Genomic DNA, 56,365 nt, shown 5'->3' on the forward strand with positions numbered 1-56,365 from the left:
CGCCTCCAGGCCGAGCTGAGCGCCCACTTACCAGCCGATCCCTCGCGCGGCGCCACCCTGGTGCAACAGCGGCTGAAAAGCGGAGGGCTCGAACTGCAACAACGCCTCGGCGCGGCCTATCAGGGTGTAGTCGATGCCTGGAGCCTCGGCGTGACAACGATTCCTGCGGTGATCGTCGATCACCGTTATGTGGTTTATGGCGAGCCGGACGTCGCCAAGGCGGTTGCGCTGATCGAAGCACACCGGAGGACGCAACCATGATGCGTTCTCCCCGCCTGCGCGCCGGCATCGCCACCCTCTTGCTGACGATCGGAGCACCGTCGTTTGCGCTCACCACGGCGACCATCGCGTCTTCGACGCTCTCGTCGGACTGCCTGGCATACCGCGTGGTCGGCATCTGCTTCTGGCTGCGCTGCACGAGTTCCGGCTGCTCAGTGGAGACCTCGGTCAAGGTGCGCCACTTCGTGCCGGATGCGGTGGTGTCCAGCTACGCCAACACTGGCGCCAATCCCTGGCTGGAGGTGCGGCCGATGAGCCCACCCAACGCCACGGCGCAGGGCGGCGGCGACGGCACGACCAACCACGACAGCGAAAACAACCTGGCCAAGTTCAAGAACGCCGACGTGATCGGCCATCCCGGCGGCTATGTGTTCAGCCAGTTCGCTTCCGGTTTCGGCTACAGCTGCGAAGGCGCCGGCACCGCCTTCATGCCCTATTTGCTGAGCCCCCTCGACACCCTCGCGTGGCGCTACAACATCCCCGAGATGCTCTACCCGGAGGCGCTGACGCCCGGCGAACGCGAGATCGGCACCCGCACCAACCGCAATCTCTGGGGCAACGTCTACCCACGCGGCGGTTTTCTGCACCAGAGCGACGACTACCTGGCAGGAGCCGTGGTGGCCCAGCGCGCCGGAGATATCGTCACCCGCCGCGGCCAACTCCACGTCTACCAGCCGCTGCTCGCGAACGCCAAGGATGGCTACTGGCCAGCCGGCGCGCTGGTCGAAAGCGACGCGCAGACAGGTAAGTGGCAAGAGCTGACACCCACCCTCGCCCGCACCTGCGCGGTCTTCCCGCACAGCGACGTCCGCGTACAGGCGCAGCAAGGCGATTACGCCTGGGCGCTGTGGCGGCCCTACAGCTGCTGCAAACGCGAAGGCCAGGTGTTTCTGGGCAGCGTCGATTTCGACTGAGGCCGGCCATGACCAATCGTTTCGCTTCCTCGCACCACCTCCGCCAGTACCTCATTCTGATGGCTGCGCCGTGGGTGTTGGTCTGCGTCAGCGCATCCGCTCAGACCAGCGTCAACCAGTACGGTGTGCAACATCAGGGCTCCGTGATCGGTGACGACGTGCTGTATTCGATCGGCGGAGGTCGCGCCGTGTCGATGACGCCGGCATCCGCGATGCGATCGATGGGCGTTGGCATCGGCTGGAACAGCAACCTGGTGTGCGGCGATATGTCGATTTCCACCACCATCCAGAACCAGTTGAACGGCCTGACCAACGGCTTTCAGACCATCATGTCGTCGGTGATCCAGAACGCCACCGCCGCGGTCGCCTCATTGCCGGCGCTGATCATCCAGCGGGCGGACCCCGGGCTGTACAACCTGCTCACCAATGGCGTGCTGCAGGCCCGTCTGGACTTCGACCGTTCCAAGCTGACCTGCCGCGCCATGGCCGAGAAGATGGCCGACGTGGCGGGCGGCCAGGTCGGCTGGCGCCAGCTCGCCGACGGCATGGTCCTCACGCAAACCGTCGCCAGTAGCGACGCCGTATCCGCCATCGAGCAGACCGAAACCAGCCGCGGCAACGACGGTGTGACCTGGGTCGGTGGCCGCAACGCCGGCGGCGCTGGGCAGAACCCGATTCGCGTTATCAGTGACGTGACCCGCGCCGGCTACAACTTGGTCAACGGACGCGCTGTCGAAGACGCGAGTACGATCGATCCTGTCCAGTGTGGCGGCAACCTGACCTGCCAGGCCTGGAGCTCGCCCGCGGCTGCCGCGGACTGGGCCGTGCGCGTGCTGGGTGAGCAGGAACAGCGCACCTGCGAGACCTGCAACAAGACCGTGACCACCCCGGGCGTGGGCCTCACCCCGCTGATTCAGGCGGAATACGAAACCAAGCTCGCAGCGCTGCAGGCGCTGATCAGCGGCAGCCGCCCCCTGAGCCTCGACAACCTGCAGGCGGCCGGCAGCGCCTCCCTGCCCATCACCCGCGGCGTGATCGAGGCCCTGCGCGACGAGCCCGACCAAGACATCTTGGCGCGGCGCCTGGCCTCGGAAATCGCGCTGTCCAGCGTGCTCGAGAAAGCCCTGCTGCTGCAGCGCACCCTGCTGACCGGGCGCAAGGAGCCGAACGTTGCGGCCAATGGCCTGGCGCAGAAAGCGGTGTCGCAGGAAAGCGACCTGCTCGACCGCGAGATCCACAACCTGAAAACCGAGCTGGAGCTGCGCCGCGAGCTGGCCAGCAATTCGCCCAGCGCCATCATCCAGCGGCACAGCGCACGCTCCGCGGGCTCTCGCGCCATCTACGAGGGCGACCCGATACCCGACCGGCTCGATCAGTTGCAGCGCCCAGCCCAAACAGGAGGCACCCCATGAATGGGCTGCGGCTGCGCCACGCGGGCCTGGTGCTGCTGGGCGCCCTCCTCGTTCTGCTGGCAGCCGTCGCCGCCAATGTCGTCGGTATCCACTTGGCCGGCGGCATCGACGGTTGGCAAGCCTGGCTGACCGTGCATCGCATGCATTTCCTAGCCTGGCGCCTGTTGCTCTATGCCGGCACCGCTTATGGCTGGGTCTGGATGCGTCGCCGGGTGCTAGCACGCGAGGCGGACGCCGGCACTCGGCGGCGCCTGCTGCGGGCCGAGCTGGCCGCCGTCGTCGCGGTGGCCGCGCTGGAACTCAGTCCTTATCTGCAGGCGGGATGACCGGAGGCTGCGATGACGCTCTACACCACCGATTACCTGGAGTACTACCTGACCCTGGTGAGCTGGATCGTTCACAACGGCATCTGGGCCGTGCTGATCGCCAGCGGCGCCTTCGCCATCCCGTTCCTGGCCATCGTGCTCCAGGAGTGGCTCAAGGCCCGCGCCGAAGGGGCCGACGAAGGCAACAAGGGCGCGCTGTCGGCCGTGCGCATCGAGAACCGCATCTTCGTCGCCATCGTGGTCATCCTGTTCGCGGGCATGCCGTTTATCGATGTCAGCTTCAACACCCTACAGTTTGATCGCACCCGCTCAGCGCAATGCCAGGTGAACGTGCCAATGCCCTCGGCAACCGGCTGGTCGCAGTCCTTTAGCACCCTCAACAACCAGTCGGCCAAGGTGCCTGTGTGGTGGGCCTTCATGCACACCGCCTCGCGCGCGTTCACCGGCGCGGCGGTGGCGGCGATCCCCTGCGGCACCGACCTGCGGCAGATGCGTATGGAGGTCGACGCCACGCGCATCGACGATCCAGTCCTGGCCCAGGAGGTAAGCGATTTCACCCATGACTGCTACGGACCGGCTCGGGCCAAGCTCTTCATGAATCGCCCGGCGCTGGACGAGGAACAGATGCACGACGTGACCTGGATCGGTTCGCGCTTCTTCCTCGACACGGTCGGCTACTACGGCACCTATCGAGCAAAAACACCGCGCGAGGGGTGGCCTTACGACAGCAATCGGGACGCGGGCCTCGCGCAGGTGCCCAGCGGCGCGGGTTATCCGACCTGTCAGCAGTGGTGGTCTGACAGCAACGGCTTGCGTGCGCGCCTGCTGCAACAGGTAGACCCCAGCCTGCTGAGCCGCATCGGCGGCTGGGCCAGCTTCCTGTCGCAGGAGCAGGTCAACGACTCGGTGATTCGCGCCATCGCCTCGCCCAAGCAGCAAAAACTCAACCAGGGTGCGGTCTACAGCGACTACGGCGGCCAGATCGAGATGAGCGTCCCCAATGTCGCCACCCGCGCGGTCAGTGACGTCGGCCTGACCATCGGCTCCATGGCCTTCTTCCCGGCGATGGATGCGATGCGCCAGGCCCTGCCGATGGTGCTGGCCCTGCTCAAGATGGCACTGGTGATCTGCATCCCGCTGGTGCTGCTGATCGGCACCTACGACCTCAAGACCGTAGTCACGATCAGCATCGTGCAGTTCGCGCTGTTCTTCGTCGACTTCTGGTTCCAGCTCGCGCGCTGGATCGACTCAACGATCCTGGATGCGCTGTACGGATGGGGCTGGGGAGCGAATCGCCCGCATGCGAACTTCGATCCGCTGATCGGGCTCAACAACACCTTCGGGGACATGATCGTCAACTTTGTGATGGCGACGATGTTCTTGGCACTTCCAGCATTCTGGATCGGCGCCCTTGGTTGGGTCGGCGTGCATGCCGGAATCATGGCGAACAATCTGTCGGATGGCGCAAAGGGCGCGGCAAATGCGGGTGGGAAAGGACCTGGGGCAGTATCGGGCAAACTCAGGTAAACAAAAGATCAGTCGTCTTTCTCATCCCGGTAGTCGGGGTGCGCAACGTCGTTGTAGAGCACCGGATCGTATCCTGGCGTCTTCCTGAGCTCATCCAGATCCGTGAACGGCCATTCGAACTCTTCATCCTGAGCACCACGTTGCGCAGCCCAGGCGGCAATTATGGTGATTACCAATAACAGCGCCAGCCAGAACATGGCGTAAAGCAGCACGCCCAGCAGAGCCAGCTTCATGCCCCACAACAACACCGTCGCCGCGCCTGCGGACAGGCCGCACGCTACCAGCCAGCCGGCGACCTGATGCTCACGACGGACGAAGCCCCGCCACATCCCGCCGATCCGACGGCCGAAACGTTCTGCGTTGCTGATGCGGGCTTTCGTGTCCATCGTCGTCACCTGCTACATGTTTTGGATGGCTACTCCGGTTTGCTCCAATCCTGGCGGCTCGCAGTCACCAATGCGTTCCAGTCATCGGGCGGATTGCCTCGCCCCAGCATCTTCTCGAACACCGCATAGGGATCGGATTTGCTGCCTGCCGAGCGCAGGGTCTGCTCGTCGTTGACCCAGGCGAACACAATCACCTTCGTCCTGGAGTCATAGCGAAAGAACAGGCGAAATCGCCGTCCGATCTTCGCGCGCCGCCAGTGGCGGTACGCTGGCCCCAGGGTGTTGCCCTGGCGGAACTCGTCGCGCGAGGGATCGCTCGGCACGACGTCCATAATCAACTGGCTCAGCGCCCGGAACAACTTCACGTTGGCATTGGCTTCGAACCCTTGCAGGTCGCCCCGCTCGGCCCGTTCCGCGGCCGCCTGCAGCTTGCGTAACTGCTCGATCACGCCCTCGTGAAACAGCAACGTCCAGCCATGCCGCTGCATCACAATGCCACGTCGCCTTCGATGTCCTCATCGAGATTCACCGCCCGGCCCGCGTTCGCCAGCATAGCCCGCGCAAGATCCTCCGGCAGCGCCTGAACATACCGGCCGGCCCGGATGTCCGCTTCCAGCAGGCCCAGAAAGGCTCCGATCGCTGGGTCTTCATGCTCAGCGTCCGCTCGAGACACGATGACTTCGCCTCCACGCAGATCAAAGGCCACTTTGGCGCCGGTGTCCACACCCAGCACCTGCCGGATGGGCTTGGGCAGCGTAATCTGGCCCTTGGAGGTCAGCGTGGCGATTTCATGGATTTCAGGCATCGTAGCTCCCCCGATAGCAACGCCTACACGGTAAGGCTTTTTCCTTACCTCGTCAACCTGACTGAGCATGGCACCTCCTTCGTTCGAAACGGAAAGCGCCATCGTAGATTCGGCACAGGTCGCCTTCCCGCCTCAATCCGACTTGAGCCAAGCCGCATTAGTTGTTGTTCGCCATGAGCCACTGCCCTATACCCAAAGGCTTCCGAAAAGGCCAAAGGGTTGGAAAGGGGCAAGGGAATGGGGCCAAGGGGAAAGGCCCTACCCGAAAAGGCCAAAAGGCCCCTTAGCAGCCCGTCATCGGGGTTCGCCATGCTCTCGCTGTTCCAGCACAAAAGGGGTTCACCAACCACCGGCGCGCCGTCTACTCCAGCCAGCGACGCTCCAAAAGGGCTGACACGGCCGGAGTCGGCCACCGCCCTGCTGGCCACCCCCCGCCGTCAATGCCTGCTGGAACACATCTGGCAGCGCACCTCGCTCTCACGCAAGCAGTTCACCGCGCTGTACCTCGCCCCCCTAGAGCGCTACGCCGAGTTGGTCCAACAATTCCCCGCCTCCGAGAGTCACCACCACGCCTACCCCGGCGGCATGCTGGACCACGGCCTGGAAATCGTCGCGTATGCGCTCAAGCTACGGCAGTCGTATCTGCTGCCCACCGGCACCACGCCCGAGGATCAGGTGATTCAGGCGGAAGCCTGGACCGCCGCCATTGCCTACGCCGCACTGCTGCATGACATCGGAAAGGTCGCCGTCGATCTGCACGTCGAGTATGCCGACGGCACCCATTGGCGCCCCTGGCACGGCCCGCTGTCCCGCCCCTATCGATTCCGCTACCGCCAGGACCGCGAATACCGCCTGCACAGCGCGGCAACGGGCCTGCTCTATCGGCAGGTGCTCGATGACAAGACTCTCGACTGGCTCAGCCACTATCCCCCGCTCTGGTTCGCACTGCTATATGTCCTGGCCGGCCAGTACGAACACGCCGGAGTCCTCGGAGAGCTGGTGATTCAGGCCGACCGCGCCTCGGTTGCCCAAGCCCTGGGCGGTGATCCAGCACGCGCTATGGCAGCGCCCAAGTACGCCCTGCAGCGCAAGCTGCTCGAGGGCCTGCGCTACCTATTAAAAGAGGAATTGAAGCTCAATCAACCCGGAGCTTCGGACGGTTGGCTGACCCAGGATGCGCTGTGGCTGGTCAGCAAAACGGTCTCGGACAAGCTGCGCGCCCACCTGCTGACTCAGGGCATCGACGGCATCCCCGCCAACAACACCGCCGTGTTCAACGTGCTGCAGGATCACGGCATGCTCCAACCCAAACCGGATGGCAAGGCGATCTGGCGCGCAACCGTCACGAGCGAAGCAGGCTGGTCGCATACGTTCACGTTGCTGCGGCTGACTCCAGCCTTAATCTGGGAAGGAAATAGTCGCCCAGAGCCGTTTACCGGTACCGTAGAGGTGGAGCAGGAGCTCAACGACGCATCCGCAGCACCGTCAACCGATAGCGTTGACAGCTCACTGACGGCCGACACTACACCTGCACCTGCACCGTCACCTGCACCGTCTGCAGCTTCTGCTATCGATAGCGTCGACGCACTGCTGGCATTACTCGGCACCTCCGATACCCAATCGCCTCCACAGGAGCAGGAAGTTGAACCGCCACCAGCAACCAGCACCAATGAGTTACCCGCTCCTTACCAGGCCAGCAATTCAACGCTACCGCCAGCCCCTACAGTGGACGACGAACACTTCATGACTTGGCTGCAGCAGCGCGTCCAGAGCCGCAGACTCATCATCAATGACGCCAAGGCCCTGGTACACAGCGTGTCCAACACGGCGTTCCTGGTCAGCCCCGGTGTGTTTCAGCGCTACGCACAAGAGCACCCACAAACTGCTGTACTCGTCCAGCAGGATCAGGTAGCCGATTGGCAGTGGGTGCAGAAGCGCTTCGAGAAGCTGCAACTGCACCGCAAGCAGGCCAACGGCCTGAACATCTGGACGTGCGAGGTGACGGGGCCACGCAAGTCGCGGCGGCTACATGGCTACCTGCTGAGAGATCCGCGGCATCTATTTGAGGAAGTGCCACCCAACAACCCATACTTACAGCTTCGTGTCGAGGGATGATCAGGTAGAAACTGATACCGGTGTACATCCGAGTTTGGCCGGGTGCACGACCTACTGGCCGACAGCAACTATACCAGCAGACCCTTTCCAGAGTGTAGAACGTGCCATAGTAACTAATGGCCAAGAAGTTTCGTCTTGAGGCTTCCCCGCCATTGAGCCAATGGCGAGCTGTTCCCTACAACATCAATTTCGTCGTGACCCCCTGCATATATCGCCAGACCCCATTCGGCATCCGCGGCCCTGAAGGCCCCAGGGTCTGCTTGTGCACGAACAGGTAATCTTTCGTCAGCTTCTTATCGTAGCCCTGATTGGCAGACAAAGCCTCAAGTCGCTGCAAGATGAAGCATCGAGCTGCGCCACCGAGGACTCGTCCAGAATCCAGATATCGGCCCCCTGGCTCGGAAAGGCGGACATCTGTGTTGGCAGATACTGAGCGCCGATCAGATCGGCCCTGTTTTCCGTTGCGCTATCCAGCGTGCAGTTGTTGACGCTGCACCGCCTTGCGACAGCGCAAACACCAATGCACCAAATGCAGTGCGCCGAGGCGCAGCATCAGCATGTACGGAAATGAATAGGTCAGAGTTGTAACTTCGCGCGATTTCCACGCGTTTGCGCAGGGGAATGAAGATGTCTTCGTTGCGCACCAGACGTGCCTTGAGTCCGCGCTGAGCATTGATCTTTCTGGCGAGTTGGCGAGCTATCGCCAGCGTTAGATTTTTTTCCCACTCCCATTCCGCCCCCGCATCCTTAACTGATGCCTATGGACGACGGGCATAACCATCAGCAAAGGACGCCAGTTTAACTCCCCCCGGCCGATTCAAACCAAGCTCCACGTTATTTAGGCATTACCGTCTGTTAGCACCGACCACTCTCGCCACCGCTCGATTTCCTGGCCCATGGCCGCAAGCTTGGCCGTCACGGCCTTTAGCGCATCCGAACCTGCGAGGTAACGTAGCGGCGGTTTTTCCTCGGCCGCCAGTTGCAGCAGTATCGCCGCAAGTTTGCCAGGGTCGCCGAGCTGTTTGTGGTTGTTGGCATCAGAGGAGGCTCTGATCTTCTTGCTGAATTCGGCGTAATCCTGCAAACCGTTGCCACCCAGCGCGGCGGAGCTGTGGTCGAGGAAGTCGGTACGGAAGGCACCTGGTTCAATGATGGTCACTCGGATGCCGAACTGCGCCACTTCCTGGGCCAGCGACTCGGAGAAACCCTCAACGGCAAACTTGGCCGAGCAATACAGCGCGGCACCGCCCATGCCGAGCACGCCGGCAATCGAGGACATATTGAAGATGTGCCCGGCACGTTGGCTGCGCATGACCGGTAACACCGCGCGGCAGACATGGAATACGCCAAAGACGTTAGTGGCGAACTGCCGCTCGACAGCGCTCACGTCGTTTTCCTCGAACGGCCCCAGCTGTCCGTAACCGGCATTATTGACGGCGATATCGATGCGCCCGAAACGGCGCAATGCAGCCTCAACAGCTAAGGCCGCCTGCCCCTCCTGCGCAACATCCAACTGCACCGGCAGCACCCGCTCGCCATAAAGCGCAAACAGCGCTTCAAGCCGAGCCAGATCGCGCCCTGTGGCGACTACATTGTCGCCAGCGGCCAGTGCTGCCTTGGCGATTTCCGCACCGATACCGCGCGAAGCGCCGGTGATGAACCATGTCTTGATCATTATTGTTCTCCGGGTTCAGGCCAATGGCAGAGACAGCGGGGCGGATTGCTCCATCGCACTCTACTGACTTCCGCCGCTGATGAGACTACAAGTTATTTGAACAAATTAACAATTTCTGTTCATATAATTTATAACCTAGTCAGTCTCTCGAAGCGACTCCATGCCGAACACCCCAGACTGGTCGGGCATGTCTGTCGCTGCGCTGCAGATCATCTAACAGGAGTACGCCAATGCTGATCGATATACACGCTCACCTTGTGACCAAGGGCATGCTCAATCGCCATGCGTTCTGGGGCCCGTTCATGAAAACCACAGGCTTTACCGTCGGCCACTTTTCCCTGGGCACCAAGCAACCATCCAAGGCCGCCAGCGATGAAGAGGCCGAGGCCAACCTGCTGGCGCGCATGACTCACGAGAGCCGGCGCAAGCTAATGGCCGAACGTGGCGTGGACAAACTTGTGCTATCGGCCCCCTCGCATGCCTTTATGTACTGGGCCGACGAGTTCGGCAGCGACTATGCGCGGATCTGCAACGATGAAATGTCCGCCTATTGCCGTCAGGACCCCGCGCATTTCGACTTCTGGTGCCATGCCAACCTGGCCGAACCGGAGGCGGCCGTGCAGGAAATCGAGCGGGCCGTCACCCAGTTGGGGGCCAAGGGCGTGTGCGTGGGCGGTACCAATTTCAATGGCATCGAGACTCACGACGAACGCTTGTTCCCCGTGTGGGAAAAGATCGAACAATTAGACGTGCCGATCATGGTGCATGGCTTCAATCAGTCGATGTACTGGGGCGACAAGCATACCGACGACAAATTCGAGACAACCTCCATCGTCGGCGACTGTGTCGATGAAACGCTGTTTTTCTGGTACCTGATCTGTGGCGGCGCGCTGGATGCCTTTCCCAACCTCAAGGCCTACATCACTCACGCCGGCGGCATGGCCGTGTTTCAGTTGGGCCGCTTGAGCGAGCTGAACCGAGCCATGGCGCCGGATGCCCGCAACCAGAAGCCGCTCATGGACTACATGACGAACTTCTACTTCGATCTTGACGTACATGCGCCAGGCCTACGCCGTGGCGTAGCCGACGTCGTTGGAGTAGAACGGCTGGTCTACGGCACCAATTTCGGCGGCGCTTACGACCACGGCGATCTCACCGCTGGTCTGGGCCTCAACGACAGCGATCGCGAAAAGATCCGCAGTGGCAATGCCATCCAACTGCTCAAACTGGACATGCCAGCGTCTCTCTGACTCTACGCAGATGCAGCGCGTGCTTCTGCACGCGCTGCATGGCATTTCCGCGATCAGGCTAAACAGAATTTTGCACCTGTGGCTCGGCAACGGGTTGGAGTGGCGCCTGCGCGAATAGCCTGGACTACCTGCAACGTGCGCGACTCAGAGCGGCTTCAGGTAATAACCCACCGCCACCGCATAGTCGCCGACCTTGCGAATCAAGGTGTTCTTTGTCTCGCTGCGGCCAGTCACCGGGTTACGCCACAGGTAAGTGATTTCACCCTCACCTTTGCCGTTGACGATCGTGAGCATCTGTTCGCCGATAAGTGCCTGATCGACTGACTTCACCGCACGGAAGTCAGTGCCCACCATTCGCAGGTTGTAACCGTGGGCAACGTAGCGCTCGGTTCGCAGATCGGCGACGAACACATAGAGATCGTCGCGGATAAACTCTGCATCCAGGCCATTTATGCGCTTGAAGGTTTCTTCAGGGCTTTTTGCGATAGCCGCAGCGGCTCTGTCCAGCAGCAGCCTCGCCTCCTCCGGGCTGGCGCGCGGTATGTAGTAGCCAACCGCAAAGATGCGCTCGCCAACACGTTGAAAGAATACGTGCTTGCGTTCGACTTTCCCGTCTTCCCAGTTCATCCATCGGTATTCGGCACGGTGCACCGCACCGTTGTCAGGCAGGCTCAAGGCCTTCTGGAAGGCGGCGTTGAGCTCTTCATTCAAGGCGCTACTGATATTACGCCCGACCAGGTTCACCGAAGGCCCACCGCTGGCCAACATAACCCCAGCGGTATCCAGCACATAAACGTACAACTCACCGTCGATGAACTCGCCCTGGCGGCTGAAGACCGCCAGCGCGGCGTCACCCTTATCCTTATAAAACGCAACGGCCTTGTTCAGTAGCCGGCTCGCGCGTTCGGCCTCGGGCGCGTAGCGCTCCTCGAGCGACTCCTGGGCGAATGCCTGCGGCAAACAAAACAACCCCAGCATCAGCAGCAAGGCATTACGAAAGATAAGCGACATAGCATGTCCTCAAATGCCCACCTGGCCTGCTGCATCGCATCAGGAACGGTGAACGCTGGCTCAAAGGTTACGACCGATGATTTCCTTCATGATTTCCGAGGTGCCGCCATAGATACGCGCGACCCGCGCATCGACCCAAGCGCGACTGATCTTGTATTCGCTCATGAAGCCATAACCGCCGTGCAACTGGAGGAACTCATCGAGCAATTTGCCCTGCATTTCCGAGCCAAGCAGCTTGGCCATGGCGGCGGTGTCCGGGGCCAGCTCGCCGCGCATCACCTTGTCCAGGCAATCGTCGACGAATACCCGCAGCATGGTCGCCTGGGCCTTGGCCTCGGCGAGCTTGAAACGGGTGTTCTGGAAATCCAGTACTGGTTTGCCGAATACCTTGCGTTCACGGGTGTAAGCAATGGTTTCTTCGAGCAACGTGTCGATTGATTGCGCGGCACGAATAGCGATGATCAACCGCTCCCAGGCCAACTGATGGGTGAGGTACTTGAAGCCCTGACCTTCTTCGCCCAGGCGATTACCGACCGGCACGCGCACTTCGTCGAAGAACAGCTCGGCGGTGTCCTGCCCCTTCAGCCCGATCTTCTCCAGCAGCCGTCCCTTGGAGAACCCCTTGCGATCCTCCTCAATGCAGATCAGCGTCAGTTCCTTAGCCGCCGGATCGAGTTTGGTCGCGGTAACCATCAGCCCGGCGTTGCCACCGTTGGTGATGAAGGTCTTCTGCCCGGAGACGATATAATCGCCGCCGTCGCGGCGGGCCAGGGTGCGCATGGCGCGCAAATCGCTGCCGATGCCCGGTTCGCTCATGGCGATTACGCCGATCAACTCGCCACTGACCATGCGCGGCAGCCATTGCTGCTTTTGCTCTTCGCTACCGTAGGCGACGATGTAAGGCGCGACGATTTCGGAATGGGTGGTGAACCCCACGGCCGTGGCGTTGGCACGCGCCAGCTCCTCGATCATCACTGCGGAGTGGCCAAAATCGCCACCCGAGCCGCCATATTCTTCCGGCACGGTGGAGCACAGCAAGCCGAGCTCGCCGGCCTTGAGCCAGACTTCCTTGGGCACGATGCCCTGCTTTTCCCACTCGTGTAGGTAGGGCACGATTTCACGGTCGACAAAACGCCGTGCCTGATCGCGGAACATGTTGTGGTCTTCTCGAAAAACGCCACGCATCTCTCACACTCCAAAATTAGGGGGTTGGTCTTAACGATCCCGGTAGTCTGGTTTGCGCTTGTCGACAAAAGCCGCCACCGCTTCCTGGTGATCGTCGGTGTGATGGGCCAGCGCTTGATAGGCGGCAGACAGCTCCAGCAGCGAGTCCAAACGCATGTGCTGGCCTTCGCGCAGCAGGCGCTTGCACAGCCGCAAGGCATGCCCAGGATTGCTGGCAATGCGCTGCGCAAGGGCTTGCGCCTCGGCCTGCAGGGTTTCATGGGTGCAGACCTGCTCCACCAGGCCCCACTCCAATGCCTTGGCGGCATCGATGGTGTCGCCGGTGAACGCCATCAGGCTGGCCTTGGGAATACCAATAATGCGCGGCAGCAACCACGCCCCGCCATCACCCGGAACAATGCCCAGGCGCACGAAACTTTCTGCGAACAGCGCCGAACTGGAAGCCAGGCGGATATCGCACATGCAGGCCAGGTCCAGCCCGGCACCGATGGCCGGACCGTTGACCGCGGCGATCACCGGAATGTCCAACTCGTACAACGCCAATGGAATGCGCTGTATGCCATCGCGGTAGGTGTTGCGCAGCTCATACGGCGAGCCGGCGAAAATCCCCTCGCGCGCGCGCATGTCCTTGACGTTGCCGCCAGCACAGAAGGCGCTGCCATTGCCGGTAAGTACCATCACCCGTGCTTGCCGATCATGGCGCAGCTCGGCGCACAGCTCGACGAACTCGGCGATCTGTTCTGGCGAGGTCAGCGCATTACGTGTGTCAGGATGATCCATGCGCACGGTGACGATGCCACCCTCGCGCTCTATTTGCAGAAAGGGTTTCATAGCGATCTCCCCACGAAACTGGACAGGGGCTGTGAGGCATGTGCGGTCAGCAGTGGCCAGTAACCATCGCCTCCGGCAGCACAAACTTGTTGACCTATATGCTGACTCCACCGGCTGGCCGAGCCGAATTCACTGCGCCAAGCCCACAGACGACGGGTGAACAAATGCAGCGAATATTCCTGGGTGAAGCCAATCGCGCCATGTACCGAGTGGGCAATACCCGCGCCAACGCTCGCCGCTTCAGCGGTGCTGACCTTGGCCACGGCAATGCTTAGCTCGGCGAGTTGCTGGCCGGATTCGGCGAACGCTGCTTCTGCCGCGATATTGGCGGCAGCAACCTGTTCGGCAAATACCGCAAGCTGCTGCTGAACCGCCTGGAACGCACCAATCGGTCGACCGAACTGGGTACGCGCGCTGGCATAACCAGCCGTCATATCCAACAAGGCGTGCAGTGCGCCGGCGATCTGCGCCGAACGCAACATGGCGCCGCCGAGCTGCAGCACGCTGGCCGACAAGCGATGCGGCAGCGGCTTACTGGCCAACACCTGGGCATTGCTGAAACTCAGCTGATCACGCGGCTCGCCCGCGCCGTTCAGCTGCAAGGTCTGACCCTGCGCGCTTGCACGGCTCAGCAGCACCACACTTGGCACGGCGCTGTCGGCATTGGCAATAGCCACCACGGCGTCGACATGCCGGCCCCAGGGCACGTCGTGGACGCAACCTGAGACCCGATCGCCATCCAGGCTCAACTTCGCATCGGCGGCAAAGCTGAGAGTCCCGCTCTGCGCCTCGATACCCGCCTGACCGAGCAGCCAGTTGGCCAGCAGTGCCTCGCCCAGCGGCAGTGGCGCGACAAAGCGCCCAGCCGCTCGAACGATGACGTAGATATCCGCCCAACTGGCCTCAGCACCGCCCAACGCCTCGGGCACCGCAGCCAGCGTGAAGCCGGACTCCTCCAGCACAGCCCAGAGCTGCTCGGGCCACTTGCCGTGCTCACAGCCGAGGACATACTCAGGCGTGGCCAGGTCGGCAAGCAGACGTTCGATGGTCGATTCGAAAAGTTCTCGCATGATTATCGCAACCCCAGCCCGCGGGCGATGATGCCGCGCAGGATCTCGCGGGTGCCTCCGCGCAATGAAAAAGACGGCGCCATCTGAGTCAGATAGGCCAAGACTCGGGCGTAGTCGCAACCGCCCTCTAGCCGCGGTTCGGCATCGACCAGCAATTGCGCAACCTCGGGTATTTCCTGCTCGAACAGATTACCCAGGTCTTTAACGCAGGACGCCGCCCAGGCCGGATGCTCACCGGCAGCCAGTTGCGCCGTGACCGCCAACGACATGTTGCGCAAGGTCAGCAGCTTTGCCGACAACCGGCCGATCTCCCGCGCCTGCAAGGCATCGGGGGATGTACCGATGGCGTCGATCAAGGTGGTCAACAGCGCCATACTGCTGAGGAAGCGCTCCGGACCGCTGCGTTCGAAAGCCAGTTCAGCGGTGACCTGATCCCAGCCTTTGCCCTCCACGCCGATCAACGCGTCGGCGTCGAGCTGGACGTTATCGAAAAACACTTCGTTGAAGTGCTCGGCGCCCACCAGGTCGCGGATCGGTCGAATCGTGATACCCGGCAACCGCAGGTCGATGATGAATTGCGACATCCCCTCGTGCCGTGCGGCTTGTTTCTCGCCAGTGCGCACCAGGGCAATCATAAAATGGGAGTGGTGCGCGTTGGTCGTCCAGACCTTCTGCCCATTGAGTAGCCAACCGTCGCCGTTGCGGGCGGCGTTCGTCTTGATCGAGGCCAGATCCGAGCCGGAATTCGGCTCGCTCATGCCAATGCAAAAGTAACTTTCACCGCGGCAGATGGCCGGCAGGTAACGTTGTTTTTGCTGTTCGGTACCGAAGCGATTGATCAGGGGCCCGCTCTGCCGATCGGCAATCCAGTGCGCCGATACCGGCGCGCCTGCCGCGAGCAACTCTTCGATGATCACGTAGCGTGCAAAAGGGCCGGCGGCGGCACCGCCGTACTGCTCGGGCAGCGCCATGCCGACCCAGCCCTGGGCGCCGAGCTTGCGGCTGAACTCGGCATCGAAGCCCATCCAAGACTGCGCTTTTAAGATCGCCGGATAACCGGCCAGGCTGGCCGCGATGAACTGCCGCACCTCGAGGCGCAGCGACTCCGCTTCGGCGGGAATTCTGCTGTAGGTGAATTGAGTGATAGACATGCGCACTCTCGTAATAGGGCACAAGGCCGATCACCCGGTGGTGATCAGGCAGGCCGAGCTTGTCTGCCCTGCCGCCGCAAAACGGCAGCAGGGCGTACCGCGAAACCCGTCAAAGGGCGCTGAAAAACTACTGCGCTCGGCTACGCGGCGTTGAAAACCGCGGTGCCTAGCGGTCGCTCGCTACATTTTCAACAGCCTGTTAGAGAGCGGTTCCGGCGTCCGCTTTCTCGAACATCGCATTGATGTCGCCAGAGGTGACCGGCTTGTTATCGTGGCGGCCATGGTCGGCACCACCGAGACCGAGCGCAGGCTCCGTCTTGACGTGGGTCGCCTGGGCACGCAGCGCGCCGACGGTGCAATTCTCGCGACCGTGGATAGCGAACGGATCGAAGGAAAACTCACGCATGGCGTTGAGGTGGGTAACCTTGTCGATGGTTTCCTTGGGTAGGTGTTGCAACCCTTCCCAGGCGGTTTCCGGCGAATGCGGCCAGGTGCAGTCCGAGTGCGGATAATCGCTTTCCCAGGTGACCATTTCTTCGTTCATGAAGCGCAGGTTCTGCAGGCCGAAGTTGTCTTCGATGAAGCAGGTCACGAAGTGCTTCTTGAAGATGTCGCTGGGCATCTTTCCGTCGAAGTTCGAGTTGGTCCAGGCATTGTGGTGGCGATGGGTGAAATCGGCACGCTCCAGCAGGTAGGGAATCCAACCGATACTGCCTTCGGACAAGGCCATGCGCAGGTCTGGGAACTTCTTCCACATCGGCGCCCAGATCCAATCGGCTGCGGAGTTGGCGATGGAGATCGGCATAGAGGTGATCCAGGCGTCGATCGGCGACAGGTCGGAGGCATGGCTTGCCTTCACACCGGTGCCGATGTGGCAGCAGATCACCACCTTGTTATCGGAGCAGGCTTTCCACAGTGGATCCCAGTAGTCACTGTGGATCGACGGATAACCATGTACGGCCGGGTTATCGGACAACGACACCGCATGCACGCCCTGCTTGGCCAGGCGCTCGACTTCGGCGGCGGCGGCCTGCATGTCCCACCACGGCACCAGCATCAAGGGAATAAAACGTCCCGGCGCAGCGTTGCACCAGTCGTGTAAATGCCAGTCGTTGTAGGCCTGAATGGCCGCGAGGGAAACCGCGCGATCGGCATGCATCTGAAAACGCTGCCCGGCGAAACCAGGAAACGTCGGGAAGCACAGCGAGCCCAGCACGCCGTTAGCGTTCATGTCGTCTACACGGTCTTTGATACTCCAGGTGCCACGACGCATCTGGTCGTAGCCCAGTGGCTCCATGCCGTATTCCTCTTTCGGCCGGCCGACCACGGAGTTAAGGCCCATGTAACCGGTGGCCTGCTCCTCAAAAACCCATACATCGCGCTGATCACGCTTGACCACATGCGGCTCACGCCCTTTGAAGCGCTCCGGCATATGGCGGGCAAAGGCATTTGGCGGCTCAATCGCGTGATCATCGACGCTGACGAGAATCAGATCTTCAACCTTCATTGTTTTTCCCCTTCGCTTACGGGTTCTTGATTGTGCTGTCGATCATAGAGCACACCGAGCCATAATTAAACACATTTCATTAATATGTTCAAATAACTTGCTTAGCCCCGAGACCGCCACCCGACGAACGCGCCGCCCGCAGCCTCGCCGGCAGACTAATCCCAAATCACGTGGACGCTGTGCGGACCACGCAACTGGGCGCCAATGATCACTGGTGCGGGCTTAGAAGGGTCCAGACGGATGTTGGGCATCAGATCGAGGACAGCATTCAGTGCACAGTTGATTTCCGTCTTGGCGACAAACTGGCCGATGCACATATGTGTACCGAAACCGAAGCCAAAAGATGGCCGGACGCGCCGGTCGATGTCGAACACGTCGGCATTCTCGAACGCATCTTCGTCGCGGTTCGCCGAACTGACGATGCACGACACCATCGCGCCCTTGGGAATACTTACGCCACGAATGACCATTTCTTTGTCCGCCTGGCGCACCTTGAAGGTCGCAACGGGCTCATAGCGCACCGACTCGTCAATCGCTTTGGCCACCAGACTGCGGTCCTGACGCACACGTTCAAGCAGCTCCGGGCGCTCCAGCAGGAGGGTCATCAGGGTACCGAACGTCCGAGTCGTGGTTTCACTCGCCGCCGGCAGCAACGAACGCACGAAGGTGGCTATTTCGTGGTCATCCAGCGAACGCCCCTCGTATTCGGCGCGGATCAGCCGGCTGATCAGGTCATCGCCGATGGCACCCTCCGCACGGCGCTGCGCCACCACCACCTTGACCACGTCATACAAGGCCTTAGCCGCTTCCATGGCCGCTGCACGTGCAGCAGCAGCTTTTTCCGGGTCGACTTGCGGCCCTGCCAAAATCGCCAACGCCCAGGCCGCGTACTGCTCGATATCCTCGGGGCGATCTTCAGGGAAGCCGATCAGCGCGTAGATCACGCGGATCGGGAAATGCAGGGCGAACTCCATGATGTCCGCGCTTTTGCGCGCGACCATGGGCTTGAGGTATTCCTCGCGGATAACCCGGTCGATCTTGGTTTCTTTCCAGCGATTGACCGTCTCGGGCATGAACACCGGCTGCAACAGGTTGCGGATGTTCTTGTGCGCCTCGCCGTCCATCGCCGTGAGGATCAACCCGTCGAAGAACGCACCCAGCCCTTCGGCGATGAAGCCGCTGGTGAAGTTCGTGCTGTCACGCATCACCGCCATGACATCGTCGTATTTGAACAGTGTGTAGGTCGGACGATTAGCGTCGAGCCCAGCAATGGAAGGCACGCCCAGGCGCGCCATGAAGTTTTCTTGCAGAACCGGAGAATTCTGACGCATGTCGCGATACACCGCGTGCAGGTCAATATCAGAGCCGCGATAGTTACTCGCCACGTTGGCGAAGACCTGCTCCAGTTTGCTCTGTGCTTGTTCGGACATGTTCGTCTCCTTTCTTGTTGTCAGTAGCGATAAGTGCGACCCGGCAGAGGTCGACACATGATCCATCTTAGGCGCAAGCTGGATTTAGTTGAACGGTTTTTTACAATTTGACCAAATACACTGATAACAGCAGTCTGGCGTCAGAAATACCGGACGCCGAATGACTCGCCCACGGTTTCAGTAGGCTTGCTGGACATAAGTCATGCGACCGCCAGCCAACATCAGCGCGCAGTACATGTTCAGCTCTACCACCTGAGGCGAGGAGAAGTACTGCGACAATTGCGCATAATGCTCATCGCCGATGGTCATATAGTCGCTGGCAAATAACTCGGCGAAGCCCATGGCGGCTTGCTCGGCGGGGCTGAAGCGATCACTGTCGCTGCCCAAGCAGGCAATGTCTTCTTCGCTGACCGCATCGGACTTACGCGCCAACTGGCACGCCTGACAAGTGGTAATGCTGGCGATCTTCAAGCGCAGCAATTCCCGCAGCCGCTCATCAAGCTGACTGTCCTGTTGGAAGCTCTCCATCAGGGCCAGCCATGCCAACGCCACCGGCGGGCGGTGCGCCCAAACCTGTACAGGTTTCGACGAACTGAGCATACGACTGTCCTGACCTCGAGCAATCGCCTCACGCAGTTCGGCCGGCATCGCCGCCAAGCCCACCAGCGGGATGCGCGGCATGCTCAAAGCCGCTCGATGATGGTCGCGGTACCCAGACCACCGGCGCAGCAGATCGCTTGCAGGCCGTAGCGCCCGCCTCGTCGCTCCAGCTCGTTGAGCAAGGTCGTCATCAAGCGTGTGCCACTGGCGCCCAACGGGTGGCCTAGGGCGATGGCTCCGCCGTTGACGTTCAGCCGATCATGCGCCACCCCGGTCTCTTGCATCCAGGCCAGCGGCACGGAGGCGAACGCCTCGTTGACTTCGAACAGATCGATGTCATCGAGCGTCAGCCCGGCCTTGCCGAGTACCTTGCGGGTTGCCGCGATTGGGCCGGTGAGCATCAAGGTCGGATCCACCCCGACGGTGGTGAAAGCACGGATACGCGCACGGGCTTTCAAGCCCAGGCGTTTGGCGGTATCGGCGGACATCAGCAGCAGCGCCGCCGCCCCATCGGAAATCTGCGAGGAGTTGCCGGCGGTAATCCGCCCAGTGTCTGGACGGAAACTGGTTTTCAGGGTCGAGAGTTTCTCTCGCGTGGTGTCGCGACGGATGGTCTCGTCCGCCTGCAGCAGACCAGCGGGTTCGGTAAGCGAATGCTCGCGTAGCGCCTCGACCGGCACGCCAACCAGCTCATTGTCGAAATGCCCGGCATCGGCGGCTTGCGCCGCGCGGCGATGGCTGGCGAAGGCATAATCGTCCAGCTCATCGCGACTCAGCGACCATTTGTCGACCATCCGCTCGGCGGCCTCGCCCTGGCTGGTCAGCTCGTAGCGCTCGGCCGCCATCCAGCCGAAGGCTTCACCATGAATCTCGCGGTTACTGCCCATGGGCACGCGGCTCATATTTTCCGCACCACCGGCAATGATGATATCGGCGGCGCCTGCGGCAATCGCACCGACTGCCACATGCACCGCCGCTTCGCCGGAACCGCATTTGCGGTCCAGAGTCATGCCTGGAATGGTCTCCGGCCAGCCGGCACCCAGCAACGCCGTACGCGCGATGTTGGCGGACTGTTCACCGATCTGCGTCACGCAGCCGAAAATCACATCATCCACTTGCGCGGGCGCAAGGCCGGTCCGCTCCAGCAACGCATTGAGCACCAGCGAACCCAGATGATCTGCGCGCACGCCGGCCAGGCTGCCGCGGAAACGCCCGATCGGCGTACGCACGGCATCAACGATCACGATGTCGCTCATAGCGCACTCGCCTTGAGGCCGGAATTCGGCACCTGCTTACCGTCTTCATAGCGATACACGCCGCTCCCGGTCTTGCGCCCCAGGCGACCAGCCGCAACCATCTTGATGATCAGCGGGCACGGGCGAAATTTCTCGCCCAGGGTCTGGTGCAGGTAGCGCAATACCGACAGCCGGGTATCCCAGCCGGTCAGGTCGCCGAGCTCCAGCGGGCCCATCGGGTGGTTGAAACCCAGGCGTAGCGCAGTGTCGATATCTTCGGCGCTGGCCGTGCCTTCTTGCAGCATGTACATCGCCTCGTTGCCCAATAGCGCCGACATGCGGCTGGTGGTCAGGCCAGGCGATTCGTTGACGATGATCGAGGTCTTGCCCATGGCATCGCACAGCACACGGGTGCGCGCCACGGTTTCATCGCTGGTGGCCAGTCCGCGCACCAGCTCGATGAGTTTCATTTTGTGCACGGGGTTGAAGAAGTGCATGCCGATAACTCGATCCGGGCACGGCACGGCGGCGGCGATCTCGGTCACGCTCAACGCCGAGGTGTTGGTCGCAATGATCGCGCCCGGCGCCAGCAGTGGTTCCGCTTGCGTGACCACGGCCTTCTTCACCGCCAACTGCTCGGAGACGGTCTCGACCAGCCAATGCGCACCGGTTGCGGCTTCACTCAGATCGCGGCAGATAATCAAGCGCGCCAGGGACGCTTGTGCAGACTCTTCGGAGACTTTGCCGAGCTTGACCCCGGCACTCAGGATGCTCTCGATGCTGTCCTTGGCACGGGTCAGCGAGTCGGCATTAGTGTCGACCAGCAAGGTGGGATAGCCCGCGCTGGCGAAACCATGCGCGATACCGGTCCCCATGAGACCGGCGCCAACGACTACGACTTTCTCTTCTTTTTGTATGCTCATTTTCGCTCTCGATTAGACGCAGGACTTTTCGCTGACGGTATTGCGCAACGTACCAATGCCCTCAATCGTGGCCTCGACCACATCCCCGGGATTGAGGAACACCCCGGTTCCCATCCCGACACCGGCGGGTGAACCGGTAAAGAGAATGTCGCCACAGGCAAAACTGGAGCGCTGCTGGACAAAGCGGATTAACTGGCCGACATCCCAGGTCATCTCGGCGGTCGAACCATCCTGGCGCGTCTCACCATTGACCTTGAGGGTCAAGCGAACCTGTGGCGAACCCTCGGGAAACTCGTCCTTGGTAACGATCCAGGGGCCGACACCGGTCGAGCGGTCCTGGCTCTTGGCGGCAAACAGGTCCATGCCGATACCGGCCGGGCCGCTGCGCTGAAGATCGCGGGCACTGACGTCATTGCCAACGGTGTAGCCGAGCACACAGCCCAGGGGATTTTCCAGGTCGATCTCGGCACTGCCGATCACCACTACCAACTCCACTTCGTGATCGAGCTCTGTGGTCAACGGTGGATAGCGGATCGGGTCGTGTGCACCGATCAACGCGCCGTAGGCCTTAAGAAAGGCCACCGGTTGCGCCGGCGAGGCCAGACCAAAATCCTCGGATAAGTGCTTGGCATAGTTGGCACCCGCCACCACAACCCGGTTCACTGGCTCTATCGGCGGCAGCAGATGCACCTTGGACAACGGCAGCGTTGTTCCGCAAATCCGCAACGCGCTAATACCGGCGCCCCCGGCAACTGCGGGCGCCCAGGTATGGAACTCGCCGTCAATGGGGCGCACTTCATCACGGCCCGGGTCTACCACCGCCCAGAACACGCCGGTGTCGAGGTAAGAGCAACGAGCAAGCTTCATCAGACACCAACCTTGCCGACTTTCGCTGGATCGAGGCGCAGCAGTTCGCAGGCGTTCTTCCAGCGAATTTTCTGCAGATCCTCATCCGACAGGCGCAGCCCTTCGGTCAGGTCATGCCGTACGGCATCGCTGCCGCCGAAGTTGGAGCCGTAAAGGACCCGATCCGCGCCGATAACATCGACCATCGCCTGACGCATCGGCAGCTCATGCAGTTCCACATCGAAATAGAAGTTAGGCAGGTAATCCAGGAAGGGCTTTTTGTTGTGGTAGACATCCAGGTTCGGATTGGTCTGCGCCATACGGCCCAACTGGTAGGGCACGAAGCCACCACCGTGGGTGATGTAGATTTTCAGATTGGGGAATCGATCCAGCACGCCACCGTTGATCAGGTACCACAGGCACTTGGTTTCGTCGTAGTTCATACCGACGATAGCGGTAGTTTCATAACGGTCGGTGTTGGCTTCTTTGCCCCAGGTTACGGACTGGTTGTAGCCGTGCACGAAGATCGGCACGTCAAGATCGCACAGCGCCTGCCAAACTGGATCCAGTTCCGGAGAGTCATATTCCATCCCGCCAAAATTGGAACCACCGGCCACCAGGCCTTTGGCACCCAGCTCGGTAACGGCGCGACGAATCTCCTTGGCCGCCTCATGCGGCACGTTCAGCGGCGCATGCGCCCAGAACATCAGCCGATTGGGCGCGGCCGAGCAGTAGTCGGCCAGCACGTCATTGACCTTGCGCGCAAAGGGCACGGCGAACTCGGCTTCGGTCCAATACATGTAGCAGTGGCTCGGCACCGACAGAACCTGTGCATCCTGACCCGCCGCATCCATCGCGGCGAGGCGGTGGTTCGGGTCACGCCACTTGGCCATGTACTCCTCGACGTTCAGCGTTTCACCGCGCGCATGCGCCTCACGCAATGCCTTTTTACGCTCTGGCGCACCCAGCGACAGGATCCAGTCACCCACACGCAACTTGATGTCGCCATCGGGCTGAGCCTCAAAGGCCGGCCCCCAGTAGGGATGCTGGTTGTAATAGTCAGGATGAGGGGCGTGAGCGTGGAGGTCGATGAGCATGTTCCGGTACCTCGAGGTTGGCACTTTTATGGTTGTGTAGCGCGGGGCTTCCAGCACGATTCCAAGGTCAGAAACTGCATTGAAGAGATACGCACAGAGCCCGCAGTCAACGCAGAGCATAAGTTTAAAATGATCATAAATCAAAAATCTGTTCATATTATTTTCAAATAAGCGCAAAAGCCTCATGCCAGAGCCTGCCGAATGGCAGCCACAGACAAGCGCCCGCGCGCAGCAGAACAGCGGCAAAGTCTTGAGGGGTTTAGCGGAGGGAGCGGCAAGCTGAACGCCGCGCCACCCTCAATTGCTGAGGGCGACTACAAATACACCTGCGGGAACGGCGCGAGAACGATCAGCGGCGGTTACGCGAAGTCGAACCTATCGCCAGAGCGGTCACCAGCTTTTTGACGCGAACGGGCAAGAGGCGTCGGCCGGCGCTTTCCGGCACAAGAATCTCACTCAACACATAACGGATGATCATTTCGCAGATCAACTCACGGTCGAGCCTGACCCCCAACCGGGAATCCCATTCGTCGAAAACGATGTCCAGCAAGTCCTGAAAGCGCACGATGGAGTCATGGAAAATCCGCCGAAAGAAGCCCAGCGCATAATCGGGAGCCACCACCAGCAGGCGCCGTGCGCGGCTTTGCTCAAGGTAGTCATCCAAATAGGTAATCAGCGCATTCAAGCGCGCATCGGGATCCGTAAGGTCACCCAAAGCCAGGGTCAACGAACTGTGGAAACTATCGCGCTTATGCCGGGAAAAGGTATCCAGCAGGTCTTCCTGAGAAGAGAAGTAGCGGTAGAAGGTTCCTCGCGAAACACCCGCGACCTGGCAAACGTCAAGGATCGAGATGCGCTCGGCCCCAGAACGCAACACCACCTCTTCGGTCGCCACCAGGATATTGGCGATGGTCTCCTCGGAACGCCGATTAGGCTTAACCGGAGCACCATTGGTCGACAAGCCTACGCTCTTGGGCGAAGTCCTTTTGACCAGTGCTGCCGGTTTCTCCGCAACACTGACTTTCTTCTTCCGTGGCTTGGGTGCCGCGATTTGACCGGGCTGGATGGCGAGCTTGGGCATGGATAAACATACTCATTAAGCTAAAAAAAATGACATTACCACAGGATCTAGGCAGGACTGTCTGTTTTTGTTCAACTCTTTAAGGAAGACATTTCTTAAGTTCGAATATAGAATCGCATTCTCTCTTCAAAATAAAAGCAGCTTCCCAGTGGCTGGGTAGCCTCCAAAGGAGAATAGTCATGAGCGGTACTGGTCATCCAGACACTTGGGCAGTGGGCGAAAGAGACACTGTCATCGCTGCGCTTGAACGAGCAGTAGCAGGTCATCCAGACAAAGTTCTGTTGGATTTTAGCGGAGAATTATACACTTACGCAGAAGTTGACTCACTCTCAACCAGAATGGCCAACGCCCTGACCGCCCTAGGTGTCCAGGCCGGCGAAACCGTTTTAACCATGCTGGACAACAATATCGACGCGGTCGTCTGCTGGTTGGCGATCAACAAGCTGCGCGCCGTCAGCGTGCCCATCAATACCGCACTCAAAGGCGAGTTCCTGCGCCACCAGATAGCCGACACCGGTACGGCCCTGGTCATTTGCGAAGCGACCTATCTGGCACGTATGACGCCCCTGGCCGACCAGCTCACAGCGGTAAAGCAGATTCTCTATCGCGGCGAACTCGACACAGCGCCAGCCTGCAGCATTGCGATCGCGCCACTGGCCGAACATCGCGGCCAGGACGACACACCGCTCGCCACCAAGCCCGAACCGTCCGACCTGGCCTGCCTTATCTACACCTCGGGCACCACGGGGCCATCCAAGGGCTGCATGATCAGCTACAACTTCATGTGCAACCTGGCCCGCCTGCAACTGCGTGCCGGTCCGGCCAACGAGAACGATGTCACCATCACGCCGCTGCCGCTGTTCCATATGAACGCCCTCTGCGTCAGCATCATCGCCAGCATCCTGGTAGGTGCGCGCGCCGCCATCCTTCCACGCTTCTCGGTGTCCAACTTCTGGCAAGAAGTGGAACGCTCTGGCGCGACCATTGCCTCGATTCTTGGTGGCATGGGTGGCTTGCTCGCCCAGGCGCCGGACAACGACGCAATGAAGCGCTGCTTTGGGCAGATCCACACGGCACGTGGCAACCCGTACACCGAGGAAACCAAAAAAGTCTGGCGCGAGCGCTTTGGCACACGCCTGGTCGGCGGTAACGGCTATGGCCTCACCGAAGCCTGCGTGATCACCTCGCTGGCGGCTGGCGAATACGCGGCGCCAGGCTCTTCCGGCAAAAGAATTGCGGACTTCGACGTTCGCATCGTCGATGACAATGACGTGGAGGTGCCGGCCAATACTCCAGGCGAAATCGTAGTGCGGCCGTTGCGCCCCGACATTATGTTCCAGGGCTACTGGCAGCGCCCGGCAGACACCCTGAAACTGATGCGCAACATGTGGCTGCATACCGGCGATATCGGCAAGTTCGACGACGATGGCTTCTTTTATTTCGTTGATCGCAAAAAGGATTACCTGCGTCGCCGCGGAGAAAACATCTCCAGCTTCGAAATGGAAGCAGCGTTCGCCGTGCACCCGGCTCTAGCAGAAGTCGCCGTGCATGCGGTGCCGTCCGACAAAGGCGAAGACGACGTCAAGGTTACTGCGGTGCTGCATAAGAACGTGCAGCTTGAAGCGGAAGAACTATTCCGCTGGGCGACCGACTCGGTGCCCTACTACGCCTTGCCGCGCTACATCGAGTTTCGCCATAGCCTGCCGAAGAACCCACAAGGCCGGGTGCTCAAATACCAACTGCGCGACGAAGGGAAAACCGCTACTACCTGGGACCTCGAAGACACCGACATTAAGGTCTCGAAACGCTAAAAAACCCTCTCAGCAGCCGCCTACTCGCGCTCACCTCGTCCCTCGCAACGGGAACGAGGCGAGCGCGGCCACAACTGCCGGCATTGCAAACTCAGTCGTCCAAGCGATTGAAGCGAGCACACAGCAAGCTGCTGCGACGCGCCAGGTGCGCTACCGACCAAGTGCACGGAAATGGGCGACAGACACCGCCATGCAGATACGCCTATTGACGTCAGACTGCAGGCGAAACGCCCTGCCGCTTCGCCCCTGCAGTGCAGGCGAGCAAAGATACTGAGCGACAGAACGTATACGAGGCGCAACGGACGTTGCGCCTACGCCTCAATACTCGCGAACAGGCACGCCGGCCGGCCGTGAGTTGTAACCCGGCAAGTGCAAACCGCCGTCGACGTGGATGGTTTCACCGGTAACAAAGCGCGACATCTCCGAAGCCAAGAACACCACCACCGGGCCAATGTCCTCCTCCGGCTCGCCGCAGCGCCCCAGCGGTCGCATCGACGCGGATCGCTCGGCAAAACCAGGGTTTTCCTCGGCCAATTTATGAAAGGTCGCGCCCATGGCCGTCGGCGCGATGGCGTTCACCCGAATATTGAAACGACCCCACTCCGAGGCTGCGCTACGGGTCAGGCCGACAATCGCCGCCTTCGCCGTGTTGTAGTCACCGTGCAACCAGGCGCCAATCTCGGTGTCGATCGAATAGAAGTTGATGATCTTGCCGCCGCCACGCGCCTGCATATGGGGCAGCGCTGCCTTCATCGACCACCAGGCGGCCCACACGGTCGAGTTGAGGGTTTGCGCGAGCATCTCATCGGTCTTTTCTTCGAGCAGCACATTCGGCGTTGGCGCAAAGGCATTGTTGACCAGAATATCCAGGCCACCGAACTGCTCGACGGCCACCTGGATCGCAGCATCGATATCGCTTTTGCTGGACACATCGGTGCGCACGAACTGCGCTCGTGCGCCAAGCGCCCTCAATTCTTCGGCAACCGCGGCGCCGCTGACCGGATCGAGCTCGGCGACCACCACGGCAGCCCCCTCTTTGGCGAAGCTCAGCGCCACGCCCCGGCCAATACCACCACCGGCACCGGTGATCAGCGCCACTCGCTCATTTAGCAGTCCCATACGCATACCTTTCTTGTTGCTTGATGAACATTTTTTTCTATAGTGTTCAAATATAGCTTATTCCTGCGCACCCGGCACCCGCTGCAACCATAAAAGGATAATCCGCATGAGCATCTTTCGTCGCCGAGTTGAAATCGTATCGACAACACACGACAGCGGCGGCGAGGTGCGGGCGGCCCTGGAGGATGACTTTCATCATTTCCGCGTCTGCCTGCAGCATGAGCAAGGCGTACTGACCGCAATTGCTGGCGAAGCCTTGCGCTATCCCTACACCGCCTGCCCACAGTCCGGCGCGCAACTGGAACAATTGCTCGGCATGCCGCTCACCCGGGTAGCGCACTCGGTGACACGCCAAGTTGATGCTCAGCATCAGTGCACCCACCTGCTCGATCTGGCCGGCCTGGCGATTGCTGCGGCGGCGCGCGGCACCCCCTGGCGCCGCTATGACATTCAGGTACCGCCACGCACCGTCGGGTGCACACGGGCGACCCTGGAGCGCGACGGCGCGGCGCTGCTGGCCTGGGACGTTGAGGGCTCGCTCATCCAGGCCCCGGCGCCCTTCTCTGGCGTCAACCTGCGTGAAGGCATGGCCCGCTGGGCACTGAGCAACCTGCCTGACGAGGACGCCGAAGCGGTCCTGCTACTGCGCCGCTGTACATTGATCGCGCTTGGTCGCGCCTACAACCTGGACACGCAGGCGCATGCCGTCAGCAGCGGCCGTTGCTACAGCCAACAACCGAGCAGGGCTGAAAAAGCCTTGAGAATGATTGGCTCGACCTGGGATTTCAGCAGCGCACAAGCAGCGCTATGCGCCGATGATCAGGTCTGGCTGAAGCAGCGAAGCACAGCTGGAACCGCCTGATGGCGGCTCCGGTGAAGTGCATGCGTCGAGACGGGTCAAGCGGTGAGTAAACGACAGCGCGCAGCCTGACCCGCCGCCAGTGACCTTGAGGTGGACAAGCCTGCAGCATGTCCACCCTTGAGCTAGCGAAGATTCAGTGCCGCCCCCGACCTAGGACCGACTAGAGGAACACCGCGAGGTTCGGTGTGCCGAGTACGGCCTGGTCGATAATGACCTCACGACGCGCCAGCTTGAAACCGTCCGCCTCTAGGCGCAATACATCGCGGCGCTCGCCACTGACGATATCGACGTGATGGTCCTTGAAGCGGTTACGGGTCAACAACAGGTAGCTGGTGACGACGAACTCATCGGCCTTTGCCGTCTCCTCGACGAAGACATTAGTAACCAGCCGGCGGGTACGCGAGGGGGGATCCTCGGCCCAGGCGCTCTTGCCTGACAGACGCAGGATGCGCCCCATGATCGAGCGATAGTCATCGTGGTAATGCTGCACGCTACGCACGATGCTGGCCGATTGCTCGGCCTGCAGGCGGGTATGGCGCAACGGCACGGTGTAGATCAGATCGGTGGCAAGCCGCTCGCTCCACTCCTTGAGGCGAATCTGATCGAGCAGCGTGGCCTCCTCATAGAGGAAGGTCAGCACTTGGTTGTAGAGATCCGAACCAATAGGAACACGCTTGATGCCGACCGGTGAACCCGGCTGAATCTGCTCGGCACTGCGTTCTTGTACTTGAGCCATGGGTAACTCCCTGAAACGTATTGTTGTGATCGACGGATGAGTGAACGCGCAGATCAATCCTGCGCGGTCATCAGCTCATGCCAATACAACCACCAGTGCCATTGGGTATCGTCTTTGGTGAAACCTTCATTGACGATACCTGGACCCGGCCAGCCCTCGGGCGCGCCGGTTTCAAAGCAGGCTTGATACTTCATGGTGCTCTTGCGACCCATGGCGCCCTTGGCAGACAGCGTCATGTGCGGCCAGGTATCGGAGTCATCCTGCTCGACCATGCCTGAGGTGCCAAACAACTGAATGGTCTGCTTGAGCATCTTCTCGCGCAGCTCAGCCGGTGCATCTTTCTCGGCGAAGATCCAATTGACGAACTCGAGCTTATCGGGCCCGTGCGGCACATAGGCGTGCAAGGTCATGGAGCCGACCACAGTGCCGTCGGGCTGAGGAATGTAGACGAAACCAAAGAGAATGTTCGGGAACATACCGCCAACCTGCGGCGGCATAGTGGTCAGCACCTTGAGTTGGTCTTCGGTCAGATTGCGCGCCAATTGCTCAACCATGTCGCGGGTCATGCCAGCTGGCGGCAGCGCATCGAGCTTTTCCTGGACCGAGAGCTCGGCAGGGTCGAGCCCGGTGAGACGCTTAATCTTGCGCGCCAGATCAATACAGCGCAACGCGTGGCCATGCGGCGAGCTGATTTCCACGCCAATCATTTCCGGGCTCAGATCGGTACCTTCGCCCTCGCCCTCACCCTTCTTGGCATAGTTGCCGACCTCGCCCAACCAGCGGTGCAAGGTCAGGGTATGGAAACCGTCTGCTGCCGACTGTTCGCCAGCGGTCTTCCAGTTGGCGTTGACGATGAAGCGCTGCGGTGGGCCCAGCACCTCCATGCCTTTGTCACTGCGACAGAAGAGCATGTCGTAGTACCACTTGGCATCGCCCAGGAACTCGTCGAAGGAAGGCCCATCGATGTTCCAAGTGGCGAAGATCAGGCCACCGTAAAGCGTCACACGGGCCTTCTTCAGCCCCAGCTCTTCTTTGGCCAGCATCTTGCCGTGCATGCACTCGCGCTCAATCGGCGAGCCGATGAAGTCGCCATTGGGACGGAACGCCCAACCGTGATAAATGCATTTGTGGATCTGCGTATTACCGCAATCGGCAGTACTGATACGCATGCCACGGTGCGGGCAGACGTTCAGCGATACGAAGACTTCGCCGTCCTTGCCACGGGCAGCAATCACAGAATCCGAACCCATGTCGCGCACCATGAAATCGCCCGAGTTGGGGATTTCCGATTCGTGCCCGAGCAGAACCCAGATCTTGCCGAAGATTTTCTCCATCTCCAGCTCGTAAATTTCCCGATCCGACAGCACACGCATTTGTACTTCGCGGGTCGAGGGATAGATAAGGTCCGAAACCTTGGTTCCGTCAGACAACACAGGGCTTGTTGTTGTTAGCATGATTGCCTCCTGTTCAGGGCGCTACGGCGATACGGCGAGTTGAGCCGCAACAAAATATAAGACACTTTTATAGAAAATGTACACCTAATAGCACTTTAGCCGACGTATAAATGCGTTGCCTGCAAGTGCCTAACACGCCACAAGCATCATGCGGCGGGCTTTAGCGACGAATTAACAGCAGTCGAAAAGTACACATCAGGACACAGTTTGATCGGCCGTTCACACACGCGTACGCAGTACACCGAGACCATCGACTTCCAGCTCGACCAGATCACCCGGCTTCAAGTAGCGCAACTGCTCCAGGCCACAACCATTGCCCACCGTGCCCGACCCTAGAAACTCACCGGGATAGAGGGTTTCCGAACGAGATACATGGGCGATGACATCCTCGAAGCGCCAGCGCATGTCACGGGTATTGCCACGCCCCCACTCCTCACCGTTGACCCGTGCAACCATGTTCAGGTCGTAGGGGTCGCCGAGTTCGTCGGCCGTCACCAGGCAAGGCCCCATGATGTTGCCGGTATCGAAGTCCTTGCTCTTGGCAGGGCCGAGCATGCCGGGCATCTCTTGGGCCTGGGCATCGCGCGCGCTCATATCGTTGAAGATGGTGTAACCAACGATGTGCGAACGGGCGTCCTCGCGGCTGATGTCCTTGCCACGCTTGCCGATGTAACAACCAAACTCCAACTCGAAGTCCATTGCCTTGCTGTAGCTCGGCCATTGAAACTCGTCGTCGATACCAATGACCGCGAAGCGGTTGCATTTGTAGTAGATCGGCTGGCGGTTGAAGGTCTCAATCACGCGATCGTCCGCCCGGGTATTCATCTCCCGTAAGGTGGCCTCAGGATCAGGCGTGCGCAGCGCTCGCGCCCGGCGTGCCGCGGCGAAGCTCTGTCGCAGGTGCAGCTCGAAACAGGAGCAATCGCGCATTTGCGGAGGCGGCTGGATCGGCGCTCGCAGCTTCACCGCATCGCGCTGTAACACCGCAGCGGCCGGGGCTTTCGCCAGCAGCGAGCGGGCCAATGCGAGCGCCGGCTCACCGGCCTCGACCAACGCCAGCACGCTGGCAAGCTGGGCGCTTTCACGCCCCTGCAGTGCGCGGTAAGCCTGCTGTAAATCGAGCACAACCTGGTCGTTCTCGAGCAAGGCACCGGCGCGCTCGAAACCTGCATCATCGGTGAAGGTCACAAGTCTCATTGGCTATCAGTTCCCATCGAAATTACCTCGCGGACCACGCGCTTCATACTCGTCCCGCCACAGGCAGGCAGGCACCTGTCACCACTGCGGCGTCATCCGACAGGAGGAAGGCAATTACCCCGGCTAACGCGACAGGTGAGACCCAGCGACTGGCGTCGGCATCCGGCATGTCTGCGCGATTAGTCGGCGTGTCGATGATGCTCGGCAACAGCGCATTGACCGTGACGCCTCGATCCTTCAGCTCCTCGGCCAGCGCTTCAGTCAAGCGCGCGACCCCAGCCTTGGATGCAGCATAGGCGCCCATGCCCTGCGCAGCTTTCACCGAGGCCAGCGCACCGATATTGACAATACGCCCGGCCGCTGAAGCCAGTAGGTGCGGCAGTGCCGCCTGGCAACTGACCACGGCGGTACGCAGGTTCATCTGGTACAGGCGATCCCAGGTTTCCAGGCTGCCGTCTTCCAGCGTTTCCCAGGCAAAGCCGCCCGCCACGTTGACCAGGCCATCAATGCGGCCGAAATGCTCGGCGACGCTGGCCAACGCAACTTTTGCCGAATCCGCAGACGTCAGATCGACGCCCCCCAATGCCAGCAGATTCTGCACACCACGCAAGGCAGGCGGGGCATCCGCACGGTCGAGCAAGGCGACGCGCGCGCCCCGCTCCAGCAACAGCTGACCTAAGCTACTACCCAGCGCACCAAAGCCGCCGGTGACGATGACAATCTTGTTCTGCAAAGACGGGGACATCGTGGAGTTCCTCTTGTTATTTACGGTTCGGCTATGGCGATGAACACCAGTGCGGACAGATTAAATATGACACTTTTCAAAAATATGTACAAATGCTAACGTAAAGCCATGCGCCGTAGCCGCCCCCTCAGGAATACCTGATGCCTAGAAAACTGCCCGCCCTCAACGCCGACAATCGCGCCTTCTGGCAAGGTGGCGAGCGCGGTGAACTCTTGATTCATCACTGCCGTGGCTGCGAACACTTTTTCCATCCACCGGGACCGATATGCCCGCACTGCGCGAGCTTGGACGTCGAACCGCGTGCGGTTTCCGGCAAAGGCAAGGTGCTGAGCTACACCCTTAACTACCAACCGTGGATCGCCGAACTCGAAGTCCCTTATGTCGTCGCGATCATCGAATTGACGGACCAGCCTGGCCTGCGCTTCGTCAGCAACGTGGTGGGCATGGACCCGCTCGCGGTTCGTATCGACATGCCGGTACGGGTTAGCTTTTTGAACGTCGACGACGTCTGGCTGCCACTGTTCGAAAGGGATCAATGATGTTCGATCATCGCTATGAGAAAGAGGTCGCTATCACCGGCATCGGCCAGTCCGAAGTGGGTCGGCCGTCTTCGAAATCGGCTATGCGCCTGACCGTAGACGCTTGCCTGGAAGCCATCACCGATGCCGGACTCGAACGTAGCGACATCGATGGCGTGGCCTGCTGGCCAGGCGACAACAACAATGGCGATCCCTTTTCGCCAGTCGGCCCCAGCGCCCTGAAGAGCGCTCTGGGATTGAACGTCAACTGGTTTGGTGGTGGTTACGAGGGCCCAGGCCCGCTGGCCGGCGTGATCAATGGCGCCATGGCGATTGCCGCGGGGTTGTGCAATCACGTCTTGGTGTTTCGCACCATTACCGAGGCATCGGCACGGGTACATAACAAGCAGTCTGGCGCGCTGAGCAACAAGACCCAGGGCCGCGACAGTAGCTACGCCTGGCAATGGTTCACGCCGTTCAATGTGCTGTCGGGCATCAACCTGATGGCACTGTATGCCCAGCGGCACTTTCACGAATACGGCACGCAACCCGAACAGCTGGCGCAGATCGCCCTGACCTGCCGGCAGAACGCGATGCGTAATCCGAAAGCCATCTACCGCACAGCGATGTCGATGGACGACTACATGCAGTCGCGGATGATTTCTACACCGCTGCGTATGTTCGATTGCGACGTGCACTGCGATGCCTCGACTGCCATCGTGCTGTCGCGCCGGGATGCCGCGCGAGATTTACGCCAGCCACCGATCCGCATTGAAGCCATCGGCGCCTCGCTAAACCAGCCCTGGTCCTGGGATCAGATATCCCTGACCGAAATGGCGGCGTTCGATGTCGGCCGGATGATGTGGGCACGCACCGACTACACACCCAGCGACGTCGACTCAGCCCAGCTCTACGATGGTTTCTCGATCCTCACCCTGATCTGGCTGGAGGCACTGGGACTTTGCCCGGTGGGCCAGAGCGGCGCCTTCGTCGAGGGCGGACAACGGATTGCCCTGAACGGCGAACTGCCGATCAATACCAATGGCGGCCAGCTATCGGGAGGCCGCACCCACGGCCTGGGCTATGTACACGAGGCCTGCTTGCAACTGTGGGGGCGTGCAGAGGGCCGGCAGACTGCCGAGCACCGCGTCACGACAGTAGCGGCAGGCGGCGGCCCACTCGGCGGCAGCCTGCTGCTGGTCAGGGAATAACCGGCCCAGCGCTGGACCTCAGAACAGCACGCTGCTGAGTTCTGAGCAGAATTCGATAAGCGCCTCGCCCAACGCCTGGATACCTTCCTCGTCGCGCTGACCGCGAAACAGCACGGCCGAAACGGTGAAGTCGATGGAGCCTGAGGGCGAGTACACGGGCGCAGCGATGGCCAGAATGCCGACGGAAAAATGCCCATCGTCCATCGCCCAGCCACGCTCCGCCGCTTGTCGTACTTCTTCCCGATATGTCTCGAGTGGCAAGGGCCGAGACCAGCGAATCCCCTCGAAAGCCGCTTGGATTTCCGGGTCATCCAAGTCCATCTGTGTAGCAAACAGCCGGCCGCTTGCCCCCATCAGCATGGGTAGGCGCTGCCCTTCAGCCATGTCGATGCGCACATCGGTGGGGCTGGCCGCGGAGCTCACAATCACGATGCGATCCGAGCCGATGCGGCGCCACAGTGTGACCGTCACTCGCAGGCGCGCCGCCAGGTTTTGCAGCAGCGGCTTCGCCAACTGCACCCGCTGCCCCTGGGTGACCAGTTGCTCGACCAACCGGGCCAACCCCAGCCCGGCGGAGTAGCGCTTCGACATGGGATTGAAATCGACCACATCCTCCATTACCAGCGTACGCAGGATGTTGAAGCAGGTGCTGGGATTGATCGATAAGCGCCGGGCAATATCCACCGAACGCTCGGGCGTGCCGATCTGACTCAGGTAGCGGAGAATACGAATCGCATTGGCAACCGGCTTAACCGTAACGGCACCAGTAGACTTATGACTGTCGCTGAAATCTACAACGTCGGAGGCGTCCATAAGGGGTTCTCGATTGGTCTAGCGGGAGCAGAGCTCAATTCTATAACGAGAACAATATGTCGCAACAAATTTAATATAGAGATTTCAGACCGAAACCCTCATCTCACTCAAAATACCTCTGCCGGAGCCTGATAGATATACCGCCTGGTTGCTCGGGGCTCGATACGAAATCGGGTCAGACCACGCTCAAGAAACTCATCGGCCAGGGTCACTCGCTCCTGCTGACGCAGATAGTCCAGCCAAGACTCGACGATAAAACGCTCAACATAGTGATCGGTTTCGGCGAGGTCACGATAAAGACGCCAATTCTGCGCGCCGTTGCGCCGCCGTGACTGACCAACGGCGTAGACAATACGCAGGAAGTCGTCACGCTCGCCATCGCTCACCCGGTAGCTGATCTCCACACAGACTGGCCCGTCGTCATGGGACACCTCGCCCGCCAGCACCAGCTTGTCGGTCTGCTGGGCGTAGGCGAAATCCGCTTCCCGGCCCATGGCAATCTGACTTCCGCGAGTCAGCAACACCCCCAACAGGATGCTCGACGCCGACAGCAATAGGCTGTTTTCCAGCCCCAGATACTGCGCCAACGCGCCCCACAAGACGCCGCCCACGGCCATCGAACCCATCAGCACCAACAGGTAGACCGAAGCAACGCGGGCGCGCACCCAGTTCGCCGCATAGGTTTGCACCACGGTGGAGATGGTCGCGTTCACCGCCATCCAGCCCATGCCGGCGAGCAGTAACATCGCGCAGACCACCGCCTGGCTGTGCGATAGCGCCGCCGCCAGAGTCGCCGCGGCGAAGGCAAAGGCACCGGCAACGATCAACCCGCGCAGGGGGAAACGTCGGTACATGCTGGTCAAACCGAGAGCCGCCAGCACCGCGCCGGCACCCATGAAGGCCATCAGCAGGCCATAGCCACCTGCATCCATGCCCAACTCGTCCTTGGCCACCAGCGGCATCAGTGCCCAGAGCGCGCTGGCGCAACTGGTGAAGACGAACACCTGCTTGAGCGCGCTGGACAGCACCGCCGAGTGGCGGATATAGCGCAGGCCGCTGCGCATGCCTCCAACCAGGGTTTCCGGCGGCAGCCCGTCAACACAGGTTCTGGCTGGCAAGCGGACAATGATGTAGACGATCACCGCGATCATGCACAGAGCGATGACCAGGAACACCGAGGCACTGTTCCACCAGGCGATCAGAGCGCCGGCCAGGGCTGGGCCCAAGGCGCGGGTGGCATTGATCGAGATGCCGTTGAGCGCTACCGCCGCGGGGACCTGCTCGCGCGGGATGACGCCGACCAGCGTGATCATCCAAGCCGCCATACCCAGCGCGCTACCGGTACCTAGAAGAAAGGTAAATAGCAGCAGCGACCAGGCTTTCAGCAGGTCGAACCAGGCCAGCAAGCAGAGCGCCGTGGCTGCTCCGAGCATCGCCGACTGGGTAAATAGCAACAGGCGCCGCGGGTCCATGCGATCGGCGAGCACCCCGCCGAGCAGGCCGAACAGAAACACAGGCAGGGTGATCGCGGTCTGCACCAGCGACACCATCAAGGGCGAGCCCGACAACAGGGTCATGATCCAGGCCGCGCCAACCGTCTGCATCCAGATCGCCATATTGGCCACCGCGCAGGCGAGCCACAGCCCGACGAACAACCGGTGGCGCAGCGGCGCCCAGAAGGAAGCGTGCCCCGATACCATGGCGCCTTGCTTGTCCAGACTCATTGGCTGGCAGGCAGCCCCAGCCGGCCGACCTCTCGTGCCGGATGCAAGCGACGTGGCGCACCGACGCAGTTGCGCAGCTGGCCGATGCCCTGGATTTGCGCCTCGACCCAGTCTCCGGGCTCAAGAAACCGCCCGCTTTCCAGGCCAACCCCGTGGCTGGAGCCAGTGAACAGCAGATCACCAGCACGCAAGGCGATCCGTGCATCGAGGTAGTTGAGCAGCTCGTCGATGGGAAAGAGCATGTTGCGGGTATTGTCCTGCTGGCGCTGTTCGCCGTTGACGCTCAGGCTCATCTCCAGTTCCGGTTGCCCGGCACCGCCCAACTCATCGAGCGTGACGATCCAGGGCCCGAGCGGAGTGGTGCGATCCATGGCTTTTTGCGTGAGCAGGTCGAGACGCCCGATCTGCCGACCGGCATCGCGCGCACTGATGTCGTTGCCCACCGTATAACCCAGCAGGCAACTGCTCGCCTGCGGCTCATCCAGCAAAGGTCGAGCAACCACGGCCACCAGTTCGATTTCGTAATCCAGTTCGGCCGTCAGCAGCGGATACTGAATAGCGTCAAATGGGCCGATCAGGGCCGAGTCTGGCTTCAGATACGCCAGGGTATGCGCCGGAGCAGGGCTGCCCAGGCGCTGCAAATGGCTCAGGTAGTTCAACCCCACACCAAAAACCCGAGCCCCAGGCTGCAAGGGCGGCAACAACTGGCAATCAGCCAATTCAATGCGTTCGTCGGCCAAATCCAGCGCCGCAATGCCTTGCAAAGCCAGTACCGCCGCCCACTCGGCAAAAGGCGCACGGATGCGCCTTAGCGGGCCGGATGCCGACTCCAGACTCGCCCAGAACGCCTCACCGGCAAACTCAACCCGTGCCAGACGCATGCTTAGCGCTTGCTGGCCAGGTATTCCGCATCCAGCACTTCTTCAGGTGTGCGCACACTTGGCCCGAGGATCGGCCCCACCATCTCGTGCCCCCACAGGCTCAAGGTCTCGGGGTTGAGTTCGTATGGATCACCCTGCCAGGGTTCGATCTCGGCAATCGTTTCGAAAGCGAAACCCGATGGATTGAAGTGGTAGAAGGACAGGTGTGGATCCTGGCTATGCTGCCCCAGGGTCATCATCATCGGCAGTTCGCGCTTTTTGACGATGTCGTAGGTTTCACCGACATCGCGCACGTTGCGTACGAACAGGCCGACATGCTGCACGCCCATGCGACCAGGACCATGGCCATAAGCGATGTCATGGCTGGTGTGATGGTTGAGCTTGGCGCGGAAAAAGCCAGTACGGCCCTTACCGGCGCCAGCGCCATACCAGTGAAAGCCCATCACATTGAGCAGAAAATTTTCCAGCTCCGGGGTGTATTCCGGAGTGATCAAGACCACATGCCCGGCCCCCCGCTCGTCGGCGAGAAAGCCGGTATGCGGACGCCCAGGAATAAAGGAGTGCGGCGTCCATTTCTGCCCATAGAACAGCTCGTGCTGATAACCCACCGGATCGCGAAAGCGGACCACCTCGCGCACACCGCGCTTTTCACACAAGGCGGCGTCGCCACGGGTGAAGGCGACACCCGCAGACTCTAGCCGCTTTAAACCGTCTTCAAAAGCCATGCGGCCAACCGCCTCCCAGCCGATATAGGCAATGCGATCGATCTTACCGGGGTGGAAAGCAAAACGATGACGGCGATCATCGATGCGAAAATACAGCGAATCCGCATCGCTTTCCGGGGAGCGGCCAATCCCGAAACCCATCACCTGCGGACCATACTCACGCCAGGCGTCGAGGTTCGCAGTTTCGAAGCCCATGTAGCCGATGCCAATGATGTCCATGACGCGCCACCTTTCTTGTTCGATTATTGCTCGTAGCGGCCGCTACTGGGGCGGCCACGGTGAATTCATAGCCCACTACCAGCAAAGACGCCTAAACGGCCAGCAAACCGCCGTCGATGACAAAGTCGGAACCAGTCACGAACGAGGCTTCGCTAGACGCCAGGAACAAGGCCAGGGCAACGACCTCTTCGGGTTCACCTGGACGATCCATCAAGACACCGTCGAGTAACGCCGCACGGGCCACTGGATTTTCAAGAAACGCGGCGGTACCCGGCGTGGCGACAAAACCCGGGCTCAGGCTGACCGCGCGGATACCCACCGGAGCGCCCTCCACCGCCAATTGCCGAGTAAAGGAAACTACCGCGCCCTTGGCTGCGGCATGGGCGGCGATGCCGGCCACTTTGGAACCACCCCAGGCGGCAGTCGACGAAACATTGATGATCACACCGCGCTGTTCGGCCAGATGGTGCCAGGCGTATTTAGTGGTGTAGAACAGCAGATCGATTTCATTGCGCATGGTGTAACGCCAATCCTCGATAGAGAACTCGCTCACCGCACCGAAACGCGCCGCCGACGCATTGTTGTAGAGAATATCGATGCGCCCATGCTCGGTGACGGCTGCATCAATCCAGGCCTTGGCCTGCTCGTGATCACCCAGGTCGACGGGCGCATAACCGTAGAGGTGCAAGCCCTCGGCCTCAAGCAGCGTCGCCGTTTCCGCATGCCCGGCACTGTTGAAATCGCAACCGACCACAATCGCGCCTTCGCGGGCGAAACGCAGCGCGGCCACCCTGCCCTGGCCACCACCGGTACCAGTAATCAGTGCCACCTTGTTCTGTAAACGACCCGCCATAACAGCCTCCACACCTATGAGTTACGCCTTATTCCTGCGGGAGAGCTCAGGCAGAGCCGTCTTCGGCGGTAATGTCTTCAAGCCAGATCGCCTCGGCGGGGCAGGCTGCGGCGCCCTCGCGGGCTTCCTCTTCGAGCTCGGGCGGCACGACTTTATCTTCAAGATAAACCAAGCCGTCCGCATCGAGCTTGTAGATACTGGGGCAGATCGAAGCGCACAGGCCATAACCACAGCAACGGCTGCGGTCGGCAACAACGTGGAAGCGGGCTTTCTCGGAACTCATTTTTATTCTCCTCACCAGAGCTCAGCACAAGAAAATAATGAACACTTTTCTTAAGTTTGTAAACATCTTGATCGAAAGCACGCTGACGCGCGAAAAAATGCTTACCAAAGCACCTTGATATATGAAAACAGACGCTTGCAGTGCGGCGCTAAATCCAGCGAGGCGACCAGTAAAAGCTACTGAAAGTCCGAAATCCATACAAAAATGCACGATTATTTATCTTTTGTTTAACAAATCCCAAATCATCTATACAGACGGCCGATAGAGGCCATGCCCGGAGGATGCCCAACGGTGGCACTGACAACGACGCGGGCCCCGTCAGCTTTCAAACCGAAAACGACTCACGGCCAGGTTCAGCTCCCCGGAAAGCTCGCGCAGGGAGGCCACGGCATTGGAGACCCGTTGTGTGATGGCGTCGCCCTCACCGGCCATCCGCGCGATGTGTTCGACGCTTGAGGCGATATCGCGCCCACCCTCGCTTTGTACGCGCACCGCATTGGCAATCAAATCCACCCCACGGGTAGAGTCGCCCACCAGGCGTGCCGCCTCCAGCAAGGTGCGCTCTAGCTCGCCCAGCAGCTTATCGCTGTCATCCAAGGCCACGTTACCGGCGCGCAAGGCCTTTTCGACCACACCCGACTGGCTTTCTAGCTTTAATGTCAATTCGTTGATCGAATTCGCCGCCAGCGCTGAGCGCTGCGCCAGGTTGCGCACTTCGTCGGCCACCACGCTGAAACCGCGACCGCTTTCACCGGCGCGCGCGGCTTCAATGGCGGCATTCAATGCCAATAGATTGGTCTGCGCGGAAAGCTCCTTGACCTGGTTGATACTGGCAGTGATCGCCGAGGTGCTCACGACAAAATCGCCCACAGAGCCGCTGATGGCGAGAAAGGCATGGCGCACGCTGTCGATCTCCTTGAGCAAGCGGCTCAAGGCCAGTTGCCCCGCCTCGGCACCGCGCAAGCTGGCGTCGGCGGAAGAGCGCAGGTCCTCGGCATTCGCGGAAATCGAAGCGACACCTTCACTCATCTGCTCGACCGTCGACGACACCTCGGTGACCGCACGCGCTTGTGTGGTGGCGCTCTCTGCCACCTGGGCCGAAGTGACCACCAATTCTTCGGCCGATGAGCCAACCGAGGCCGAGACACCAGCCACCTGGCGCACTGCGACCTGGAAGCCATCGATCAATTGATTGAACGCTTGCGCAGTCCTGGCAATCTCGTCACGTCCGATGATTTTCACCCGCTGGGTCAAATCCCCATCACGCAGCTTAATAGAGGCATCCTCAATGGCACGGATGGAGCGGATGATCTGCACCCGCAACAACAGACTAACCACTACCGCCAGGCAAATAGCCAATAACAGGGTCACCGCAAGCACCTGAGTGACTTTGCGCACCAACTGACCGGCATCGGTGAAAGCTTTCGAGGTCAGTTCTTCCTGCAATACCAGTAAGCGGCTGAACTGCCCCAGCAGGCTGTTGTAGTCCGCCCGCAGACTGCCCAGCATCGCCGTCGCTTTCAGTTGATCGGTGAGCGCCTTGTCCTTCAGCTCGGCCAACCCCTGGACAACCACTGCGGCTTGAGCTTGCAGGTCGCGGTAGAACGCTCGCTCCTCGTCGCTCAAGTGTTCTTCGGCCGCGCTCTTGTCCAGCCCCGTGAGCATTTCGCCAGCGCTGAGATCCATTTCCTCAAGATAGAACTCCAGCTCTTCGACAGAGGCCTCGCCGTTCGACTCGAGAATTCGCACGACAGTGGCATAGGCATTGACCATCGCGGCCTGGGACGCCGCCGAAATATCCAGCGCCTGCTTGTACTGCTTGACGCGCAGCTGTTCGATCTCGTCCAGAACGGCCTGCTGACGGGTCAGTCCCTGGTAGGCGACAGCAGAAATAATCAGTAGGGAAAACACGAACAGAGCGGGCAGGACGAGGAGCTTGGCCCCAATGGAGAAGCGGTTGAGCGATAGCATCGTTTTACCCATTTGTTGTTGTTATATGGCGCTTCGACGTGACATGACTAGACAGCTAATCCACTCTGCCATATTCTGAATGCAAGATTCAATTCTTAAATCAGAATCTAAAGATCGCTAGACCGCTACGACACTTGCAACAAGCAGATGCAAGGCAAAACAAAACCAATAACAAGGTGCCAATCCAATGCCACTCCTTAAAAATGATGCAGCCATCGATTTCGGCGAGTTCAGACAAGGCTGGCGAGTGCTCATCCTTGCGGTCGTCGGCGTAGCAATCAGCATCAATGCCGCCCTGCTCTACGGTTTTGGCACCCTGGTTGTGCCACTGGAGCAGGCCTTCGGCTGGAGCAAGAGCGAACTGCAGGTGTCCATCACCTTTTTATTCGGCGGCGCTGTGATCGGCTTACAGCTGGTCGGCTGGTTCAACCTGCGCTATGGCATCAAGCGAGTCAGCGTTATCTCGCTGTTGCTGCTGTCTTTGGGCTACCTGGCCACTACCCAGCTGCAAGGCTCGATCTGGTCGATGTATCTCGCCTTTGCCCTACTGCCGATCATCGGCATGGGCGCACTGGCCGTGACCTGGACCCAACTGCTCAGCCTATGGTTCGACCGCAACCGCGGCCTGGCGCTGGCGATCGGCCTCTCCGGTACCGGTATCACCGCTGCCATCATTCCGCGCCTGATGTCCTGGGGCATCGAGCAATGGGACTGGCGTGCGGCCTTCATCCTTCTCGCCTTGCTCAATCTGTTAGTGCTGCTGCCACTGACGCTGCTCTGGTTCAAAGTACCCGGTGCCAGCACTGACGGCCGCCAGAACGCGGGCAACGAGCTACTGAGCCTGCCTGGCATGAGCTTTCGCGAGGGCATGAACTCGCCGAAATTCTGGACGTGCAACCTGGCTCTGGCATTAGTGATCTCGTCGATCGTCGGTATGGTCACCAGTACCGTGCCGATGCTGCAGAGCCGAGGCCTGTCGGCCAGCGACGCCAGTCTCATTTTCAGCTGCTTTGGCATTTCACTGATCTTCGGGCGCGTACTGATCGGCTATCTGCTCGACCGCCTCTGGCCGCCCGGCGTCTCGGCATTCAGCTTGGCGTTGCCGGCAATCGGTTGCCTCATCTACCTCAGCGGCACGCCGGACTTCGCCCTGCTGATGCTTGCGGCCGTGCTGATCGGCTTCGGCGCTGGCGCGGAATTCGACATAGCCGCTTTCCTCGTTGCACGTTACTTCGGCCTGCGCGAATACGGCCGGTTATTCGGCGTGCATCAGGGGCTGAATACCGTGGCCTCGGCGCTTGCGCCTTTGCTGTTCGCCTTGATGCTTAGCCGCACCGACTCATACACCTCGATGCTGCTGTATTGCATGGCCTGCAGCCTGATTGGCCCCCTGCTCCTGCTGACCCTCGGCCGCGTCCCGCATTTCGTCGCGCAGCCCATTCCTGCCACTGGTTCAACCGCATCATAGGAGTCCGACCATGCCCACTCTCACTCTCATCGAACACAACGGCACCGAACACCAGGTGACCGGAGAAATCGGTCAATCGGTCATGCAGGCGGCAATGTTCGCCTCGGTGCCCGGTATCCAGGCCGATTGCGGCGGCGCTTGCAGCTGCGCGACCTGCCACGCCTACGTCGACGACCAATGGCTGGCGCGCCTGCCCGGCGCCGAAGGCACCGAGGCCGACATGCTCGAATATGCCGTCGAGCGTAATGACAACAGCCGCCTGACCTGCCAGTTGATCATCAGCGAAGCGCTGGATGGCATGGTGCTGCGCCTGCCCGCGTCACAATTCTGAATCCCGAACCACGCTCGCGGCACGCTAAGTAAGAAGGAGGTTCCATGTCACTCGCTTCGGTAGTCATCGTCGGCGCCGGCCAGGCTGGCTTTCAGGTCGCCACCTCGCTACGCCAGGCTGGCTATGACGGACGCATCAGCCTGATTGGCGACGAACCTGGTCTGCCCTACCAGCGACCGCCGCTGTCCAAGGCCTACCTGCTCGGCAAAATCGGCGCGACCAACTTGCTGTTCCGCCCGGAAAACTTCTATACAGAGCAACGCATCGAGCTACGTCACGACCGAGTGACCGCCATCGACCGACAGAACCGTCGGGTCCTTCTCGAGGGTGGCGAAGACCTGGCATACGATCATTTGGTACTGGCCACTGGCGCGCACAACCGCCCCCTGCCGGTACCCGGTGCCGAACTCGATGGCGTATTCGGCATCAAGACCAAAGACGATGCCGACACCTTGGCGCCGTTGGCCAAGCAAGCGCGAAATGTGGTGGTGGTCGGAGCCGGCTTCATCGGCCTGGAGTTCGCCGCCGTGGCGGCGTCGCTGGGATCGGCGGTGCATGTACTGGAACTGGGCGACCGGCCGATGGCCCGTGCGGTCAGCCGTGAGATGTCCGAGCTGTTCAGCCAGGCACATCGGCGCTGGGGCGTGCATCTGGACTTCCGTCAGGGCCTGGCTCGCGTCATCGGCGACAATGGCCGAGTAACGGGGGTGGAAACCTCCGATGGGCGCACGTTGGCCGCCGACCTGGTGGTCTTCGGTATCGGCGTGATCCCCAATGTGCAACTGGCCAGCGAAGCCGGTCTGGACATTGCCAACGGCATCAAGGTCGATGCCAACCTGCTCACCTCCGACCTGCATATCTCTGCGATCGGCGATGTGGCCTGTTTTCCATGCCTGCAGAACGGCGAACAACCGACCCGTCTCGAGTCCGTACAAAACGCCGTGGATCAGGGGCGCACCGTGGCGGCCCGACTGATGGGCAAACCAGCGCCCTATGGGGCACTGCCCTGGTTCTGGACGGATCAGGGCGACATGAAACTGCAGATTGCCGGCCTTTCTAGCGGGTATGACAGCACCGTGGTGCTGGGATCGACGGATACCGCCCAAGTGTCGGTGCTGTGTTTCCGTGGTGACCAGTTGATTGCGGTGGAGTCGTGCAATCGCCCCGGCGATCATCTGGCCGCGCGCAAGATCCTCTCGCGCCCGCCCCAGCTCAGCCCGACCGAAGCGGCCGCAGTGGGTTTCGACCTCAAAGCCTGGGAAGCGGCCAACCGCGACTGACCGCCCTCCCCCTGCCGCGCCCGAACTGGGCGCGGTACAAGGCCAAGGGCAAACGCACGATCCGCAAAGCGACGACGGATGAACGCCAGTAGCAAACCCCTTCCAGTCGGCCTGTCGATCGTTTCGATCGTCTGCTTCAACTTCGCTTCCTATATAGGTAACGGGCTGCCTCTGGCCGTGCTACCCGGACACGTGCTGAACACCCTGGGATTCGGCAGCGCAATGGCCGGCCTGGTGATCGGCCTGCAATACCTGACGACCCTGCTGTCGCGTCCGCTGGCAGGACAACTCGCCGACTGCTTCGGCGCCAAGCGCGCAGTGATGACGGGGCTGGTCGTCCTCACGGCCAGCGGCCTGCTGACCGCACTGGCGATCGTCCTGCCGGTTTCCCCATGGGTCGGCCTGGCACTACTGATGGCAGGGCGCATCCTCCAGGGCATCTCTTCGGCCCTGATCTCCACACCCAGTTGCACCTGGGCCATTGGCTTGCACGGGCCGGCACACACCGCCCAGGTCATGTCCTGGAACGGTATCGCCGCCTATGGCGGCACCGCCATAGGCGCGCCGCTCGGCGTACTGATACGTGACCACTTGGGACTCGCCGGCATCGGCACCTGCATCGCCCTGCTCGGCGCTCTTCCTCTGCTGTTCGCCCAGACCAGGCGCCCCGCGCCCTTGCTGCCGGGCATGCGGCTGCCGTTTCGCAGCGTGTTCATGGCCGTACTGCCTAACGGTCTCGCCGTTTCCTGCAGTTCGGCGGGCTTCGGCAGCCTGACTGCCTTCGTCGCGCTGTACTTCGACAGCCTGGGCTGGGCCAACGCGGCCTATTGCCTGAGCGCTTTCGGTGTCGCCTTCATCTTCGCCAGGCTGGCTTCACCCAATGTGGTGCCACGCTTTGGCGGTTATCGGGTGGTCACGGTCTGCATGGCCATACAGACCGTGGGCCTGCTGCTCGTCTGGCTCGCACCTTCTCCCCTGGTGGCAATCCTCGGCTCCGCACTGACCGGCCTGGGTGTTTCCTGGGTCTATCCGGGTCTGGCGGTGGAAACCCTGGCACGCACGCCGGAGGCCAACCGCAACTCGGCCCTGAGCACGCTTTCGCTGTTCTTCGACCTGTCGGTTGGGCTGGCGGGTCCGGTGATGGGGCTGGTCGTTTCCGGCTTCGGCCTGGCACAGGTGTTTTTCTGCTCGGCCCTGCTATCGGCCATCGGCTGGGTGCTGGTGCTAAGCCTCCAGTGGCGTCAGCCGATAGCCCGACCTTGAGGCGGCCCTATCGCTTTCGCGATTGCTCAAATAGATGAGGCTGCTGGCCCCTTTCAAGCCTTGATGAAATAACGCACCCACAGCTTGCCGTTCTGAAAACGGTACAGCTCGATGGTTTCGATACCGCCGCTGCCGTCGCGCAGCGCATTGCGATGGTGGCAGGCGGCCTCCTCGCCGCTGAAGATGGTTTCCTTGACCTCCACGCGGAAACGCGGCTGCTGCTGTTCCCACATGCCCTCCAAAATCTGCCAGGGGTCGCTCGGCAGAGGACGGCCGACGTACTCGATACTAAGTCCGGCGGGCGACACCCGGCGGTAATGCTCGAAGAACCCCTTCTTATCGCCATTGTTCCAGCACTCGACCTGGCCATGCAGAAAGTGTTCGATGGCTTCTTTCGCACTCATTTGATTTCTCCTCGATTTCCATAGAGCGGACAAGGCCGCCGGATTTGCGCACGCCTGCTCAGGCAGGCTGCTGGTGAACCGCGACCGCTGGCGCTGGCCGTAGCCAGAGCAGGATCGACGGACCGATGATGGAACAGGCCAGGCAGCACAGCAGCACGGCCGAATAGCCGTCGTAGGCTTCGTAGAGGCGGCCGAAGAACACCGGCATCAGCCCCGCGAAGATGGTGACTAACGCCAGGTGCAGGCCGAAGATCCGCGCATATTCGCGCAGCCCGAAATAGCGCGCCATGAGGAACGCCGCCAGATCGAACTCCGCGCCGGCGCTGGCACCGATGCACAGGATCGCCAGCACCAGCAGCGCCACGCTCTGCACACCGGCGAACAAGAAGATCGTGCAGCCGATGGCCGGCAGCACCAGACTGATCGCCGCGACCAGGATCGGCGGGTAGCGATCCAGCAAATAGCCCACCAACAACCGTCCGGCAATGATGGAAATGCCGAAGCTGCTGAATATCTGGCTTGCCTCCTGGGCGGAGAACCCTTTGCCCTGCAGCATCGGCACAATGTTAGTGACCATGCCTACGGTCAGGCACACGGACAGGATCAGCGCGACATTAAAGCTCCAGTAGACCGGTGAGCGTAGCGCCTGACGAAAGCTGAAACCGCTCAACTGCGGTACGGCCTCACTCTCTGCCGGCAACGCGTCGTTGCTTGGCAAGCGCAGCCAGAACAGCGCCAGCGGCAAGGTGAACAGCAACGGCATCGCCGCCAGGGTGAAAAACCCTGCCTGCCAGCCGAATTGCGCAATCAGCCGCGCCAGCAGCGGCGGCAGAACCACCGCCATCAGTCCGGTACCGCAGAGAATGACCGCCAGGGCCAGGCCACGGTTGCGCTCGAACCACAGGTTGACCAATTGCGTCCAGGTGATGGCGATGGTCCCTGCGCAGACCAGCGGCATGGCGAAGAACGCCAGGTACAACCAGCCGATGGAATGCTCGATCCGAGTGATCGCCGCATAACCGATCACCTGCAACACGATCGAGACGATCGCCACTCGCCGCAGGCCGAAACGGCGGTACAACGGGCCGACCAGCTGGGTCGAGATGGCCACCCCAGCGAACAGAAAGGTGATCGACGCCTGCAGATCGCCGCGGCTCCAGCCAAAGGCCTGTTCGAGGGGAATCACCAGGGTGCCGAAGCCGTAGAGCAGGCCCACGCTGATGCTGGTGCAGATGCCGGCGAGGCCGAGTAAGAGGACGCGCCAACCGCGCTTGAATTCGCCGGTGTCGATCGCAACCGTGGGTCGCGAAGGGGATGTGTCGGACATGCGGGACTCCTGGCGCCACCCGTCATACCGAGCGGGCGGCGCGATCTGGGCTCAACGCCCCTTGAGGATTTCTTCGACCTTCGGCAGGGCCACCATGGTGGCACCGCCGTCGACCAGCAGCGACGTACCGGTGATGTAGGACGCCTCGTTGGACGTCAGAAACAGCACGGCCGAGGCGATGTCCGCCGACTGCCCCAGGCGCGGCACGGGGAAATGCTCGGCCAACCGGTGCGGCAGTTCCTCGCCCAGGGTTTCGAGCATATGGTCGGTACCAATCAGCCCCGGTTCGATCACGTTGACCAGGATATTCAAGGCACCGAATTCCACCGCCAGACCACGGGCAAAGGCGTTCATGAACGCCTTGCTGGAAGCGTAGGGAATCAGTGTCGGGGTGTACTTGCGATTGGCCTCGCCGGAGGAGATGAAAATGATCCGGCCCTTGTCCTGCGCCTTGGAAAGATGTTGGGCCGCGTCCTTGGCCAGCCAGAACAGCGATTGGATGTTGCTGCGCACCAGATGATCGAAGGTTTCATCCGCCATCTCGGTGATCAGCCCGTGAGCCGTATCGGCGGCGCAGTGCACTACGATATCCAGAGCGCCAAAAGCGTCGATGGCACCGTCGACCATGGCCTTGATTGCCGCGCGATCGGCGATATCGCCGCCCACCAGGCTGGCTTGGGCGCCCAGACCGTGGATTTGCGCGATGGTTTCTGTGCCATGCTTGGCGGTACGGGCAGACACAACCACCCGCGCGCCCTCCCTGGCATAGGCCAGTGCGATGGCACGGCCCATGCCACGCCCGGCACCGGTGATCAGCACCACCTTGTCTTTGAATCTCATCGACAGTTTCCTCTTATTCTTGTTCGCAAAGACTCCCGCAACGGCCAGGCCAGCGGGAGGCACATCGTCGAAATTCCGCTGGGCTTCAGATATCCCGGCCCGGCACGTTGCGCGCAGAGCCGTTGCGCCGGTCGGACTCGCCCCAGCCCAGCCAATGCGATGGCTCGCGGGTATCGCCGACCCGGCGCCAGCGCCCTTCCTGCTGCGCGGTAACCGGGAAACCGCCAACGAAATCGATCATTTCGCCTTTTTCGTCGGGGAGGAACTCCCACTCCTCCTTGCCTTCCAGCACCACTGTGGCCGATTCCAGGAAGTAGCTGCCGTCCTTGTGCTTGGTCTGCCCTTCGATATCGGTGGTGACGCGCACGTCGCCCTTGTCGTTGGTGAAGATGGCGTAGCCGAGGTGGTCATGGCCGACCATGAAGGAGCCCGCGTCCCAACTGCCGTCCGTGTACACGGTGACGAACGACCACCAGATGACGTGCTTGTTATTGTTGACCACCAGGTCCTTCTTGAAGTGGATGGCACCACCCTCGGCCATGTAAAACTGGTCGAGCGCCATCGCCCCCTTCACCGGCTTGCCTTCGCAGACGCCGGCGAGCTCCCACAGCTGCGACACGTAGAACGTGCCCCACTCCACCCCCGGCAGGTACCACTGCAGGCCGGGGCCGAGTAGCCTGCCCTCCAGCTGGAACAGACCGTCCTCCTTCCAGGTCAGACGCTCGCTGTTGGCGGTGATCTCCCAGCCGTTGCCGGCCTCGCCGGGCAGGCTGGTCCAGCGCACGGTGTCGCCATCAAGGGTCTGTAGCGGCTTGGGGGTCAGCGCCTGGCGGGCCATTTTCTCGTGATCCATGCGCAGGTTGACGCCGTCGACATGGTTGTTCAGGTAAATAAACTTGGTCGGGTTCGGCGTGCCGCCCGGGGCCAGTAGCGAACGCACGAACGAGTATATGTTGCCGTCCTCGTCGCGCACCGAGCCGAACGGCGAGGATTTGCTCAATTGCAGGCCGAAGAAGCCGCGGCTGCCGCCCATTGAGGCACCGCTGACCTGGTGCGGGCCGACCAGTTGCTGAAAGCCAAAGTCGCCGCGCTCGGGAATCGTCTTGAAAGTTCTCATGGGAATCGTCTCTTGTCGTTATCGTCGAAAGTCACGCCAGGCAGAGTGGGTTAGCAGCCTGTCGGACTTAACACTGCCCTACTGCGGAAAAGCCGAACTTAGTCATTTTTTGTGCTCCTTCACGTTAAATAGAGCGACTATTCGCGGGGCGGCCTCCCGCCTCGAAAGAGCGCAAAAACTGCCTCAAGTCGGACTTTCCCTCGCTACGGACGGTCAAGTCCGACAGGCTGCTAGCGCCGTTCAGTCCCAGATCACCGGGAGCGACGCAGCACCACGCAACTGCGCACCTTCGATGACCGGGGCCGGTTGCGAGGGGTCCAGGCGAAGGTTGGGGAATAGGTCGAGGATGGCGTTGACCGAGCAACTGATCTCGACCTTGGCGATGAACTGGCCGATACACATGTGTGGGCCGAAGCCAAAGCCAAAGGCGGGCTTGAGCTTGCGGTCGATATCGAACACCTCGGGATTCTCGAAGGCGTCCTCGTCGCGGTTGGCGGATACCACCATGCACTGTACGAAGGAGCCCTTGGGAATCTTCACCCCGTGGAACTCGACATCCTTGGCGGTCTCACGCACCTTGAACGTGGCCACCGGTTCGAAGCGCGCAGTTTCATCCATCAGCTTGGCAATCAGCGAGCGATCGGCCCTGACCCGTTCCAGCAGGCCCGGGGTGGTGAGCAGCAGGGTCATTACCGAACTGAACATGCGCGTGGTGGTTTCGCCGGCGGCAGGTAGCAGTGAGCGGGTGAAGGTAATCACCTCATGGTCATCCAGCGTCCGACCTTCAAATTCGGCACGCAACAAACGTCCGACCACGTCGTCGCCCTGGCTGCCCTCCGCGCGGCGGCGCACCACGACATCCTGGATCGCGTCATACAGCCCCTTCACCGCAATGCCGGCCTTCTGCCGGGCATCAGCCATCTTCTCCGGATCGATCTGGTTACCGCCGACCATGGCCAGCGCCCAGGCAGCGTACTGCTTGTACTTGGACGGGTCATCGGAGGGGAAGCCCATCAGCGCGTACATGATACGGATCGGTAATTCCAGGCCGAACTGCATCAGGTCGGCCTTCTTCTCAGGGACCAGCGGCTCCAGGAAGCCCTTGCGGATCACCTCGTCGATCTGCCCACGCCACTTGTTAACGCTCTCGGGCATGAACGCCGGCTGCAGCAGCGCGCGCACCTTGCGGTGCGGCTCGCCGTCCATGGCCAGGATCACCAAACCGTCGAAGAAGGCACCCAGGCCCTCGGCGATAAAGCCACTGGTGTAGGTATTGCCGTCGCGCAGCACCGCCATCACGTCCTGGTATTTGAACAGGGCGAAAGTCGGCCGCGTCCCTTGCTGGATCCCGGCATTGGTTGGTACACCGAACTGGGTGATGAAATCACCCTGGTAGACGGGCGATTTCAGGCGCTGCTCCCGGCACACCGCATGGATGTCCAGGCTCGTACCAAGGTAGGTTGCAGACACCGCAGCGTAGGCACTTTTGAGATCGATCGCGGTATCGGTACGGCTAGCACTCATGGTCATGTCTCACTCTTAATAAATTGTCATTGTCGAGCGTCACGGCTGGCCGCTGCGGCCAGCCCAATAGCTGAACGGTCGTACTCACGCCCCAGGCGTGGTCTGGCCAACAGGCTGCTGGCTGGCACCTGCCGGTGCCGCTATGCGGTCGCTCGCGCGCTTACCCAGGTAACGCTTAACCCGCTGGGCAGCCAGGCGCCCCGCCATGCCGTTGACTCCACCACCGGGGTGGATGCCGGCACTGCCGAAGTAGAGGCCCTCGACCGGCAGGGTATCGCCGCCCAGACCATGGGCCGGGCGCATGCTGCTGGAGCGCAGGGTGGTGGTGTCGATGTGTACGACGCAGCCATTCACCGTATTCAGTCGCGCGGTGAAGTCCGGTGCGGCTTCGAGACGGCGGCCAATGATGGTGTGTTCATTGACGCCCTCGATGTACTCGCTGATCTGGCTGATCAACTGATCCGCAACCCGCTCGCGCAGCGCGTCCCAGCCTTCGGCAGGATTGACCGGCATCGCCGGCGGGTAGACGTACAGCACGTCCTGACCACTCGGCGCCTGTGACGGGTCGACGGCGCTGGGCGCGGCAAAGGTGATGTAAGGCAAGCGTGGCACCTCACCGCGCGCACTGGCGGCGAAGTTCTCCAGCACCGCTTCGGCGGTACCGATCAACAGGCAAGCCTTGCGCAAGTCGACACCATCGCCGCGCGCAGCCTCGAAGCGCGACACCGAGATCTGTCCGTTCAGGGCCAGGTCGAGCTTCACCGGTCCGGCGCCATGCGCATTGGCCGGCGCCATCGCCACACGGGTCAGCAGTTGCTGCTCGATCGCACCCGGCGTGACCATCTCCAGCGCCACCTTGGGATGGCAGCTGGCGACCACCACACGGGCATGGAATTCTTGGCCGTCCGCCAGACGCACGCCGCGTACCTTGCCGTCCACTGCGACGATTTCGGTCACCGACGCCGAGGTCATCACCGCACCGCCCAACTCCTCGAAACGCGAACGTAGCGCGTCACTGAGCTTTTGCATGCCGCCGATCACCCGGCCCACACCAAAGCGATGGAGGAAGGCCACCAGGGCGTAGTAGATGCCGCTGCCGTCGGCAGTAATCACCCCGGCCAGCCCGGTCAGCGCACACATGGCGGAGATAGTCACCGGATGCTCGAAACGCTCCAGCGCCGCCTGGTAGGCCGAACCGGTCATCAGTGCCATCAGTTCCGGCTTGAGCTTGCGGTTGCGCAACACCGTGCCCAAGACCTTGAGCTTGGTGCCCAAATTGAACTTGGCCGGATCGGCTCGCATCATCGGCAGCGCCATGTCGATAAAGGCATCCAACACCTTGACGAACGCCAGGTAAGCATCGGCATCGCGCGGGCTGTAGCGGCGGATTTCCTCGGCGGTGCGGTTGGCGTCGCGCCAGAACACCACCGAGGTACCGTCCGGGTGCAGGTAGACGTAACCAGGCGAGTACTCGACCGCCTGAAAACCGTGGCGATCCAGCTCCAGTTCAACGGGGACATGGGCGTGCACGCGCATCGACATCATGTCCAATGCACACGGGTGCACCAGGTGCTCGGGCGCCTCGGGGATCAAGTAGCCGGAGGACGCCATGCCGCCGACTTTGCCCAGCGCCTCCAACACCATCACCTTGTTGCCCTCGGCGGCCAGGTAGCAGCCGGTGGTCAGGCCATTGTGCCCGCCCCCCACAATCAGGACATCGAACTCTGTGTTACTCAAGGTCATCTCAAGTCTCCATGGCCGGCCGGCACAACGTCAGTAATTTGCGTGACGCGCCGGTAGGCCGGTACGTATCTGCTCATCCACCCGCAAACGAACGGCGGCGCAACTAAAACCTGCGTCACGCCATCCGTGGGGATGAACCAGCGGTAGTTAATCGTTTGCGCGAGGCCCATCTACGTCGGCTGGGCGGGGTCGCCTCGTGCTCACTGCATGCGCTGACCGGCACGCGTCGGGAAAGGACTCAGTTCGGCAATCACCCGTGTCCGCGCCCGGCGTTAACGCCGCGTGCAGCAGGTTCACGCGTTGGGTGTGAGGCATGCGCTGGCCACTATGCGTTTGCCTGCGCCTGGGCATCGGCCACAGCGACCGCAATCAAGGCGATGACCGCGAGGTAACTTGAGACAGTTCGTTGAAGGTTCATGAGGCCGATCTCCGTTATTAGTCTTATCGAGAAATCGCAACGCCGTACGCCGCGATTGCCGAGTAGTTACCCTAACGAATTAACTGCCAGAGCAGCAGCGCATCCGTTTGACCTTGAGTCAAACGAAAGCTGGGGGCGCTGCAACATGTATTTGTAGGATGGCGCCAACGCACTATCAGCGCGACTCGGCGCAACACTCGAAGTGCCGAATTAGCCTCACTCAAGGAAACACCATGATTACGCGCATGGACCACTTCACCATCGTCACCGATCAGCTGCAGAGCACGCGGCAGTTCTATGTCGAGATACTTGGCTTGCAGCAAGGACCGCGCCCGCCCTTTCCCATTGCCGGTTACTGGCTGTACGTCGGGCCGCATCCGGTTCTGCATGTGGTGGCTGTCGCGCGCATGCCCGAGCCCCGTCGCGGGGTTCTCGATCACATGGCTTTTCGCGCCGAGGGACTGGCGAGCACCCTGGATCGCCTGGATGAGCATGGCATCGCCTTTCGCATCATTCGCGCACCGGGCGAAACCCGCACCTGGCAACTGTTCTGCAACGACCCCAACGGCGTGGAAGTGGAGTTGGATTTCGCCGCGACAGAAATCCCACCCAGCGACTGGAAAAGCCGTTGCGCGGCCTGACCGACCGCCGCGATACGGCTAGATCAGCCCGGCATAGCTGCCGCCATCCACTTGCAGATTCTGCCCGGTGATATAGCTGGCCTGGGCCGAACAGAAAAACGCGCAGGCGGCGGCAAACTCCTCGGCCGTGCCGAAACGCCGGGCCGGAATCGGTCGCAGCATTTCCGCGCGCGCCTCGTCCAAACTGCAGCCCTTGTGCTTGGCCAATTGCGCGCTCATGAACTGCAAGCGATCAGTTTCGATGCGTTCAGGCAGCAGGTTATTCAGGGTGACATTGTCGCGCACGACTTCGTTGGCCAGCGCCTTGGAAAAGGCCGTCAGCCCTGCCCGTGCGGCGGTGGAAAGGCCCAGCGGCAGACGCGGCGACTTGACCATGGCCGAGGTGATATTGACGATCCGCCCGAAGCGCCGAGCGCGCATGCCGCCGACCACGGCCTGGATCAACAGAATTGCCGAGAGCATGTTGGCCTCCACGGCCGCCAGCCAGGCGGCATGGTCCCACTCCTCGATACGTCCCGGCGCCGGCCCGCCATTGTTGGTAATCAGAATGTCCGGTTGCGGGCAGGCAGCCAGCAGGGCGGCACGTCCAGCCTCACTACCGACATCGGCTACCACCACCTGCGGCTGGCGTCCGGTCACGGCCATGATCTCGGCGGCGGTCAGGGCCAGTTGTTCGGCGTCACGGCCATTGATCAGCACCTCGCAGCCTTCTTGCGCCAGGGCCAGCGCGCAGGCCTTGCCCAGGCCACGAGATGACGCGCAGACAATCGCCTTACGGCCAGCAATTCGCAGATCCATAATCACTCCCCCATCGATTTAGTAGCGGGCTCGCTGTAACGACTTATGAAGACACATTGCTGTGTCCATCTCGCGGCTGGGCAAACGGCGACACAAAGAGTCGACGTGGTAATCTGCCTGTCGATAAAACATCGACCTCGCCGCCGGCGCAAAGCAGACGGAACAACAATAAAATGAATACGTCCCCAGTTCGCACCGAACCCAATAAGCGCAATACCTTGAACCGTTTGCTGGAAGTCGCTCGCCAAGAGTTTTCGACAAAAGGGCTGAGTGGCGCACGCATCGAAGAAATTGCCCGCGAAGCCGGAGTCACCAAACAACTGGTTTATCACTACTACGGTTCGAAAGAGCGGCTGTTCAGTGCCGTGTTGGATGAATCCTCGCACCGCATAATGGCCGAGTTGATCGCCCTGGAAGTTGAACACTTAGCGCCGACCCTGGCCCTGCGCGAGATACTCAACTATTGCTTCGACCAATATATGAAAGATCCCTTTCTCGGTGCACTGGCCCTTGAAGGTATTCGTTACCACGACGCCCACGACACGCCACGCAATATGTTTGCCGACTTGACGCCGGCACTCGCCGAAAAATTCGACCGTATTCTGCAACGCGGCGCGCAAAGCGGTGAGTTCAAAGTCGTAGCCGATCCGCGGCTGTTTCTCGCAACCGCCGCGCTGCTCACCTCGGGCGGCTTTACCAACCACTACTCCATGTCGGTGTTGATCGGTGTCGATACGCGCTCCGCGCAGGGCATGCAAATGTGGCGACAGTACTCGGTCGACTTCATCGTCTCAAGCATCAGCCTTACACCCAATCCGGGGTAAAACGCAGCAAGCAGCCGGGCCTTAGCAGACCGGCTGCTGACTCGACACAACGGTATTACATTCCGCCCCGGCCCGACTTCTGGAAGAACTCGCGCATCGCCACCAACGAGGGGGTGTGGCTGCTGAAGCCGCCATCCGCCACCAGGGTGCTGCCGGTGACGAACGACGACTCATCGCAGGCCAGGAAGGCCACGACGTTGGCGATCTCGCGGGGCGTTCCCAATTCCGGGGTCATGTGGTTATCGCGCAGAATATCCAGCAATTGCGGCGGCATGGAGTCGTGGGCGTTTTCCGCCGGCGCCAGGCCGATTTGCACGGCGTTCGCGCGGATGCCCTGCTTGCCGTACTGTGCGGCGACCAAACGCGGCAACATGATCAGCGCCGCCTTCGAGGTGGCATAGCCAGTCAGGGAAAGATCGCCTTGCACGCCGAGCCCGGAGGTGGCGAAGATCACCGAGCCTTTGCCCTGTTTGAGCATCTCGGGAATGCCGTACTTGCAGCACAGCACAGCACCGCGCAGGTTTACCGCAATGGCCCGATCCCACGCGTCCATATCCAGGTTGCAGATGTCGCGGTCACGCTGGCGTTGCCCTACATCCAGTACAGCCG

Annotated in this window: 54 protein-coding genes and 1 pseudogene (2 of these 55 only partly in view); 17 read left to right on the top strand and 38 right to left on the bottom strand. The window is 61.0% G+C overall.

The features are described from left to right. The 5 genes in view from B3M58_RS15515 to B3M58_RS15535 are tightly spaced (at most 59 nt apart) and all read left to right on the top strand, a layout consistent with a single transcriptional unit that may run on beyond the window. On the top strand, positions 1-261 hold the 3' portion of the coding sequence (locus tag B3M58_RS15515) for a TIGR03757 family integrating conjugative element protein (protein ID WP_296220421.1). Its footprint begins 177 nt before the window's first position; 261 of the gene's 438 nt are visible here — the last part of the coding sequence; its start codon lies off the left edge, out of view; its stop codon occupies positions 259-261. Next, positions 258-1,193 carry a TIGR03756 family integrating conjugative element protein gene (locus B3M58_RS15520; protein WP_296220422.1) on the top strand — a complete coding sequence of 312 codons (936 nt, stop codon included), beginning with the start codon at positions 258-260 and terminating at the stop codon, positions 1,191-1,193. Before B3M58_RS15515 ends, B3M58_RS15520 begins: the two co-directional genes overlap by 4 nt. Positions 1,194-1,252: 59 nt before the next feature. Then, entirely contained in the window at positions 1,253-2,605 is a 1,353-nt protein-coding gene (locus tag B3M58_RS15525) for an integrating conjugative element protein (RefSeq protein ID WP_414704099.1), read from the top strand. After that, on the top strand, positions 2,602-2,931 hold the full coding sequence (locus B3M58_RS15530; protein ID WP_296220424.1) for a hypothetical protein: 330 nt from the start codon (positions 2,602-2,604) through the stop codon (positions 2,929-2,931). The genes B3M58_RS15525 and B3M58_RS15530 overlap by 4 nt, the downstream gene beginning before the upstream one ends. Positions 2,932-2,943: 12 nt before the next feature. Continuing rightward, positions 2,944-4,458 carry a conjugal transfer protein TraG N-terminal domain-containing protein gene (locus tag B3M58_RS15535; RefSeq protein ID WP_296220425.1) on the top strand — a complete coding sequence of 505 codons (1,515 nt, stop codon included), beginning with the start codon at positions 2,944-2,946 and terminating at the stop codon, positions 4,456-4,458. Between the two features lie 8 nt (positions 4,459-4,466). Here the strand turns inward: B3M58_RS15535 and B3M58_RS15540 are convergent, their stop codons facing one another. Genes B3M58_RS15540 through B3M58_RS15550 form a run of 3 tightly spaced genes read right to left on the bottom strand, consistent with a single transcriptional unit; the run spans position 4,467 to position 5,649 of the window. After that, positions 4,467-4,844, bottom strand: coding sequence for a DUF3742 family protein (locus B3M58_RS15540; protein WP_296220427.1), 378 nt, complete (start codon positions 4,842-4,844; stop codon positions 4,467-4,469). Positions 4,845-4,873: 29 nt separating this feature from the next. Continuing rightward, entirely contained in the window at positions 4,874-5,332 is a 459-nt protein-coding gene (locus tag B3M58_RS15545) for a type II toxin-antitoxin system YhaV family toxin (protein WP_296220428.1), read from the bottom strand. Next, complete coding sequence (locus tag B3M58_RS15550; protein WP_296220429.1) at positions 5,332-5,649, bottom strand: type II toxin-antitoxin system PrlF family antitoxin; 318 nt, start codon at positions 5,647-5,649, stop codon at positions 5,332-5,334. Before B3M58_RS15550 ends, B3M58_RS15545 begins: the two co-directional genes overlap by 1 nt. Before the next feature lie 309 nt (positions 5,650-5,958). Between B3M58_RS15550 and mobH the strand changes: the two genes are divergently transcribed. Beyond that, a complete protein-coding gene (gene mobH / locus B3M58_RS15555) occupies positions 5,959-7,764 on the top strand; it encodes a MobH family relaxase (RefSeq protein WP_296220430.1) in 1,806 nt (601 codons plus the stop codon). A gap of 432 nt (positions 7,765-8,196) precedes the next feature. On the opposite strand, the pseudogene B3M58_RS15560 reads toward mobH, so the two are convergent. Both B3M58_RS15560 and B3M58_RS15565 read right to left on the bottom strand, forming a co-directional pair. After that, positions 8,197-8,504, bottom strand: a pseudogene (locus tag B3M58_RS15560) (N-acetylmuramoyl-L-alanine amidase); the annotation flags it as partial. 98 nt (positions 8,505-8,602) lie between these two features. Next, positions 8,603-9,439: an oxidoreductase gene (locus B3M58_RS15565; RefSeq protein WP_296220432.1), complete on the bottom strand. Its 837-nt coding sequence runs from the start codon at positions 9,437-9,439 to the stop codon at positions 8,603-8,605. Positions 9,440-9,669: 230 nt separating this feature from the next. Between B3M58_RS15565 and B3M58_RS15570 the strand changes: the two genes are divergently transcribed. Then, the gene (locus tag B3M58_RS15570) at positions 9,670-10,689 is read left to right on the top strand and encodes an amidohydrolase family protein (protein WP_296220433.1); all 1,020 of its coding nucleotides are present in this window, start codon (positions 9,670-9,672) and stop codon (positions 10,687-10,689) included. Between the two features lie 144 nt (positions 10,690-10,833). Here the strand turns inward: B3M58_RS15570 and B3M58_RS15575 are convergent, their stop codons facing one another. From B3M58_RS15575 to B3M58_RS15635, 13 genes are all read right to left on the bottom strand, one after another. Further along, the gene (locus B3M58_RS15575; protein ID WP_296220435.1) at positions 10,834-11,700 is read right to left on the bottom strand and encodes a cache domain-containing protein; all 867 of its coding nucleotides are present in this window, start codon (positions 11,698-11,700) and stop codon (positions 10,834-10,836) included. 60 nt (positions 11,701-11,760) lie between these two features. Further along, complete coding sequence (locus B3M58_RS15580; protein ID WP_296220437.1) at positions 11,761-12,885, bottom strand: acyl-CoA dehydrogenase family protein; 1,125 nt, start codon at positions 12,883-12,885, stop codon at positions 11,761-11,763. 30 nt (positions 12,886-12,915) lie between these two features. Then, on the bottom strand, positions 12,916-13,716 hold the full coding sequence (locus B3M58_RS15585) for a crotonase/enoyl-CoA hydratase family protein (RefSeq protein WP_296220439.1): 801 nt from the start codon (positions 13,714-13,716) through the stop codon (positions 12,916-12,918). Beyond that, the gene (locus B3M58_RS15590) at positions 13,713-14,786 is read right to left on the bottom strand and encodes an acyl-CoA dehydrogenase family protein (RefSeq protein WP_296220440.1); all 1,074 of its coding nucleotides are present in this window, start codon (positions 14,784-14,786) and stop codon (positions 13,713-13,715) included. Before B3M58_RS15590 ends, B3M58_RS15585 begins: the two co-directional genes overlap by 4 nt. 2 nt (positions 14,787-14,788) lie before the next feature. After that, positions 14,789-15,937, bottom strand: a complete 1,149-nt coding sequence (locus B3M58_RS15595; RefSeq protein WP_296220442.1) for an acyl-CoA dehydrogenase family protein — start codon at positions 15,935-15,937, stop codon at positions 14,789-14,791. Between the two features lie 199 nt (positions 15,938-16,136). Next, positions 16,137-17,444, bottom strand: a complete 1,308-nt coding sequence (locus tag B3M58_RS15600; RefSeq protein WP_296220443.1) for an amidohydrolase family protein — start codon at positions 17,442-17,444, stop codon at positions 16,137-16,139. Between the two features lie 155 nt (positions 17,445-17,599). Next, positions 17,600-18,874 (bottom strand): cytochrome P450, encoded by a 1,275-nt coding sequence (locus B3M58_RS15605; protein ID WP_296220445.1) that lies wholly within the window; start codon positions 18,872-18,874, stop codon positions 17,600-17,602. A gap of 177 nt (positions 18,875-19,051) precedes the next feature. Further along, positions 19,052-19,555, bottom strand: coding sequence for a carboxymuconolactone decarboxylase family protein (locus tag B3M58_RS15610; protein WP_296220446.1), 504 nt, complete (start codon positions 19,553-19,555; stop codon positions 19,052-19,054). Between the two features lie 2 nt (positions 19,556-19,557). Continuing rightward, positions 19,558-20,730, bottom strand: coding sequence for a thiolase family protein (locus B3M58_RS15615; RefSeq protein ID WP_296220447.1), 1,173 nt, complete (start codon positions 20,728-20,730; stop codon positions 19,558-19,560). Beyond that, complete coding sequence (locus B3M58_RS15620) at positions 20,727-21,632, bottom strand: 3-hydroxyacyl-CoA dehydrogenase (protein WP_296220449.1); 906 nt, start codon at positions 21,630-21,632, stop codon at positions 20,727-20,729. Before B3M58_RS15620 ends, B3M58_RS15615 begins: the two co-directional genes overlap by 4 nt. A gap of 12 nt (positions 21,633-21,644) precedes the next feature. Beyond that, positions 21,645-22,499 carry a fumarylacetoacetate hydrolase family protein gene (locus B3M58_RS15625; protein ID WP_296220450.1) on the bottom strand — a complete coding sequence of 285 codons (855 nt, stop codon included), beginning with the start codon at positions 22,497-22,499 and terminating at the stop codon, positions 21,645-21,647. Further along, positions 22,499-23,575 (bottom strand): amidohydrolase family protein, encoded by a 1,077-nt coding sequence (locus tag B3M58_RS15630; RefSeq protein WP_339627888.1) that lies wholly within the window; start codon positions 23,573-23,575, stop codon positions 22,499-22,501. The genes B3M58_RS15625 and B3M58_RS15630 overlap by 1 nt, the downstream gene beginning before the upstream one ends. Before the next feature lie 349 nt (positions 23,576-23,924). Then, positions 23,925-24,656 (bottom strand): TetR/AcrR family transcriptional regulator, encoded by a 732-nt coding sequence (locus B3M58_RS15635; RefSeq protein ID WP_296220454.1) that lies wholly within the window; start codon positions 24,654-24,656, stop codon positions 23,925-23,927. Positions 24,657-24,835: 179 nt separating this feature from the next. Here B3M58_RS15635 and B3M58_RS15640 point away from each other — a divergent pair, with 179 nt between their 5' ends. Beyond that, on the top strand, positions 24,836-26,467 hold the full coding sequence (locus B3M58_RS15640; RefSeq protein ID WP_296220456.1) for an ATP-dependent acyl-CoA ligase: 1,632 nt from the start codon (positions 24,836-24,838) through the stop codon (positions 26,465-26,467). A 318-nt stretch (positions 26,468-26,785) separates the two neighbouring features. Here B3M58_RS15640 and B3M58_RS15645 read toward each other — a convergent pair whose 3' ends face one another. Continuing rightward, the gene (locus B3M58_RS15645; protein WP_296220457.1) at positions 26,786-27,586 is read right to left on the bottom strand and encodes an SDR family NAD(P)-dependent oxidoreductase; all 801 of its coding nucleotides are present in this window, start codon (positions 27,584-27,586) and stop codon (positions 26,786-26,788) included. 106 nt (positions 27,587-27,692) lie between these two features. Between B3M58_RS15645 and B3M58_RS15650 the strand changes: the two genes are divergently transcribed. After that, positions 27,693-28,448, top strand: coding sequence for a DUF2889 domain-containing protein (locus B3M58_RS15650; RefSeq protein ID WP_296220459.1), 756 nt, complete (start codon positions 27,693-27,695; stop codon positions 28,446-28,448). A gap of 160 nt (positions 28,449-28,608) precedes the next feature. Here B3M58_RS15650 and B3M58_RS15655 read toward each other — a convergent pair whose 3' ends face one another. From B3M58_RS15655 to B3M58_RS15670, 4 genes are all read right to left on the bottom strand, one after another. Further along, positions 28,609-29,184: an aromatic-ring-hydroxylating dioxygenase subunit beta gene (locus B3M58_RS15655; RefSeq protein WP_296220461.1), complete on the bottom strand. Its 576-nt coding sequence runs from the start codon at positions 29,182-29,184 to the stop codon at positions 28,609-28,611. A gap of 53 nt (positions 29,185-29,237) precedes the next feature. After that, positions 29,238-30,638: an aromatic ring-hydroxylating dioxygenase subunit alpha gene (locus tag B3M58_RS15660; RefSeq protein WP_296220463.1), complete on the bottom strand. Its 1,401-nt coding sequence runs from the start codon at positions 30,636-30,638 to the stop codon at positions 29,238-29,240. 219 nt (positions 30,639-30,857) lie between these two features. Beyond that, a complete protein-coding gene (locus B3M58_RS15665) occupies positions 30,858-31,835 on the bottom strand; it encodes a fumarylacetoacetate hydrolase family protein (RefSeq protein ID WP_296220465.1) in 978 nt (325 codons plus the stop codon). 43 nt (positions 31,836-31,878) lie between these two features. After that, positions 31,879-32,580 carry an SDR family NAD(P)-dependent oxidoreductase gene (locus B3M58_RS15670; protein ID WP_296220467.1) on the bottom strand — a complete coding sequence of 234 codons (702 nt, stop codon included), beginning with the start codon at positions 32,578-32,580 and terminating at the stop codon, positions 31,879-31,881. Positions 32,581-32,720: 140 nt separating this feature from the next. On the opposite strand from B3M58_RS15670, the gene B3M58_RS15675 reads away from it, so the two are divergent. Both B3M58_RS15675 and B3M58_RS15680 read left to right on the top strand, forming a co-directional pair. Then, the gene (locus tag B3M58_RS15675; RefSeq protein ID WP_296220469.1) at positions 32,721-33,119 is read left to right on the top strand and encodes a Zn-ribbon domain-containing OB-fold protein; all 399 of its coding nucleotides are present in this window, start codon (positions 32,721-32,723) and stop codon (positions 33,117-33,119) included. Continuing rightward, complete coding sequence (locus B3M58_RS15680; RefSeq protein WP_296220470.1) at positions 33,119-34,309, top strand: thiolase family protein; 1,191 nt, start codon at positions 33,119-33,121, stop codon at positions 34,307-34,309. Before B3M58_RS15675 ends, B3M58_RS15680 begins: the two co-directional genes overlap by 1 nt. Before the next feature lie 18 nt (positions 34,310-34,327). On the opposite strand, the gene B3M58_RS15685 is transcribed toward B3M58_RS15680, so the two are convergent. From B3M58_RS15685 to B3M58_RS15715, 7 genes are all read right to left on the bottom strand, one after another. Further along, on the bottom strand, positions 34,328-35,122 hold the full coding sequence (locus B3M58_RS15685; RefSeq protein WP_296220472.1) for an IclR family transcriptional regulator: 795 nt from the start codon (positions 35,120-35,122) through the stop codon (positions 34,328-34,330). Positions 35,123-35,229: 107 nt separating this feature from the next. Beyond that, positions 35,230-36,822, bottom strand: a complete 1,593-nt coding sequence (locus B3M58_RS15690; RefSeq protein WP_296220473.1) for an MFS transporter — start codon at positions 36,820-36,822, stop codon at positions 35,230-35,232. 20 nt (positions 36,823-36,842) lie between these two features. After that, on the bottom strand, positions 36,843-37,727 hold the full coding sequence (locus B3M58_RS15695; RefSeq protein ID WP_296220474.1) for a fumarylacetoacetate hydrolase family protein: 885 nt from the start codon (positions 37,725-37,727) through the stop codon (positions 36,843-36,845). 2 nt (positions 37,728-37,729) lie between these two features. Then, complete coding sequence (locus B3M58_RS15700) at positions 37,730-38,671, bottom strand: VOC family protein (RefSeq protein ID WP_296220475.1); 942 nt, start codon at positions 38,669-38,671, stop codon at positions 37,730-37,732. 91 nt (positions 38,672-38,762) lie between these two features. Further along, positions 38,763-39,524, bottom strand: a complete 762-nt coding sequence (locus B3M58_RS15705) for an SDR family NAD(P)-dependent oxidoreductase (protein WP_296220477.1) — start codon at positions 39,522-39,524, stop codon at positions 38,763-38,765. 46 nt (positions 39,525-39,570) lie between these two features. Then, on the bottom strand, positions 39,571-39,807 hold the full coding sequence (locus B3M58_RS15710; RefSeq protein ID WP_296220479.1) for a ferredoxin: 237 nt from the start codon (positions 39,805-39,807) through the stop codon (positions 39,571-39,573). A gap of 318 nt (positions 39,808-40,125) precedes the next feature. Beyond that, positions 40,126-41,778: a methyl-accepting chemotaxis protein gene (locus B3M58_RS15715; RefSeq protein WP_296220480.1), complete on the bottom strand. Its 1,653-nt coding sequence runs from the start codon at positions 41,776-41,778 to the stop codon at positions 40,126-40,128. Between the two features lie 187 nt (positions 41,779-41,965). On the opposite strand from B3M58_RS15715, the gene B3M58_RS15720 reads away from it, so the two are divergent. From B3M58_RS15720 to B3M58_RS15735, 4 genes are all read left to right on the top strand, one after another. Beyond that, complete coding sequence (locus B3M58_RS15720) at positions 41,966-43,246, top strand: MFS transporter (protein ID WP_296220482.1); 1,281 nt, start codon at positions 41,966-41,968, stop codon at positions 43,244-43,246. 10 nt (positions 43,247-43,256) lie between these two features. After that, a complete protein-coding gene (locus B3M58_RS15725; protein WP_296220484.1) occupies positions 43,257-43,577 on the top strand; it encodes a 2Fe-2S iron-sulfur cluster-binding protein in 321 nt (106 codons plus the stop codon). A gap of 44 nt (positions 43,578-43,621) precedes the next feature. Further along, positions 43,622-44,857, top strand: coding sequence for an NAD(P)/FAD-dependent oxidoreductase (locus B3M58_RS15730; RefSeq protein WP_296220486.1), 1,236 nt, complete (start codon positions 43,622-43,624; stop codon positions 44,855-44,857). A gap of 78 nt (positions 44,858-44,935) precedes the next feature. Then, positions 44,936-46,120 carry an MFS transporter gene (locus B3M58_RS15735; RefSeq protein ID WP_296220488.1) on the top strand — a complete coding sequence of 395 codons (1,185 nt, stop codon included), beginning with the start codon at positions 44,936-44,938 and terminating at the stop codon, positions 46,118-46,120. Between the two features lie 53 nt (positions 46,121-46,173). Here B3M58_RS15735 and B3M58_RS15740 read toward each other — a convergent pair whose 3' ends face one another. From B3M58_RS15740 to B3M58_RS15765, 6 genes are all read right to left on the bottom strand, one after another. After that, entirely contained in the window at positions 46,174-46,524 is a 351-nt protein-coding gene (locus B3M58_RS15740) for a nuclear transport factor 2 family protein (RefSeq protein WP_296220490.1), read from the bottom strand. A 58-nt stretch (positions 46,525-46,582) separates the two neighbouring features. Then, on the bottom strand, positions 46,583-47,851 hold the full coding sequence (locus tag B3M58_RS15745) for an MFS transporter (protein WP_296220491.1): 1,269 nt from the start codon (positions 47,849-47,851) through the stop codon (positions 46,583-46,585). A gap of 51 nt (positions 47,852-47,902) precedes the next feature. Beyond that, positions 47,903-48,691: an SDR family NAD(P)-dependent oxidoreductase gene (locus tag B3M58_RS15750; RefSeq protein ID WP_296220492.1), complete on the bottom strand. Its 789-nt coding sequence runs from the start codon at positions 48,689-48,691 to the stop codon at positions 47,903-47,905. An 85-nt stretch (positions 48,692-48,776) separates the two neighbouring features. After that, complete coding sequence (locus B3M58_RS15755) at positions 48,777-49,808, bottom strand: hypothetical protein (protein ID WP_296220494.1); 1,032 nt, start codon at positions 49,806-49,808, stop codon at positions 48,777-48,779. A 240-nt stretch (positions 49,809-50,048) separates the two neighbouring features. After that, positions 50,049-51,338 (bottom strand): cytochrome P450, encoded by a 1,290-nt coding sequence (locus tag B3M58_RS15760; protein ID WP_414704095.1) that lies wholly within the window; start codon positions 51,336-51,338, stop codon positions 50,049-50,051. A gap of 78 nt (positions 51,339-51,416) precedes the next feature. Then, positions 51,417-53,075, bottom strand: coding sequence for a phytoene desaturase family protein (locus B3M58_RS15765; RefSeq protein ID WP_296220495.1), 1,659 nt, complete (start codon positions 53,073-53,075; stop codon positions 51,417-51,419). Between the two features lie 651 nt (positions 53,076-53,726). Between B3M58_RS15765 and B3M58_RS15770 the strand changes: the two genes are divergently transcribed. Continuing rightward, positions 53,727-54,134: a VOC family protein gene (locus B3M58_RS15770; protein ID WP_296220497.1), complete on the top strand. Its 408-nt coding sequence runs from the start codon at positions 53,727-53,729 to the stop codon at positions 54,132-54,134. Between the two features lie 18 nt (positions 54,135-54,152). Here B3M58_RS15770 and B3M58_RS15775 read toward each other — a convergent pair whose 3' ends face one another. Then, a complete protein-coding gene (locus B3M58_RS15775) occupies positions 54,153-54,932 on the bottom strand; it encodes an SDR family oxidoreductase (protein ID WP_296220499.1) in 780 nt (259 codons plus the stop codon). A gap of 173 nt (positions 54,933-55,105) precedes the next feature. Here B3M58_RS15775 and B3M58_RS15780 point away from each other — a divergent pair, with 173 nt between their 5' ends. Next, a complete protein-coding gene (locus B3M58_RS15780) occupies positions 55,106-55,756 on the top strand; it encodes a TetR/AcrR family transcriptional regulator (protein WP_296220501.1) in 651 nt (216 codons plus the stop codon). Between the two features lie 55 nt (positions 55,757-55,811). On the opposite strand, the gene B3M58_RS15785 is transcribed toward B3M58_RS15780, so the two are convergent. Next, positions 55,812-56,365, bottom strand: the 3' portion of a protein-coding gene (locus tag B3M58_RS15785) for an SDR family NAD(P)-dependent oxidoreductase (RefSeq protein WP_296220502.1). Its footprint extends 277 nt past the window's final position; 554 of the gene's 831 nt are visible here — the last part of the coding sequence; the start codon falls outside the window, past its right edge — the gene reads right to left on this strand; its stop codon occupies positions 55,812-55,814.

It is taken from the genome of Pseudomonas sp. UBA2684 (genome assembly GCA_002354655.1).
Classification (GTDB): domain Bacteria; phylum Pseudomonadota; class Gammaproteobacteria; order Pseudomonadales; family Pseudomonadaceae; genus Aquipseudomonas.

Bases quoted from the DNA above. Each gene is read 5' to 3' on its own strand.
- B3M58_RS15520 (WP_296220422.1), top strand. From the start codon at position 258: ATGATGCGTTCTCCCCGCCTGCGCGCCGGCATCGCCACCCTCTTGCTG.
- B3M58_RS15525 (WP_414704099.1), top strand. From the start codon at position 1,253: ATGGCTGCGCCGTGGGTGTTGGTCTGCGTCAGCGCATCCGCTCAGACC.
- B3M58_RS15530 (WP_296220424.1), top strand. From the start codon at position 2,602: ATGAATGGGCTGCGGCTGCGCCACGCGGGCCTGGTGCTGCTGGGCGCC.
- B3M58_RS15535 (WP_296220425.1), top strand. From the start codon at position 2,944: ATGACGCTCTACACCACCGATTACCTGGAGTACTACCTGACCCTGGTG.
- B3M58_RS15540 (WP_296220427.1), bottom strand. From the start codon at position 4,844: ATGGACACGAAAGCCCGCATCAGCAACGCAGAACGTTTCGGCCGTCGG.
- B3M58_RS15545 (WP_296220428.1), bottom strand. From the start codon at position 5,332: ATGCAGCGGCATGGCTGGACGTTGCTGTTTCACGAGGGCGTGATCGAG.
- B3M58_RS15550 (WP_296220429.1), bottom strand. From the start codon at position 5,649: ATGCCTGAAATCCATGAAATCGCCACGCTGACCTCCAAGGGCCAGATT.
- mobH (WP_296220430.1), top strand. From the start codon at position 5,959: ATGCTCTCGCTGTTCCAGCACAAAAGGGGTTCACCAACCACCGGCGCG.
- B3M58_RS15565 (WP_296220432.1), bottom strand. From the start codon at position 9,439: ATGATCAAGACATGGTTCATCACCGGCGCTTCGCGCGGTATCGGTGCG.
- B3M58_RS15570 (WP_296220433.1), top strand. From the start codon at position 9,670: ATGCTGATCGATATACACGCTCACCTTGTGACCAAGGGCATGCTCAAT.
- B3M58_RS15575 (WP_296220435.1), bottom strand. From the start codon at position 11,700: ATGTCGCTTATCTTTCGTAATGCCTTGCTGCTGATGCTGGGGTTGTTT.
- B3M58_RS15580 (WP_296220437.1), bottom strand. From the start codon at position 12,885: ATGCGTGGCGTTTTTCGAGAAGACCACAACATGTTCCGCGATCAGGCA.
- B3M58_RS15585 (WP_296220439.1), bottom strand. From the start codon at position 13,716: ATGAAACCCTTTCTGCAAATAGAGCGCGAGGGTGGCATCGTCACCGTG.
- B3M58_RS15590 (WP_296220440.1), bottom strand. From the start codon at position 14,786: ATGCGAGAACTTTTCGAATCGACCATCGAACGTCTGCTTGCCGACCTG.
- B3M58_RS15595 (WP_296220442.1), bottom strand. From the start codon at position 15,937: ATGTCTATCACTCAATTCACCTACAGCAGAATTCCCGCCGAAGCGGAG.
- B3M58_RS15600 (WP_296220443.1), bottom strand. From the start codon at position 17,444: ATGAAGGTTGAAGATCTGATTCTCGTCAGCGTCGATGATCACGCGATT.
- B3M58_RS15605 (WP_296220445.1), bottom strand. From the start codon at position 18,874: ATGTCCGAACAAGCACAGAGCAAACTGGAGCAGGTCTTCGCCAACGTG.
- B3M58_RS15610 (WP_296220446.1), bottom strand. From the start codon at position 19,555: ATGCCGCGCATCCCGCTGGTGGGCTTGGCGGCGATGCCGGCCGAACTG.
- B3M58_RS15615 (WP_296220447.1), bottom strand. From the start codon at position 20,730: ATGAGCGACATCGTGATCGTTGATGCCGTGCGTACGCCGATCGGGCGT.
- B3M58_RS15620 (WP_296220449.1), bottom strand. From the start codon at position 21,632: ATGAGCATACAAAAAGAAGAGAAAGTCGTAGTCGTTGGCGCCGGTCTC.
- B3M58_RS15625 (WP_296220450.1), bottom strand. From the start codon at position 22,499: ATGAAGCTTGCTCGTTGCTCTTACCTCGACACCGGCGTGTTCTGGGCG.
- B3M58_RS15630 (WP_339627888.1), bottom strand. From the start codon at position 23,575: ATGCTCATCGACCTCCACGCTCACGCCCCTCATCCTGACTATTACAAC.
- B3M58_RS15635 (WP_296220454.1), bottom strand. From the start codon at position 24,656: ATGCCCAAGCTCGCCATCCAGCCCGGTCAAATCGCGGCACCCAAGCCA.
- B3M58_RS15640 (WP_296220456.1), top strand. From the start codon at position 24,836: ATGAGCGGTACTGGTCATCCAGACACTTGGGCAGTGGGCGAAAGAGAC.
- B3M58_RS15645 (WP_296220457.1), bottom strand. From the start codon at position 27,586: ATGGGACTGCTAAATGAGCGAGTGGCGCTGATCACCGGTGCCGGTGGT.
- B3M58_RS15650 (WP_296220459.1), top strand. From the start codon at position 27,693: ATGAGCATCTTTCGTCGCCGAGTTGAAATCGTATCGACAACACACGAC.
- B3M58_RS15655 (WP_296220461.1), bottom strand. From the start codon at position 29,184: ATGGCTCAAGTACAAGAACGCAGTGCCGAGCAGATTCAGCCGGGTTCA.
- B3M58_RS15660 (WP_296220463.1), bottom strand. From the start codon at position 30,638: ATGCTAACAACAACAAGCCCTGTGTTGTCTGACGGAACCAAGGTTTCG.
- B3M58_RS15665 (WP_296220465.1), bottom strand. From the start codon at position 31,835: ATGAGACTTGTGACCTTCACCGATGATGCAGGTTTCGAGCGCGCCGGT.
- B3M58_RS15670 (WP_296220467.1), bottom strand. From the start codon at position 32,580: ATGTCCCCGTCTTTGCAGAACAAGATTGTCATCGTCACCGGCGGCTTT.
- B3M58_RS15675 (WP_296220469.1), top strand. From the start codon at position 32,721: ATGCCTAGAAAACTGCCCGCCCTCAACGCCGACAATCGCGCCTTCTGG.
- B3M58_RS15680 (WP_296220470.1), top strand. From the start codon at position 33,119: ATGTTCGATCATCGCTATGAGAAAGAGGTCGCTATCACCGGCATCGGC.
- B3M58_RS15685 (WP_296220472.1), bottom strand. From the start codon at position 35,122: ATGGACGCCTCCGACGTTGTAGATTTCAGCGACAGTCATAAGTCTACT.
- B3M58_RS15690 (WP_296220473.1), bottom strand. From the start codon at position 36,822: ATGGTATCGGGGCACGCTTCCTTCTGGGCGCCGCTGCGCCACCGGTTG.
- B3M58_RS15695 (WP_296220474.1), bottom strand. From the start codon at position 37,727: ATGCGTCTGGCACGGGTTGAGTTTGCCGGTGAGGCGTTCTGGGCGAGT.
- B3M58_RS15700 (WP_296220475.1), bottom strand. From the start codon at position 38,671: ATGGACATCATTGGCATCGGCTACATGGGCTTCGAAACTGCGAACCTC.
- B3M58_RS15705 (WP_296220477.1), bottom strand. From the start codon at position 39,524: ATGGCGGGTCGTTTACAGAACAAGGTGGCACTGATTACTGGTACCGGT.
- B3M58_RS15710 (WP_296220479.1), bottom strand. From the start codon at position 39,807: ATGAGTTCCGAGAAAGCCCGCTTCCACGTTGTTGCCGACCGCAGCCGT.
- B3M58_RS15715 (WP_296220480.1), bottom strand. From the start codon at position 41,778: ATGCTATCGCTCAACCGCTTCTCCATTGGGGCCAAGCTCCTCGTCCTG.
- B3M58_RS15720 (WP_296220482.1), top strand. From the start codon at position 41,966: ATGCCACTCCTTAAAAATGATGCAGCCATCGATTTCGGCGAGTTCAGA.
- B3M58_RS15725 (WP_296220484.1), top strand. From the start codon at position 43,257: ATGCCCACTCTCACTCTCATCGAACACAACGGCACCGAACACCAGGTG.
- B3M58_RS15730 (WP_296220486.1), top strand. From the start codon at position 43,622: ATGTCACTCGCTTCGGTAGTCATCGTCGGCGCCGGCCAGGCTGGCTTT.
- B3M58_RS15735 (WP_296220488.1), top strand. From the start codon at position 44,936: ATGAACGCCAGTAGCAAACCCCTTCCAGTCGGCCTGTCGATCGTTTCG.
- B3M58_RS15740 (WP_296220490.1), bottom strand. From the start codon at position 46,524: ATGAGTGCGAAAGAAGCCATCGAACACTTTCTGCATGGCCAGGTCGAG.
- B3M58_RS15745 (WP_296220491.1), bottom strand. From the start codon at position 47,851: ATGTCCGACACATCCCCTTCGCGACCCACGGTTGCGATCGACACCGGC.
- B3M58_RS15750 (WP_296220492.1), bottom strand. From the start codon at position 48,691: ATGAGATTCAAAGACAAGGTGGTGCTGATCACCGGTGCCGGGCGTGGC.
- B3M58_RS15755 (WP_296220494.1), bottom strand. From the start codon at position 49,808: ATGAGAACTTTCAAGACGATTCCCGAGCGCGGCGACTTTGGCTTTCAG.
- B3M58_RS15760 (WP_414704095.1), bottom strand. From the start codon at position 51,338: ATGACCATGAGTGCTAGCCGTACCGATACCGCGATCGATCTCAAAAGT.
- B3M58_RS15765 (WP_296220495.1), bottom strand. From the start codon at position 53,075: ATGACCTTGAGTAACACAGAGTTCGATGTCCTGATTGTGGGGGGCGGG.
- B3M58_RS15770 (WP_296220497.1), top strand. From the start codon at position 53,727: ATGATTACGCGCATGGACCACTTCACCATCGTCACCGATCAGCTGCAG.
- B3M58_RS15775 (WP_296220499.1), bottom strand. From the start codon at position 54,932: ATGGATCTGCGAATTGCTGGCCGTAAGGCGATTGTCTGCGCGTCATCT.
- B3M58_RS15780 (WP_296220501.1), top strand. From the start codon at position 55,106: ATGAATACGTCCCCAGTTCGCACCGAACCCAATAAGCGCAATACCTTG.